Genomic DNA, 57,671 nt, shown 5'->3' on the forward strand with positions numbered 1-57,671 from the left:
GCCCTTGCTTCCCCGTTCGTCAAATGCCTCCTGCGGCTCATTCGTACTCAGGATTCCTTCGGCTTATGGGAAGGCCATTCGGATGCCGAGCTGCTGGCCGAGTTCATCATCACCAAGCAACAGCAACGTGCGGTACCCTTTGGCGGCGATCCCGATCCTGACGCGCTGTGGAGGCTCGACATGTTTTACACCGCCGTAGCGCTTGCGATCGAGGAGCGCTCCGGCGTGTCGACGTCGCCGACAATAGAAATGAAACCCGTGGGGGCTTCCGGCGGTTGGGCGTTCTGTCGAGACGTCCACCGGTTCGGCTTCGAGACTTTCCGCAAACTTGCTGAGGCCGGTACGAAACTGGTCGACGATGCGACTGCAGCCATTGAAGCCTAGCCCGAGATGGAGCGCATCAAGAAACCATTGTTCCAGAAAGGATCTATGTCAGACCTAGATAGGATGAGGAAAAAAGTCTGAAAGCTCCAGTTGCGTGCAGCTATTGCCAAGATGGCATTGCAGGACCTCGTCGAGGGTCTGCCGGGCAAGTGGGCCGACATACAGGAAGTCGCCGAGAAAACCCAAGCCGTTTATGCCGAGTTGGATGTTGCCAAGAGAGAACTCGCTTCAATGAAGAATTTAGGATGATGCGCACATTCACCACCCGTGACGGCTCCATTTGGATGCCGCCGTACCTGACCTCCATCGATAGCAAACCTGCATCGGCTGCTGCCGTTGTTTCAAGGTCTGCTCGCGCGATGTCATGCATCTTCACGGCGTTGATGATGCGGGTGAAATCCTCGGCCCCTGCGATGACGAGGACGACGATTTCGACGGCAAGCTCAATCGCATGATCATGGTTGTCGATGATGCCGGCCGCTGCATCGGCTGCGGAGCCTGCGGCCGCGTCTGCCCCAAGAACTGCCAGACGCATGTTGCGGCCGACGAGCTCGCAACATGATCTGGCGAAAACCAGGGGAGCGGCGTGCACTTCATCTTTTTGTCGGCTCGTGGGGCTGGTCCTGTGCAGCAATGCGTCGATGGTTTACTTCGCTTTGGATTCGCTCCGTGTGGCAGTCGTCACGACGCTGGCCTGTTCGCTGCTGCTTCAGGCCGGCTCCTTCGGCCGCGTGCTCTTTCTGATCTGGCAGTCCTCTAGCCGCGCTCGTGGAACTCGCCACAGGGGCCAGCATGCCGATGGTTACAGGAAAGCTCGGGTACCAGTCGTCTGACTCTGATCAACTGCGGAATGCAATTTTCAGCTGTGTCCCGGCTTGGTCGAATGCCCAGCATGTGCTGCTGCTTTGATGCGCGGATGACAGGATCAGTGCTCAGACCCACACCAATTTTGGTCACCCTCTGATGACTGAGCTGATCGTATAGGGAATCTGTGTTCGGCTAACACGCGACCATACCCCTGGGCTGACCGGTGCGTAGCCGGTTCAGGTACTTTTTTGCTGGAGATAGCATGCTGGAAAAATTCGAACGTTATCCGCTCACCTTTGGACCCACGCCGATCGAGAGGCTCGACCGCCTCGGCAAGCATCTGGGCGACAAGGTGGAAATCTACGTCAAACGCGAGGACTGCAACTCCGGTCTCGCGTTCGGCGGAAACAAGCTGCGCAAGCTCGAATACATTGTGCCCGACGCGATCGCGTCAGATGCCGATACGCTCGTCACAATCGGTGGCGTGCAGTCCAACCATACGCGCATGGTCGCTGCGGTCGCCGCCAAGATCGGCATGAAATGCCTCCTGGTCCAGGAGAGCTGGGTCCCACATGATGATGCTGTCTACGACCGGGTCGGCAATATCCTCTTGAGCCGCATCATGGGGGCAGAGGTGCGCCTGGTTGACGAGGGCTTTGACATCGGCATCCGCCGCAGCTGGGAAAAGGCACTTTATGAAGTCAAGGCAAGGGGCGGCAGGCCATATGCGATACCTGCCGGCGCCTCTGTCCACAAATACGGCGGCCTGGGCTATGTGGGGTTCGCTGAGGAGGTGCGTGCCCAGGAAGAGCAGCTTGGGTTTGCCTTCGACTATATCGTCGTCTGTACGGTGACTGGTTCAACCCACGGCGGCATGCTCGTCGGGTTCGCCAAGGATGGTCGACAGCGCAACGTGATCGGTATCGATGCCTCCGCCATGCCCGCCAAGACCAAGGCGCAGGTGCTCGGCATCGCCCAAAATACAGCGAAGCTCGTCCACCTCGGAGCGGAAATTGTCGAGGCAGACGTGGTGTTGTTCATGGACTACGCGTACCCGGGTTATGGCGTTCCATCGGAGGAAACCAAAGAGGCAATCCGTTTGTGCGCGCGGCTCGAGGGCATGATTACGGACCCCGTTTACGAGGGCAAATCGATGCAAGGGATGATCGACCTCGTCCAGAGGGGCTTCTTTCCACAGGGATCGAGGGTCCTCTACGCACATCTAGGCGGCGCGCCGGCGATCAACGGGTACGGCTACACCTTTCGCAACGGCTGACGTTCGGCAGTCTGCGATTCCGCGGTCGCGCTCGAACGTGGGTAGGTAGCGTCGTTCGAGCGCTTGGCTGGAGAAGTGGAGGCAGCGACGGGCATCCACTAATTGGTACCATTACGTGCTGTCGGGGCTCAACGCCACGCGCATTGAGCGCATGCCGCCGTTGGCAACCGCGAGGCGAATTTTGACTCCGGGGCAAGAATCCACACGCGGCGGTGGCGGCACGAGGACCAAGCCGGCGAGTTCGCGCTTTCGAACTGGCGCCAAACTGCCACTGCTCGAGGACCGAGGCCAGTCTAATCACAGGCGAGCCGTCCAAGCTCTCAAGAGATAGGGCGAAACCCGACAGCGGCAGAAGACATGTCGGGTTCACGACAATCGGCCGCATTTAGCCTCGTGGAGAATTTCAAAGCATTTCCCGCCGCTTACCGGAGCTGAGGGAATTGGCACCTCCGTTGCAGCTTGATGTGCGGCAACACGGTGAGAGCTTCGCTGAAGCAAGCCAGAGGGAGCGATGCCCTCGAGACCGTGTCCGATTTTGACGGGAAAATATTCCGCGACAAAAGAGACGAAAGGTGTGGAATGACTTTGGACACCAAGATGGAACTGCGTATGGGGTCCCCGGCTCCTGCGATCAAAGTGGAGAACTGGCTGCGTGGCGAGCCCCTCACGAACTTTCGGCCCGGCAAGGTCTACCTCGTTGAGTTTTGGGCGACTTGGTGCGGACCATGTGTCGACGCCATGCCCCATTTGATCGAACTGCAGGAGAAATATGAAGGCAGCGGATTTGAGGCGGTCGGAGTTGCCGCCTGCGAACAGGGTCCTACCGCAGACGAGGCGCGGACCAACGTGGATGCCTGGCTGACCGAGAAGTTCCCGAATCTGAATTATCGTATCGGGTTCGATTACATTGGCGAAATGAACAAGCTCTGGATGGATCCCAGCTCTTCGATTGGGATTCCCACCTCGTTCGTGGTCGACCGCGACGGCCACATCGCTTTTATCGGCCACCCGGCGGAACTCGATGACGTTTTGCCGAAAGTCCTTAACGGCAGCTGGCGCAGCAGCTATGAAGCGAAAGCCGCCGATGCAAAGCGCATCGCGCATAACCAACTTGCAGCGCGCGAAATGTCGCTTACCGGGCCGATATACGCCAAACTTGAGCCGGCGATGCAGGCCGAGAATTGGACGGCGGCGCTCTTGGCCATCGAAGAAGGCCTCGCCTTGATGCCAGACTCTTTTGATTTTCGGCAGATTCATGCGGATCTTCTGCTTCACAAGCTGCGCGACATCAAGACCGGCATGCCGGTCATGCGAGAATTGGTCGAGGACGCGATCGACAAAACGTCCGACGCGGTGTCGTGGATGGCCTTGGCCCTCAACCAACTCTTCGATCCCACGATGGACAATTCCCATCTTCCGCGCGCGGAGCGCTTTGCGATGGGCAACGAGCTCTCGGAACAGATACTGGCACTCAATCCCCCGAACGGCGATGGCCCGTTTAAATACCGCCGGTACCTCCCGGTAGCTCAGTATTATTACGAGAGCGGCAACAAAGATCGCGCAATCGAGTTGATCGAGGTGGCACTGAAATCGGTGGACCGGCTGGGGCCAATTCCGGACCACACCAAACAGTACTATCTTACCCCATTGCTCGAAGCACTGGCCAACTACACGGGTGAGCCTGCCTGTCACGCGGATCTTTGTGTGGCTCCGCAAAAGAAGGCACCCGAAACTCAAAACGCAGTCACTTCCTGAGCAAGAATCGCGAAGGGACTGACAATTGGAATTGAACACTGGCCAATCCGCCCATCGAAGCTCTCTTCGCAGCAAGTATGTCGATGCAGCAGGGCGGCGGCTTGCGGCAGGTTGGATTTCAATTGCGTTGACCACCGGTCGGATCGCGGCGCAGACGATGTGCGCCGCGAATTCGCGCCGCAGGTCTCGCACTCGTGGACATGTCGAGGTCGGCCACGGGGCACTCTTGGGGTTGGCCCGCCCAAGCCATTCGTCGGCCACGCAAGCGGACCCGGAGTGGGCATCGCAGGAAAAGGAAATCGTACCTCGAAGACGAAGACTGAAATGACGAACAACGAAATTCCTCCGGTTGGCCCTGCTGTCAACAATGACGAAGAAGCCCTTGCTTCCCCGTTCGTCAAATGCCTCCTGCGGCTCATTCGTACTCAGGATTCCTTCGGCTTATGGGAAGGCCATTCGGATGCCGAGCTGCTGGCCGAGTTCATCATCACCAAGCAACAGCAACGTGCGGTACCCTTTGGCGGCGATCCTCGATCCTGACGCGCTGTGGAGGCTCGACATGTTTTACACCGCCGTAGCGCTTGCGATCGAGGAGCGCTCCGGCGTGTCGACGTCGCCAATAATTGGAATGAAGCCCCTGCGGGCTTCCAGCGGTTGGGCGTTCTGTCGAGACGTCCACCGGTTCGGCTTCGAGACTTTCCGCAAACTTGCTGAGGCCGGTACGAAACTGGTCGACGATGCGACTGCAGCCATTGAAGCCTAGCCCGAGATGGAGCGCATCAACAAAACCATTGTTCCAGGAAGGATCTATGTCAGACCTAGATAAGATGAGGAAGAAAGTCCGAAAGCTCCAGTTGCGTGCAGCTATTGCCAAGATGGCATTGCAGGACCTTGTCGAGGGTCTGCCGGGCAAGTGGGCCGACATACAGGAAGTCGCCGAGAAAACCCAAGCCGTTTATGCCGAGTTGGATGTTGCCAAGAGAGAACTCGCTTCAATGAAGAATTTAGGATGATGCGCACATTCACCACCCGTGACGGCTCCATTTGGATGCCGTCGTACCTGACCTCCATCGATAGCAAGACCTGCATCGGCTGCTGCCGTTGTTTCAAGGTCTGCTCGCGCGATGTGATGCATCTTCACGGCGTTGATGATGCGGGTGAAATCCTCGGCCCCTGCGATGACGAGGACGACGATTTCGACGGCAAGCTCAATCGCATGATCATGGTTGTCGAAGATGCCGGCCGCTGCATAGGCTGCGGAGCCTGCGGCCGCGTCTGCCCCAAGAACTGCCAGACGCATGTTGCGGCCGACCAGCTCGCAACATGATCTGGCGAAAACCAGGAGAACGGCGTTGCACTTCATCTTTTTGTCGGCTCGTGGGGCTGGTCCTGTGCAGCAATGCGTCGATGGTTTACTTCGCTTTGGATTCTCCGTGTGGCAGTCGTCACGACGCTGGCCTGTTCGCTGCTGCTTCAGGCCGGCTACTTCGGCCGCGTGCTCTTTCTGAGCTGGTCATGCGGCTTGGCGCAAAGCAAGCTTCTTGTGCTCGCGCAGGTCATCCATGTTGATGTAGCGGTTGGCCTCCATCCAGTTTTCGTTGGTTTCGACGGCCAGCGCCCTGACCAGGCGCAGGCAGCTTTCGGCGTTCGGGAAGATGCGCACGACATAGGTGCGCCGGCGGATTTCCTCGTTGAGGCGTTCCAGCATGTTGGTGGACTTCAGGTGCTTGTGGTGCTGGCGCGGCAGGCAAAAGAAGGTCAGCGTGCATTCGATGGTCTCCTCTCCCCAGCTCGTCAGTCGCGGATAGCGGCCCGACCATTTGGCAAGCCATGCGGCGAGATCGGCCTTGGCCTCGGCGAGATCGCGCGGTCGTAGAGCCAGCGCAACTCCTGCAGGCAATCATCGCCACGATTTCTCGGCAGGTGATCGAGCGCGTTCCTGAGGCACGTAGCAGCGCTGCCAGGCGGGCTTCGGGGATCACCCCGCCGATCGCCGCCACCAGGCTGGCATGATCGTCGGACACGACCAGTTCGACGCCCCTGAGCCCGCGCGCCTTCAGCGCGACGAGGAAATCCCTCCAGGCCGAGCGGCTTTCGCGATTAGCCATCTCGACGGCCAAGATCTGGCGCCGGCCGTCCCAATCGATGCCGACAGCGATCAGCACCGCCTGGCTCATGACGACGCCGCCCGACGCGATCGCGCCAGATGCCCGATACGCTCGTCACAACCGGTGGCGTGCAGTCCAACCATACGCGCATGGTCGCTGCGGTCGCCGCCAAGACCGGCATGAGATGCCTCCTGGTCCAGGAGAGCTGGGTCCCACATGGACATCCGCGCCTGGTTCAGCCCTAGCGGTGAAGGCATGGCAGCAAGCTCAGCGCCGCTAAACAACACATCGCCAAGGCATGCGAACATTGCATGCTCTCTCGCTCGAACACGCCGCGGCGGGGGCGCTCGTCTCCACGTAGAAGGACCAGATTTGCCATCGAGCCTTCTCCTGTTCACGGCAAATTTCACCCTAAATGCACCGCCGCCTCGGAGATTGGCCCCAGCAGATGTCCGTAGGCAATCATTCTCTGACGTTGCCGAGCGGCGGAACTGGGCGCCATATTCCTTTACCATCAGACGGACCCGGTTCTCGACGTCGCGGCTGATAGCGACAAGGCAGGTGCCAGCGGGAGGATGGCGTTCCAGCGGCCCGCCCCAGTTCGAAATACGACTAACCGTCACGGAAGACTTAACTTGGCAGTTCGGCCACCGTCTACGACAAAAATCTGGCCGGTGACGAATGCAGCTTCGTCGGAGGCAATCCATGCGACCATGGCGGCAACTTCCTCAACGCGGCCTGTTCGGCCCAACGGATGAATGGTACCAAGCCGTTCCAGTGCCTTCTCGGGCAAAGCGGCGACGAAATCGACATTGAGATCCGTATCGATCCAACCAGGCGCTACGCCATTGCAGCGCACCCCGTCTTGCCCGCCGTCCACCGCTACGGCGCGTGTAAGGCCATGCAGCCCAGCCTTCGAGGCACAATATGCCGCGTGCCCTGGGTTAGAGGCCAATCCCTCTATCGAGCCAACATTGACGATTGAGCCACGGCTTCTGCGAAGATGAGGCATGGCGCGACGGATCAGCAGGAAAGGAGCATCAAGATTCAGCGCCATTGTGCGTCGCCACTCGTCAAGCCCGGTATCATCTACCCTTGCTTCAACCATGCACCCAGCGTTGTTGACCAGGATATCGAGGCGGCCAGCCTGTCGAACGACATGGTCAATTACCATGTTCGGAACGCCGGGGTCGCAAAGGTCCGCGACTATCCCTTCTCTATGACCGGTCGCCTCGAGCTGAACCGCAAATACTCTGGCCCCGTCGCTGGCAAGTCTGTCGGCGATTGCCGCCCCAATGCCGCGGCTAGCCCCGGTCACTAAGGCGACCTTCCCCATAAAACGCTTCATTCGGCTGCCCTTTCGCCATTCACCGTTACAAGCATGCCGACGCGAGACGCACGCGCAGGCCGGTTTAATCCGGACACCTTCTCCCGCGTGGTCAAGGCCTACTCCACCCCGTCGGCGATGCGACCATTAAGCGGCCGCAAGATGAATAGGCGTCTCTGACTCCGAAGGCCCAACCTGATGGCCGTGCGCGACGCACGAGCCCGGTCCGGCGCCGCGATTCGTTGCTCTTAGTCGATTTGAACTGAAATGCGAGCATCTGCGCTGACGCTTCTTTCTTCGTTAGGTGCCCGGGCTTTGTCCCATACCACCATGATTTCATGGGTTTCAAAGGCATCCTCAGAACATGTTTAGTAACACCCTGTATATTGATGCCAATTCAGCTGCGATGGACCCATATGCCTGAACGAATTGGCCCGTAAGCCCTTCTTGCTATCAAACCCTTTTATGCTTTCTCCTCGGCCCGCCCTGCGATCGTGCCTTCAGGACATTGCTTTGCGGAGCCGCACAGAGGGCGCCGTAATAAACCTCCTCACCCTTGTAGTTGGCTAAGGCCTGCAGCAAGTTCGGTAGAAGGTGTTGTTTCAGCTCGTCCAGCATAGGGTCCGCACTGTCCAGCGATTTCAGTGCGAACTCGATTAGCTCAATCGCACGATCTTGGTTGCCGCTCTCGTGATAGTATCGAGCCACCGCCGGATAAGTCCGGAACTTGTGGCCGTCGCCTTGGAGTGGATTGCGTGCCAGGATATGCTCGGCCAACTCTTTGCCGAGCGCGAAGCGCTCATGAGACGGAAAGTGCGAGTGGTCGTGCGCCGGACCGAAAAGTTGGTCTAATGTTGCCAGCAGCCAATGCTCGGAGTTCCTTTCGATCGCGTCGCGAGCCAATTGGCGTATGACAGGCAACCCGGCCGGCATGTCTTGCATTCTGTGAAGCAATACATGCGCCTGAGCCAAGCGGAAGTTGATGTCGTCGGGCATCAAGGCGCTGCCCTCTTCGACTGCTGAGAGTGCCGTCTCCCAGTCCTCTTTTCTCACTGCGGCCCAAAATCTCCTATTAATTGACTTGGTCAACGCTTGTTCGCGCTCGGCGATCCGCTTCGAGTCGACTTTCGATGCGTCGCTGGTGCGCCAGCGGCCGTTGAGCACTCTCGCCAAGACCTCGTTAAGTCGAGTAGCGTGACCGATATAGGCGATACGACCGTCTGCATCGATTACAAACAAGATCGGAAATTCGCCAGAAAAGCTTGCTTCCATCCAACGCTTTTTCATTTGGCCCGTATGGTCGAACGCGATCGGAAAATTCAGGTTCGAGCACTTTTCGGTCAACCACGCGTCCAGCTTGACCCGCGCCTCAACCGTCGATAGCGCGCCTTCATGAGCCGCGACCACGATGACCTCGAGCCCACTGTGCTTGAACCTTTCCTGCATCTGCATCAGATGGTGCATCGCCGCCGCACATGGTTCACTCCCAGTTGCCCAAAATTCGACGACGTATACTTTGCCGGGCTGGAAATGTGCGATGGGCTCGCCGCGCACCCAAGTCTCCACATTGATCGAAGGAGCCGGCGACCCCATCTGCAAAACCATATTGCTCTCCAACGCCATCCCAAAGCTGCGCGGCTTTATGGCAAGCTGTTCCCTGAGAGACGGTGCACCGAGTCGACTGAAAGGAGGCCTCTATCGTCAGGCGGGCTTCGATGCAGTCAGCCGTCAATCAGTTTTGCCGCATTTCAACCAGCAAAGGCCGTGCCAGCGCGCTGAACGCCCGCTGACGGCATTAATTTACCTTTGAAAACATCCATGTGTAATGATGCGGACATTTTTGTCAGGTGTTTGTTTCGAATCCGCCATTTTGTCAGTTGCTGTCGGTCTGGGCGTTTAGAGTCCTCGCGCCAGACTGCGATGGGGCAGCAGCACCTGAATACAGACCTGCCACTGAGAATTTCCTCCATCTGAGACTAGAGTCAGGGTCCTTGATTACGGACTGATGAAGACAAAGCGATTTACGGAAGAGCAGATCATCGCGGTTATGCGCGAGCATGAAGAGGGTGCGAAGGCTGGCGATCTTGCCCGCAAGCACGGGATCTCCGAGGCGACGCTGTATAGCTGGAAGGCCAAGTATGGCGGGATGGACGTCTCCGACGCCAAGCGCCTGAGGCCTTGGAAGACGAGAACGCCAAGCTAAAGAAGCTGCTCGCCGACGCTCGAAGCCTCGGCAGTGCGCGAGCTTCTGTCGAAAAAAGTTAGGACCCGCCGCCAAGCGCGAATCCGTAGCGCATCTGCAGGCCGTCATGGGCCTATCGGAGCGTCGGGCCTGTCCTTCGTCGGCGCCGATCGCAAGATGATTGATACCAGTCTGGCCGACCGCCAGAGACACAGCTGCGTGGTCGGCTGCGCGACCTCACGCACGAGCGTCGACGCTTCGGTTACCTGCCCGTCGTCCACGGTGGCGGCAATCTGTTCTTCCAACTCGCAAACGCCCGCTACGAGAAGGGCGCAATGATTGTTACCTCAAATCGCGGCTTCGCCGAATGGGGCGAGGTCTTCGGCGACCCTCGTCGCAACCGCACTTCTCGATCGCCTGCTTCACCATGCGGTCGTCGTCCAGATCGAAGGATCGAGTTATCGGCTCCGCCAGCACGCCGAGCTCATGCCAGAACACTTGCGATCAAAAGCCTCCATCACATTGCCGACATTAAATTCACCATCGCGACCGCGCGGCCGGCCACCGAAAAATGGACACCCCCACCGGGACAGCCTGAGCGGCGAAACTGGGGAATTTTACTTCGGCACTTTTGGGGACGAGTGGCATTGACAGGTGACGCGCAGGGGATTGCACAGATTGTGCGCACACGTTGGTTCAAGGCAGTTCATCTGAAGTCCGCTACTGGCCAGAGGCCGCGCACGCTCACCGCGGCGCGCAACACTGTCAGGGCGGCACTGCCAACGAGCAGGTCATCCGACGCATGTTGCGTTCCCTGGGGCTAAGCAACCCTATCTCTCTCTTGGAAGGTGCCTTGGGTTTTCTTGAGGTACGGTGCGTAAAAACCCGATACGAGCAGAGGATGATCGCGAGGCAATGTGGAGAAGCCTCCGGCTGAGCCTCGGCAATTTCTAGACGAACAAAGACATACCGATACCCCAATGCACTCGAATTCCGATGTAGCGTAGTTCCACGTCACTTCGGCGCCAGAAGAGATATGCTGAATGGCGACGAAGTCGTAGGCCCCGAAGCGATTGGGCACAATCGCTAAGTTTGGATCACAACAATGATTCACAATGACAGCCGGCTTATGAAAGAGAGCATGGACATTCCAGTCCAGTTGAAAGGAGTTTGTCGTTCGAACCGTTTCCATACGGTCAATTAGCCCGATGACGACAATTTCCCCCGGCAGGAAGTCGCGAGCAGCGAATACCCCGCGCCCCCTTTCTCCTCCCGTGCTGAGGATTTTTACGTTGCGGGCATTGAGCTGCTTTGCGCACGCGACGTCATCCGTCAAAATAGACAGATCTTGGTTTATGTGAGTATCAGACATACTGTTTCTTTCGCCTGCTCGATTGAGGGATGAGTACTTTTCGCCAGAGGTCGCTTGGAATTTCGCTGTTTTCGGAACGTCCTCCTAAAATCCCGATGGTTCCAAGTAATTTACGAAGTTGGGGGCTTGTCCATGTTTTGCGCCTTAGGTCCCAGTCAGCGGCGCCTACTGTCTCTCCCAGGAAACACTCAAAAATCGTGCCGATTCACCCGCCCGGCAGCCGAGGATTTTGATTTCTCTCGGCTATTTGACTGAGGCTAACGAAGAGATTGCCTATCACGCGTGTGTAGCGAATCCGACAGACCAGCAGGCGAAGTGGTGACAACGCGTCTGCAAGCGAGCAGTTTATCCTGCTGCGGATGGTGCGCGTGACACGCCAGCCGGGGGTCCAGGTCTCGAAAGCGTTAGCATACCGCAGGAAGTGGCTGCAAAACCCCTGTTGCCGCCAGATGCCGCGCACATTGAGTTTCAAAGGCGCGGTCAAGGGACTAATGCGTGACAATACTGTCCCACCTATGGCGTTTTCTGAGTTCGACTGGGCCGCTTCGACCCCGCAGTGTATTGTCACGCGAGTAGGCGGCGGCCCGCTCTCTCATGCTTTGGCCAAATGAGCATAACTTGCTGCGAAACGCCCGAGTTTGTGTTCGCCGCAAGTCACCGGCCGGTAGCGCAGAGGGTTGCTGTCAGTGACACATGAGGCCAATGGCTCAATGATCGCATCGAAATCAGCATCGATAAAGAAGGGGATTGAGTATCGCTCACGCCCTGAGCTATTCACTACGCGATGTAGGTTGGCCAGATAGACACCGTTGGTGAGCCGCTGAAGCAGGTCCCCGACGTTGATTATGAAAGTACCGTGGATCGGCGTGCCTTGTACCCAATCGCCGTCTCGGTTCATGACCTGAAGACCGCCGACGTCGTCCTGTGCAAGGATGGTCAAATTGCCGTAGTCGGTGTGGGCGCCGATTCCGATCATGTCTTCGCTGATATAACCACTCTGCGGCGGGTAGTGAAGCAGCCGCTGAATGCTGATCGGGTTCCGCATGAGGTCCTCGAAATAGCTTTCCGCCAGGTCCAGACTGAGCGCAATTCCCTGCAAAAGTTTTTTCGATAGGCCCACCATCTCTTGATGGTATCTGTATGTCAGCTCCCGAAACTCGGGCCAACCTGAGGGCCACTGGTTAGGACCAAAAAAGGGACCTTCTAAGGTCGAACGTTCAGGTCCGAAGTCGAAGCACTCCTTGAGGTCTTTGGTCTTGCCCGGATCGGTGTTCTCGCCGAACAGCTCAATGTAACCGCGAAAGGCCGAATCGGAATTGCCAATATGCAGTGACGACTTCTGCGACAATGGCAAATTAAAAAACCTGCGGCTCACATCAAACACCGATTGTATGAAATCCTGCGGGACTCCGTGGTTCTTCACATACATGAATCCAGTATTGGAAAGCGCCCACCGTATCTCCCTGGCCACCACCTGTTTGTTCGTACCGTTGAGGAGCGGTCCGATGTCGACCACCGGTATTTTGTCAAAGCTTTCGCGTTTTGCGCGCAGCTTATCGTCTAGTCTGGCTACTAAACCTTTGGACATTAGTACACCTTTGTTTTGCCGATTGAAGCCGACGCATAGCTGCCGGCCATTTGGATTTATCGTGACGCGAAGTAGTACTGAAACGCGCCACCGTGCTGGAAATACCCCTACTCGTCTTTAGGTCATCCACAACAGGGTTTCGCTCCCGAGGCAGAGCATGATCACAACCCCTGTCGCTCTGCCGCGCTGACCTTCTCGGGCACTTGAAAGACCCAATAGTCCGCACGCTCCTCGGCCACGTATCTGCCGTTGCTTAGACACTGCGCCAGTAAAAGAACGCCCTCATCCTGCAGACGCCGCGCTTCGTCCTCGAAGAATGCGGCCTCGGCGTAGCTCTTGCGGATGCTTGTGATGATGAATCCTTTCGGGCGCGTGACGCGAGCCAGCTCGCGCAGCCCGTCTGGTCTAACGTGCCCAAGTGTAAAGACACCGCAGCAAACCGTGATATCATAGCCCGCGTCGGCGTACTCAGAGAGTACTCCGTTAAGGTCGACACAGTCTTGGACATGACGGTAGACTCGGGTTTGCCGCGCCTTTTCGGCCATCTCTTTGGAAAGATCGAACCCATCGATCAGCCCGAAGCCGAGGCGTTCCAGTTGCACGCCGACAAGGCCTGTTCCGCAGCCAGCATCCAGGATTGTGATGGCAGTTCGCTCGCTGCTCAAATAGGCTGCCTGCACGGTGCCCGCTAGTTCCGCCACGATCATCGGGCCGTAGTACCCCTCGGAGCCAACATCCACATCGTAGGCCCCAGCCCATCCCCGATAGAATTGGGTTAGGCGATCGGCGTCGCCCTCGAGTACGAGGGCGTCCCTGATGCGCTGTCGTGCGACTTGTTCCAGTGTCGTCTGCTGATCGACGGTATTCATGGCAACTCCTCTGATAGGCATAATCGGAAGCGGCTATTCGGCTCCTGATGCCAACTCTCAAATGTGAGAATCAAAGCTCGTGCCAATTGGCCAAAAGCCCGAAGAAAAGCAATTTTGATGAATTCTGCTATCAGGCTGAGGCACAACAACACAACATTGCTCCAACGAAGCCTGTCCGCAAACAACAAAGCCGACAAAGTGTCGGGTTGTGAACTTGCGACCCAGCGTACAGCACTGCCCGCGAACTCATGAAAATCCCGCGCGCCTCCTACGTTGTCAGCTCTATCAATTCCAGTGGCCTGCTATGTGGTGGGTCCGGAATGAGCTGGTACGGGTTGATCAGCCCGGTGCTCGATTGCCATTGGCAATGCAGATGCGGTCGAAGATTTGCGGCCGAAGGAGGCGTCCGCTGGGACTATCGCCGTTTTGGGGCAGGTCAGGATTGCCCTGGCGCTGGAGTCAGTGATGAGGCGCTAAGCTGGGCTTTGGATGGTGTCCTCTCGGACAGCCCAGGACGTCATCCAGCGGCAGACGACGATGGCTTCTTCGGTCGACGTCAGGCACGGTGCTCTTCGACGCCTCGGCTCCCATCGGAGCATCGGCCCGATCGCGTTGAGCGCGAAAGCCAGGCTGCCGAGGTGCTTGCCAATTGATGGCACGTGGGTTTTGCGGGGCTCGTAAGGGGGCGTCACCGAGTATGGGTCAGCCGCGACAGGTACTGGGGTTGGCGCCGAAGGCTTCGCGGAAGCACTTCGAAAAATGTGAGGCCGACACGAAACCACAGGCGACCGCGATCTCAATAATCGGCAACTCTGTTTGTGCAATGAGACGCTTCGCGCGGCTAAGTCTCAAATGCAGGTAAAAGCGCATGGGAGACAACGAAACCGATCGCTGGAAGAGCCGTTCAATCTGACGCTGTGAGCGGCCGACACATCTTGCGATGTCGCGTAAGGGCAGCGGGTCCTCAATATGCTCCTCCATAATGCGAATCACTTCGGCGACCGGCTTGCAGATGCCGGCTTCGCCGCCATTCATGGTCCATTGTCTATCAGAGGCAGGGCGCCAATACCCGGCAGTCGTATGTCGGCAGACGGTCAACGCAATGTCTCTGCCGAGGCGTTCGCTGATCAGCTCCATAACGAGGTCGAACGACGCAAATTCTCCTGCGCAAGTGAGGAGGTGACTATCACGAACGAATAGCCGGTCAGTGACCTGAAGCCGGCCAAATTTTTCAGAGAAAGCGGCTCTCTTGTCCCAATGGATTGTGCACGCGGTGCCGTCCAGCAACCCGCTGTCCGCCAACAGCCATGTCGCCGTACCCAACGCTGTGATTGGAACACCATGCCGCTTGCAAAGCCGAAGAATCTTGCTGAGAGCAGCAGACGTCTGCCTTTCGACCCGTTCGCCTGCACAGACAATGACCATGTTCGTACCTTTGCCAGCCGGAACGCATTCGCCGGTGCTAGCGAAGTCGCTGCCGACCGACAGGACGAACCCGCTGGCGCATTCAACCGGCTGGCCATCCAGGCTTGCAATCGTCCACTCGAAGAATGATCGACCGGACACAGAATTCGCGATGCGAAGGGGATCTACAAATGACGAAAGGCTGAGTAGCGAAAATCCGGGAAGTGCCAGGATAACCAGTCGGTATACGTCCTGCGTGTCGATCACCTGCCGGCTGGGGTTCCATCCCACGATCCGCGAATGATCTCCTGTTGAAAATGGCGCATTCATAAGGTCATACATCCTGGTTGATGGTGATCAACATCGAGCGGCCGCAAACGACACCGGCGCCTTCAGGGTTGGCACCGCAGCCATTCAACTACGGGTGTTATGCTTGCGCTTCATGAAGTCCTTGGCGGTCTCGACAGCCACCGCCGCGTCGCGGCAATAGGCATCGGCGCCGACGGCCTTGCCGAATTCCTCGTTCAGCGGCGCACCGCCGACCAGCACGACATAGTCGTCGCGAATGCCCTTTTCCTTCATCGTGTCGATGACGACCTTCATGTAGGGCATGGTGGTGGTCAGCAGCGCCGACATGCCGACAATATCAGGTTTATGCTCTTCAATCGCCGCCATATACTTCTCGACCGCATTGTTGATGCCGAGGTCGATGACGTCGAAGCCGGCGCCTTCCATCATCATGCCGACGAGGTTCTTGCCAATGTCGTGGATGTCGCCCTTGACGGTGCCGATCACCATCTTGCCCTGCTTTGGCGCGCCGGTGGCGATAAGCAGCGGGCGCAGGATGAACATGCCGGCCTTCATCGCATTGGCCGACAGCAGCACTTCCGGAACAAACAGGATACCGTCGCGAAAATCCTCGCCGACGATGCGCATGCCTTCGACCAGCGCCTCGGTGAGCACCTTGTAGGGCGCCCATCCGCGCTCCAGCAGGATGGCCGTGCCTTCCTCAATTTCTTCCTTCAGCCCGTCATAAAGGTCGTCGTGCATCTGCTGCACGAGTTCCTCGTCGGACAGCTCGGAAAGGATGATCTCTTCGTCAGCCATGTTGGTTCACCTGATGCTCAATTCAAAGGAGGTCGGCGCCCCATCTCGATGGGGCACCGATCAGGCTTCCGGTTCGAAGCCTTGGGAGTTGATTTTCAGGCTGCCAGCCACTATTCCCGCAGGTGAATCTGGGAACCGGAAGACTGGCCTGTGCGGCGCCGGATTGCGGGAATATCAGTGTCCATCATCGCGTCACCCTCAGCGGAATGACCCGCATCCCGCGTCAAACATCAGTGGCCCGGCCGTCCAATAGGGGCGGACCCTAGCTTAATCTCGCGCTGATGATAGGCGCCGGCAATTGTCCTGAGAATGCGCAAAAGCTTTCGCTTGTCTTAAATCCAGTTTATATCCAGAGGCGGATAGGGTGAGGGGCAATTCAGGTCACGGGCGGAGTTCTTCAGACTGGACGAGAAACCAGTCAACCAAAATCTTGCATCTCTTGTTCTTGCTGGCATCCTCGCTGGCCAACAGAAAGAAGGCCCTGTCGGTCTGGATTTGGGTTGGCAATGGCTTGACCAGGAGGCGGTTGTCGAGCAACTGCTGGGCGGTAAGGGACCACCCCAATGCTATTCCTTCACCAGCCAGAGCCGCTTGAAGCGTTAGCTGGTAGTCATTGAACACGATATTGGGCTTGATGTCGCTGGCATCGCCGCCTGCCAACTCGACCCATTCGGGCCAATCCAGGCGCTTGCGAAAAGCATCGGACGAATGAATCAGTTGATGGTGGATCAGATCTTCGACGGCTTGGGGAGCGGGGTGCGACAGAAGATATGCCGGTGAGCAGACGGGAAAGATGATCTCGTCGCAAACGAACCAGCTGTTGGCCCTTTCAAAATTCCGGGGCCGCACCCAAACCGTCACGTCGATCTCATGATCTGGCTCGACATCGCGGTCGGTGGCGACCACCTTGATCCTGACGTCCGGATGCTCTTCCTGGAAATGATAGAGTTGAGGCGCGAGCCAATGTGCCGCCAGAGATGTCGAAGCTGCGAAAGTTATGTACTTCGTTCCGCGATCAGTGATGGTCTCAAGCCGCTGTTCCAGACGGCGGAAGCTGTTGCGCACCTCATCGTAGAGCTGCCTGCCGGGCTCGGTCAGCTGCACTCCCCGATTGTCTCGGACAAAGAGTGCCGTCCCGCAATGCTTTTCGAACATTTTGATCGAATGCGAGATACTTGGCTGCGTCACGTTGAGTTCGCTGGCCGCGTTCTTGAAACTCAGCGTTCGGGCCGCCGCTTCGAAGACGAAAAGCGAATGCGTCGATGGGACAAGATTGCGAAGCTTGGACATGAAGCAGGTCTATATCAGACCGCATATTTTCCGTCTACGAGACGAACGACACATCGTTTATTCGAAACAGGAACAAGCCAGAGCGAGCGGTGCACTACCCACCGGCCGCCTTCACCGAGCGAGTTGGCAGTGAACTCTTTGAATCAAACAAAGACAAGAGAGCGTATTGTCGTCCAAGCACCGCATCCGGAGCCAACAGTCTCAGGGTGGTACCGCACGTCGGGACCGGAGCTACCCTTAGTGCCGCAGCAAGGCGATGTCACATGCGATTGCCTGGTCATTGGCGGCGGCTGGATGGGGCTTCACGCGGCCCGCCGATTTGCCGAACTCAACCCCCAGTCTTCGGTAATCCTCGTCGACGCCGGACGTATCGGGGACAATGCATCGGGGCGGTGCATGGGCTTCGTCATCGATCTCGCGCACAATCCCCGAAAACGCGACTTCGTTGAAGACATTAGGGGAAACAAGGAAGAGCTGTACGTCAACCTTGAGGGCATCGCCTACATTCGAACCGCCGTCGAGGAGCATGGGGTAGACTGTGATTGGGACCCGCAGGGGAAATACCACAGCGCGGCCACGTCTCACGGCGTTGCCGATCTACACCGCTTTTCGGAGGCGCTCGATAAGCTTGGACAGAAGTACAGCTGGGTTGAAGCCCCTGAAATTCAGTCGATCACCGGCAGTAAGCACTACGTCAAAGCTTTGCATCACCCTGGCACGATTCTGGTCCAGCCTGCGAAGTATCTCAAGAACGCCGTAAACAGCCTCCCCGAGAACGTTACCATCCATGAAAACACCGCCATTGTGGCGGTCCAGTTCGGTGCGCCGAAGCACATCTGCGAGACGCCTGCTGGAACAATCAGGGCTTCGAAGGTCATCATCTGCGCATCGGGTTATCTGACGAGATTTGGCTTCTTCGAAAACCGAGCCATACCACTCTACACGTTCGCGAGCATGACCAGACAGCTCACTGAGAGCGAGCTTTCCAACGTGGGCAACAAGCGAACATATGGGCTTATTCCGGCCGATAGCTTTGGGACGACGGTGCGACGTACTATAGACAACCGTCTTTTCCTTAGAAACGTTTACTCGTATGCGACTAATTTCAAAACAACCAAACAAGATGTCCTTAGGGCGCGGACCCAGCAGCAGGTAGCATTTGACCGCCGATGGCCCGGGCTTTCGTCAATCGGCTTTGAGGCCAGCTGGGGTGGTCTGCTTACGCTCGCGCAAAATGGCGGCATGGTCTTCGGCGAGTTGGCGCACGACGTCTATGGTGCCGCCTTCTGTAATGGAACCGGCGTCGCTCGAGGGGCTGCCTTTGGCAAGGCTGTCGCCGAACTGGCCACGGGGCAATCTTCGGCTGTGATCGATATCCTGAAGACGCGGGCCGCTCCGAGCAGGACTTATCCGAGACTTGTCACATCAATGGGCGTCCGGTTCGTGACCGCTCTTCGTTTCAGGCAGGCAGGCGCGGAAGTCTAGCAATAAGAGGAACGGCAATGGCGGACCTGAAGGGCATCAATCTTGCAATGCAGACACCGTTCGAACCTACCGGTGCGATCGATTACGGCCTCTTCGAAGAGTTGATCGAAAAATACGTATCGGCGGGAGTTCACGGCTTGGTTCTTGGGGCAGGTACAGGCCAGCACCCTTACCTGACCGAGTCCGAATGCAATCGGCTCTACGAGCTCGGGGCGAAGCGCATCGCAGGACGCTGCAACGTTGTCTGCCAGACCTCGGCCCTGAATATGGACGAAGTCATACGGCGGTCACAGCAAGCTGAATCGGTCGGCGCGGACGCGCTGATGATTTTGCCGCCGTATCTCGAAGGTCCGTCAGACGAGGATGGAATTTTCAATTTCTACAGGGAAATCGACGCGGCGGTTGGCGTGGATATTGTGGGCTACAACATCCCGCAGGCTACCGGGATCGCGGTTTCGCCACGCCTTTTTGATCGACTGAGCGGTCTCAAGCATTTCAATTACATCAAAGATAGTGCCGGCGACTTCACCGTGCATCAGGAGTATCTGCAGACGGGAGGCAAGGTGCTAAATGGTTGCGATACAACAACCCTCTATGCGCTGATGGCAGGCGCGCGCGGTGTTATCTGGGGCGCAGCAAACTACATGCCTCTTGAGGCTGTCGAATTGTACAACCTTGTGGCAGCGAAGGATTTGGAGAGGGCTCTGGCACTTTGGCAGCGGATGCTGCCCTCGTTGCTTTTTATCTGGCGGGCACCATATACGCCTTCTGTTCTGAGAGCCGCGCAACTGCGCGGCCTCGGAACCGGGAATGTCCGCAAGCCATTGGCAAAACTCTCGGCGGACCAGGACATGGCGCTTCGCGCCGCACTTGCCCCGCTGTTTGAGGTCGCCTCCTAGCCGTCAGGATATCCAGGGGAGTCCCTATGCGAATTGTCCTGGTTGGTTCGACTGGGATTGTCGGGTCGGCCGTAGCGGCCGAACTTGGCAAGCGGCACAACATTATAGGAGTCGGGCGAACTAGCGGCTTATTCAACGTCGACATCGCCGAGCCGAACTCTATCGACCAATTATTCGACAAGATCGGTGCATTTGACGCGTTGATCTGCACAGCAGGGGCCGTGCACTACGCCCCGCTGAACCAATTCACGAATGAACAGTTCGAAATCGGGCTGCGCAGTAAGTTGATGGGGCAGGTCAATCTCGTAGCGAAGGGTCTCAAGCGTATCCGCGACCACGGATCATTTACCTTGACCTCGGGTCTAACCAACGAAGATCCCATCCGGCAGGGAAGCTCGTCCGCCCTGGTCAATGGCGCGTTAGACGGTTTTGTACGCAGCGCGGCAATCGAGCTTGGGCGGGGGCTGCGGATCAATCTGGTCAGTCCGACTCTCGTACAGGAGTCGGTTCAGCTCTACGGCGACTTCTTTCCTGGCACCGCGGCGGTGCCGGCGAGCGAGGTGGCGCTCGGCTACGTCAAGAGCGCAGAGGGCAGTCAAACGGGTCGAGTTTATCGCATGGGTTGGGTCAGAGACGCCTAATCTGACCAACAATGAACGTCGCGCTAACGGAGGACAAGCATGCCCAGGCAACTCTGCATCGGAGGTAGGTGGGAACTCGGTGGTAGAGCGGCCCAATTTCGATGTGACAAACCCTGCGCATCGTTCTGCGGAGGGGGCATCAACTTGTGGATGTCGCTCCATGAATAGGCAGCGGGTGGTCGGCTTAGAAAATGCCCATCAAGGCGCACTATCGTCGTTGCAGGCGACAGGTGAATGTGACGCAGGGCGCCACTTCACCCCCGTGCCAGAAGGCCATATCCGCATCAGCCTCTGCCAGCCCGAACCTATGCTGCAAGAAGCAGCGCTCCGGCTGCGCCGTTTCGCTTCCAGCTACCGCCGCGAGGCCGCATGACCGCCAAAGCCATTCCCGCCAAAGCAAGAGCGGTCATCATCGGTGGCGGCGTTTCCGGCTGCTCCGTCGCCTATCACCTGGCCAAACTCGGCTGGACCGACATCGTGCTTCTGGAGCGCAAGCAGCTGACGTCAGGCACGACATGGCATGCCGCCGGCCTGATCGGCCAGTTGCGCGGCTCGCAGAACATGACCCGGCTGGCGAAATATTCCGCCGACCTCTACGTCAAGCTGGAAGCCGAGACCGAGGTCGGCACCGGCATGCGCCAGGTCGGTTCGATCACCGTGGCGCTGACCGAGGAGCGCAAGCACGAGATCTACAGGCAAGCATCGCTGGCGCGTGCCTTCGATGTCGATGTCCGCGAGATTTCTCCCAATGAAGTCAAGCAGATGTATCCGCATCTGAATGTCTCGGACGTCGTCGGCGCCGTGCATCTGCCGCTCGACGGCCAGTGCGACCCCGCAAACATCGCCATGGCGCTGGCCAAGGGCGCGCGCCAGCGCGGCGCCACCATCGTCGAGAACGTAAAGGTCACCAAGGTCCATACCAGGGCCGGCCGCGTCACCGGCGTGTCCTGGGCGCAAGGCGAAGAGCAAGGCACGATCGAGGCCGACATCGTCGTCAATTGCGCCGGCATGTGGGCGCGCGAACTGGGAGCGCAGAACGGCGTCACCATCCCGCTACACGCCTGCGAGCATTTTTATCTCGTCACCGAGCCGATCCCCGGCCTCACCCGTCTGCCGGTGCTGCGGGTGCCGGACGAGTGCGCCTACTACAAGGAAGACGCCGGCAAGATGATGCTGGGCGCCTTCGAGCCGGTGGCCAAGCCGTGGGGCATGGACGGCATAAGCGAGGATTTCTGCTTCGACCAACTGCCTGAGGACATGGAGCATTTCGAGCCGATCCTCGAAATGGGCGTCAACCGCATGCCGATGCTGGCGACCGCCGGCATCCACACCTTCTTCAACGGTCCGGAGAGTTTTACGCCCGATGACCGCTACTATCTCGGTGAGGCGCCGGAGCTGTCCGGCTACTGGATGGCGACCGGCTACAATTCGATCGGCATCGTCTCCTCCGGCGGCGCCGGCATGGCGCTGGCGCAGTGGATCAATGACGGCGAAGCGCCCTTCGACCTGTGGGAGGTCGACATCCGCCGCGCCCAGCCATTCCAGAAGAACCGACGCTATCTCAAGGAGCGCGTCTCCGAGACGCTCGGCCTGCTCTATGCCGACCATTTCCCCTATCGGCAGATGGCGACCTCGAGGAATGTCCGCCGCTCGCCCCTGCATGAGCATCTGAAGGCGCGCGGCGCGGTGTTCGGCGAAGTCGCCGGCTGGGAGCGCGCCAACTGGTTCGCACGCGAGGGCCAGGAGCGCGAATACCGCTATTCCTGGAAGCGGCAGAACTGGTTCGACAACCAGCGCGAGGAACACCTCGCGGTCCGAAACAAGGTCGGCCTGTTCGACATGACCTCGTTCGGCAAGATCCGTGTCGAAGGCCGCGACGCCTGTGCCTTCCTCCAGAAGCTCTGCGCCAACGACATGGACGTCGCGCCGGGCAAGATCGTCTACACCCAGATGCTCAACCAACGCGGCGGCATCGAGAGCGACCTGACGGTCTCGCGCCTGTCGGAGACGGCGTTCTTCCTCGTCGTCCCAGGCGCCACGCTGCAGCGTGACCTCGCCTGGCTGCGCCGCCATGTCGGCGGGCAGTTCGTTGTCGTCACCGACGTAACGGCGGCCGAAAGCGTGCTCTGTCTCATGGGTCCGGATGCGCGAAAGCTGATCCAGAAGGTCAGCCCGAACGATTTCTCCAATGAGAAAAATCCGTTCGGCACATTCCAGGAGATCGAGATCGGCATGGGCCTGGCCCGCGCCCACCGCGTCACCTATGTCGGCGAGCTCGGCTGGGAACTCTATGTCTCGACCGACCAGGCAGCACACGTTTTCGAAGCGATCGACGAGGCCGGTGCCGATGTCGGCCTGAAACTCTGCGGCCTGCACACGCTGGATTCCTGCCGCATCGAAAAGGCTTTCCGGCATTTCGGCCACGACATCACCGACGAGGACAATGTGCTGGAGGCCGGCCTCGGCTTCGCGGTGAAGACCGCCAAGGGCGACTTCATCGGCCGCGATGCCGTGCTGCGCAAAAAGGAAGCCGGCCTGTCACGCCGGCTCGTCCAGTTCCGGCTTAAGGATCCAGAGCCCCTGCTCTTCCATAACGAGGCGATCCTGCGCGACGGCAAGATCGTCGGTCCGATCACATCAGGCAATTACGGCCATCACCTCGGCGGCGCGGTAGGGCTGGGTTATGTGCCATGCCGGGGCGAGAGCGAGGCCGATGTGCTGGCTTCATCCTACGAGATCGAAATCGCCGGCGAACGCTTCGCGGCGGAAGCATCGTTGAAGCCGATGTACGATCCGAAGGCTGAAAAAGTGCGGGCCTGAGTTACAAACACCTATAGGAATGAGTGGATAGCTGCGCAACGCGTCTTCGCAAGGGATGCAGCTTCGATACGTAACGCGAGCAATTATACGTCAAGCGTCTAGGTGTCCGTATCCCCAATGCCGTCTCTTGTTGGGAGACCTTGAAAGTAGTGATGCTGGCCAAGGCCCGAGAGATATCAGCCCTAACCGCGGTGGAGCGGCTCAAGGCCTTGTAGGCAGACGTCCTCAGTACCGGTCCCTACGATCGACCACAGCCGTGGGTGGGTGGCAAGTCTTCAATAGGACCAATTTAAATGTGTCAGATCGGCGGTGGTAAAATGGGCGTGCGGATTTAAAGCCCGTTGCGTCCACCGCGCGTGGATCGCCCGGGCGGAACGTAAGTCATCGCCGCGAAAGGGCGACGGCGGGGTCCTTCACGAAAGTAGTTTCAGACTGTTCAGCATGCAGGGCGCCGGGGCACTGCGCGAGCACTTCTACTAAGCACGGGACAAGGTCGGTTCGCTCATTTCTTGCCTTCGTCGCTGTGAGCAGAGAGCGCAGCTGTGTCCATATCGATTGATCTTCCAGAGCTTGTTGGGCGGATTGAGGGGGCAGAGCTGCCCCCGTACTGGCAAATTTTTCCCGATTTCAAACCACTCACGGCCTTGGGGCTCGATATCACGCCTTGAATTCCTGAAAACAGGGCGCGCCGGGTGACGACGCCCGCCGGCTCGCTGCCGTCATAGACTGCGATCAGATCGCCGCCATCCGCAGCGGTGCTGATCACAGCGGAGAGCTTGTCAGTGGTTTGCACGCGGGGGAGCGCTTGGAATTTCTTTTCAGAAAGCGTCGCTATGCTGTCCCGCGGCTGCATGATCTTCCTGGCAGTGACGAGATTGAGCAGCGAAATGCCTGAGACGAAATCAGCGACATAGCGGTCCTTGGGCGCGGTTACGATGTCTTCCGGCGTTCCCACTTGAACGAACTTACCATCCTTCATGATCGCAATACGATCGCCCAGGCGAATGGCTTCGTCGAGGTCGTGTGTGATAAACACCGTTGTTTTCTGGACGACCTTCGCGAGGTCTAGGAACTGCTGTTGGAGTTGGCGGCGGATCAACGGGTCGAGCGCTGAGAACGGCTCGTCCAGTAACAGGATCTGCGGGTCTGCCGCCATGGCACGGGCAAGCCCCACCCGCTGCTTCATCCCGCCCGAGAGCTCGTCCGGGTAACGCTCGCCCCAACCGCTCAAGTCAACGAGCTTGAGGTTTTCTTCCGCCACGCGGCGGCACTCCTTGCGTGATTTGCCTCGGAGTTCGAGACTGAGGGAAACATTGTCGTAGACGGTGCGGTGCGGCAGCAGCGCCATGTGCTGGAAGACCATGCCGACCGTCTCTGAGCGAAGGGTCCGGAGTTCAGACGGCGAAAGTTTGTTGATGGCATTTCCGCCGATCCGAACCTCGCCTGCGGTTGGTTCGATCAGCCGATTGAGATGGCGGACAAGCGTCGATTTCCCTGAGCCGGACAGCCCCATGATGCAAAAGATCTCGCCGGGCTCGACCGAGAAGGACACATCGGCCACACCCAGAACGCAATCGAATTCTTCAAGGACTTGCCTCTTGCTGAACCCGCGATCGCGGGCCGCCGCGAGGGCTTTCCCTTTGCGCGTCCCGAAAATTTTCCACAAGCCGGAACAGACGATGGCGGGTATAGTCATGTGCGGAACTCTCGATAGTGTGTTGTGCCTATCTTCAGACCGTAATCGGCCGGCGGATGCCGCCGGCCGATTTAAACCTCAGAGCCTCACTTGGCGGCCTTGGCTTCAGCGATCCACTTTTCCCAATCAGCGTGGTGAGCGGCGATCCAGTCGGTTGCGTGTTTCATGATCTGCTCGTTGCTCTTTTCACCATTGGCAACCTTTTGATTTTCCGCGTTGACGTCCGCAATCGGGATCTGCACGAGCTCAAAGAATTTCTTGGCTTTCGGGTTGGCTTTCAGCCAAGTCGTATTGGCGATGATCTTCTGGTCGTTCACGGCGAAGCCAAGATTCCCGAGGCCTTCAACAACTGTGTTGCCGGTCTCCGCGTCAGGAAGAGAGGTGTTCTTGACGTTGAGCCAGACAACCTCCTTGCCTGGGCGGAGAATGGCAGATACCCACAGCGGCGTCCAAGTGTAGTACAGTGTCGGCTTGCCAGCCTTGATGCGTTCGATCGCGTCAGGAATGATGGCGAAATAGCCGCCTTGCTTTTCCTCGACGGTATCACGCAGGCCATAGGCGTCGAGCTGATGCTCGATCACGCGTTCGCAGCCCCACCCCGGTTCGCAACCGTAGAGGTCTGCCTTTCCATTCCCGTCGATGTCGAAAAGCTTGGCCTTCTCGGGATCCTTGAGGTCCTCAAGATACTTGATGCCAGTGGCGTCGGCCGTTTTCTTATCGATCAGATAGCCCTGCAGGCTGTTCTTGATTAGGGTGCCGACGCTCATCAGCTTTTCATCGCCGCCTGATGCTTTCCAGAAAGTGTCGTGAAGCGGAACCCAGTGCACCGCATAAAAGGTGAGATCGCCGTTAGCTACAGCGGTATGCGCCAGCTGAACTTGAACCTGGGTCAGGTCAGCTATGTTATAGCCGAGCTCCTTGAGACCCTCATCCACGACAAATGTCTGGAACAGCTCTTCTGTCGCTCCGCTCCAGGCCGGCATGACCTGATCTGCCATTGCCGGCACCGCATAGCCAGCCATCACGGCCATGGCCAGCGCCACACATTTTATCTTCATCGTTTCCTCCCTGTGTGAGCAAATTGCTCAGCTTCTGTGACTAGTTGTTAAGGTGACGGCCCTGAAAAGTCCCACCGGACCTTGATGCCAGAGCTCGCCCGGCCTTCGCTTCTGTGTCGACAGCGAATGCGTGAAGCGATCCAGCACGATGGCCAGCGCGACGATGCCCAGGCCCCCGACTGTCGCCAAACCCACATCAAGACGGCCTATGCCGCGCAGCACCGTCTGGCCCAGTCCACCAACAGCGATCATCGAACCGATGACCACCATCGATAGCGACATCATCAGCGTCTGGTTGATGCCGGCCATGACGGTGGGTAGCGCAAGCGGCAGCTGAGCCTTCCACAGAAGCTGACGCTCCGTAGCGCCGAAGGCGCGCATGGCTTCGATCACCTCTTCCGGTACCTGCCGTATGCCGAGGTTCGTAAGGCGGATCAGCGGCGCAACCGCAAAAATTACCGTAACGATCACGCCCGGCACGTTGCCGATACCGAAGAGCATCACAATGGGAACCAGGTAGACGAACGCTGGAATGGTCTGCATCCCGTCAAGGATCGGACGCATCACCACAAATACTCGCTCGCTCCGCGCCGCCCAGATACCGAGCGGAATGCCAAGCATCACCGCTACGACGAGCGAAGTCAGCACAATTGAAAGCGTCGTCATGGCGTCCTGCCAGACGCCGATGAGACCCATAAAGATGAGAGCGCCGACGATAACCCCGGCGACCTTCCGTCCGCCGAACTGCCAAGCCGCCAGGCCCGCAACGATGATCATCACGACCGGAGGAACCGAATGGAGCGCTATGCCGAACCACTGCAGTAGAAGGTCGAAGGGCGCCTTGACCGATTGAAAGAACGGCCTGTAGTGATCAACAACCCAGCGCAGCCCGATAGTCATCCAATCAGCGAGAGGGATTACCCCGCACTCAAAAGGATCTAGTATTCCGCACTTACCCATGTTGCTGTTCTCCAGAAGCTTTCTCGCTCGAAAACTTGCTACGCCACCAGGGTCCAGGGGAATATCGCGGCGTCGCGCTAAAGTTAGTTGTGTGCAATAGGTGCTCCGGATTCCGCAAGGCCCTACGGCAGGTAGAGCTACTCTTCTATTCCTGAGCAGGTCGCACCGTTACCGACAGATGCGCAGTTCTCCCTGCTTCATGGTGCCATCGTCCAGACTTCACCGTCCTGTTCACCCGACGACGTCCATCTGGACACCACGCTCCGGACCAGGCCTGCCCTCCAGTCGGCGTGCTCGACTGGAGCCTTCAGGCGGCGAGCCAGACGTTCTGCAGATCCATTTGAAACGTCGGGTGAATTACGTAGTTCTGGACCTTTTTGTTCATGTGACCGAAGAGGCTTTGCCAGAACGGCTGGATGATCACTCCGGAGTCCTGCAACACGTCCTCGATGTTCTTCATAAACTCTTTGCGCTCGGCAGCGTCACTCACGGAGAAGGCCTTCTTGAGCTTGGCGTCAAACTCGGGGTTTGAATAAGCGGTCTCATTCCAGGCTTCGCCAGTGCGATAGGCCAATGCAAGAACCTGAACGCCGAGGGGGCGCATGTACCAGACGGTCAGCGAATATGGGTACTTTGACCAGTCATTCCAGAATGTCGAACCCGGAAGCACAGTACGTTTGACCTTGAAACCGGCCTCGCGCAGCTGGGCCGCGATGGCGTCCCCGGTGTTTTTCTGCCAATCCTCGTCGATCGAGATCAACTCATGCTCGAAGTCTGTATGTCCGGATTGAGCAATGAGTTTCCTCGCGCCCTCTACGTTCCGGCTCTTTTTGGGCAGAGCATAATATTCCGGATGAATTGGGCTGACGTGATGGTTTTCGCCGACCGTTCCCCGCCCTGCATAGCCGAGTTGAAGGACAGCGTTGTTATCGACCGCCATCTGCAGCGCGTTTCGGACCTTCTTGTCGTCATATGGTTTGTGGGCGGTGTTGGTGCGGCACACGAGCGTCGTTGCCGTTGCGACTTCCGATTTTACCAGGTCCATCTTGTCCAGAATGTCGATGAAGTCAGCCGGAGTCTCCAGATTGAGATCGACCTCCCCGGACTCGAAAGCAGCCACCGTCGCCTGGAAGTCGGTCCCATAATCGACGAACTGCACGCCATCGAGCAACGCCTCGCCGCCCCACCACTTGCCATCCTGCCGGCGTTTGACTTCAGCCTTGCTGCCGACCAAGTAGGATACCAGTTCAAATGGACCCGTCCCAATCGGCTTCGTGACTGGGTCGGCGCCGCCGGCATCGAAACTGGGGTGGACGATCAGCCCGGGATAGTCGGTGAAATTCGCGATTATGGCGATGTCGGGGTCGCTTAGCTCGAGTTTGACGGTATAATCATCGACCTTGACGATCGCTCCATCTCTCGCCTTGCCGTTCTTGGCATCGATAAGCCCCCCGACACGAGCGGCCATCGAGTTGCCCGAGACGCCCTTCTCGCACCACCGGGTTATGTTGAAGATTACGTCATCGGCGTCGAATGTATCGCCGTTGTTCCAGGTGACGCTCTTCCGGACGTGGAAGACATACTCCGTCGCGTCCTCATTGATCTCCCAGCTTTCCAGCAGAACAGGTTCGAACGTGAACTCATGTGTGTAACGGACGAGCGGCTCCAGCCAGCAACGAGAGATGTTGGCAAGTTCCACCCAGTCATAGGTACGCGGGTCTTTCTGCGCCTTGACGGGCATTGAGACGCGCAGAATTCCGCCCTTCTTCTGTTCAGCGGCGCGCACCGATTGGGGAAATGCCACGCCGATCAGGCTATAGGCCATCGCACCCGAGGCGCCGAATGTACTTGCAAGCGCAAGGAACTCACGCCGGTCCATCGTGCCTGCTTTGACCTCGCTCGCCATCTTATCGATGGAAGCTGGAACGCGATCCCCATTGCTTCTGAAAAACGCCATGTTTCTTCTCCCTAATTTTATTGTTCCCGGTCCATTTATTCATGGGCGCCTGGCTGGACTTAGGCGAGGCTCGGGGAAATATCCTCCTGGCGTTTCGCCACAAACGCATCGAGTTCCTCGCGGACGGCAGGGTCCATCGGCGGCTGCTCGTAGCTCGCGATGATTGCTGTCGCCTTCTCCCTGCAGCGCTGTGCCATGTCCTTGGAACCTTTGACCTTCCACTGCTCGTAGCTTAGGTAGTCGAGGATCTCCGGCGCGATGAACGCGTCCTTGAAGCGCTTGAGCGTGAAGGAATCTCCGAGATAGTGGCCGCCGGGTCCGATGCGGCGGACGGCTTCGAGCGCATCCTCGAAATATTCGAATGATATGCCCCGCGCGTATTTCTCGATGAGCAGGTTCTGTTCAGCATCGGCGATGAACTTCGCCATGCAGCACACCAGACCGGCTTCATCCCAGCCGCCGGCATGCATCATAAGGTTGGAGCAGGCGCTGGCGCCGGACATGTAGGCGATGGCTGATTCATAACCGGACTGGGCATCGAAGGTTTTGGCGGAGGATTGAGACGCAGTGGTTCGCCACGGCACGTTATAGCGCCTTGCCAGTTGTCCGATGACGGCGTTGATCAGAGTAACTTCCGGCATGCCGGACATGGGGGCGCCGCTGCGCATCGACACCGAGACGGAATATTGACCGTAGATCATCTTGGCGCCTGGCGCGGCAAGCTGAGTATAGGCCAGCGCGGCGAGCGCCTCCGCATTCAACTGGGCGATCGTGGCGGGGATGTCGGCGGGAGTGTTGGCGGCGCCGAGCACGAATGGAGACAGCAGCACGACCTGGTTCGCGTCGGCGAAGGCGCGAAGCCCTTCCAGCATGGTCGAATCCCAGACAAGCGGCGAGTTGCCCGACACGTGACCGATCATCACCGCGTTCTGATCCATGAATGCCTTGCCATGCACGATCTGGCCCATCGCGATCGAGTCGTCGGCACGTTGCTTTCCGGTCGTCAGACCGAAGAAAGGCATGTTGGTTTCCACCAGGCTCGAATGATTGATGTGCAGATGGCGCCATGGCACGGCGATGTCGGTCGGCTCGCAGGTGAACCCGCCCGCGATATGGAAACCGGGCAGCATCTGGGTCAGCCGGTTCATGTTCCGGAGATCCTCGATCGTGGATGCGCGCCGCACGCCCTGAAGATCGCGGATGTTTGGCGCACCCTGCATGACGCCGAAAGTCATTGTATCTGGCGCGATCTCGAAACGCTGTGACGGATCGCGAGACGTCATTTCAAAACGGGAAGGGGCCTTGGAGATGAGATCCATGACCATGTCGGCCTCGAGGCGAACGCGGTGTTCACGGACATCCGCCCCCGCCTCTTTCCACTGCCTGATCGCTGTCTCATCTCTGAATTCGATCCCGATCTCGCGTAGGATCGCCAGCGAAGCCTGATGAATGCGCTCAAGCTGTTCGGCGTTGACGGCCTCCACAGGTCGAATTCCGTACTTGATAGTCGAGACACGCGGCCTTCTTTCAGCCTCCCGTGCCGCAACCACCGAAGACCGGCCTCCGCGGCGTCGGTTTGCGGGAACGTCAGTGTCCATTCAGAGCCTCGCCCGCGATAGCGGAACGACCGGCGTCCCGCATTAAAACACTCGTGGCCCCGCCGTCTAAGAAGGCGTGCCGGATTTGTATCTTGCTGATGATAGGCGCGGGCAATAGCCTTGAGAATGCGCAAAAGGTTTCGCTAGTCTTAAACCCACTTTATGTCCAAGTCCCTCGGGCGAAAGCTTTTTGCGATCCCATCACACCACTAGAGCAGTTCGCGTTTTATCTGATTCGGGATTCCCAAGGATGAGCAAATCAGATTTGATGTTCTGACCGTTGGAGGTCGGGACTGACGAAGGCTTATTCGATGGATCTTCGGGAGCGAGCACTGGCCCGACTTGAAGAGGGCGAGACGAGCCGTGAGGTAGCTGCGGCTCTGAGGGTGGCGGTGTCGAGCGTGATCAAGTGGGCGGCGCGCAAGCGTCGCCTTGGCAGTGCGGCACCTGGCAAGATGGGCGGTCACCGGCCCTATCTGATCGATGGGAGCATCGTGCTTTCGTCCTGGGCTAGGTCGAGCGAGATGCCAACGTGACGCTTCATCAGTTGACGGCGGCACTGGCTGAACGTGGTCTCATCATCCACCCTGCGAGCGTCGGTCACTTCCTGCATCGCGAGGGCAAGAGTTTTAAAAAACCCATTCTGCCGGCCGAGCAGTTCAAGCCCAAGCTGATGCGCCGGCGAGCGCAATGGATGCGCTACCAGACCCGCATTGACCCTACGCGCTTGGTCTTCCTGGATGAACCATGGGTCAAGACAAACATGGCGCCATTGCGCGGCTGGGGTGTGCGCGGCAAGCGGCTGATGGCCCACGCACCATATGGCCATTGGAAGACCATGACCTTCATCGCCGCGCTACGCCATGATCGGGTTGGAGGCGCCTTGGGTCATTGACGGCCCTATCAATGCGCAGGCCCCCGTGCCTATGTCGCAACCGAGCTCATCAAAGCCCTGAAGCCGGGGGACATCGTCATTCTCGACAATCTCGGTTCCCACAAAGGCCAAGCCGTCCGCGATATCGTCAGAGCTGCTGGGGCGCGGCTCTTCTTCCTGCCGCCCTACAGTCCAGATCTCAATCCAATCGAGAAGCTGTTTGCTAAGCTCAAGCACTGCATCCGACCGTGCCGCCAAACGATCACAACGCCATCGCCCACACCCCAGGTCAGCCCAAACGAATGCAACAACTACATGGAAAGCGCAGGCTATAAGTCAACCTAAATGCGAACTGCTCTAGGACTGCAGAACCTGTGGACGTCGTTCCGCTATTCCTCTCGTGCCGTTCGGACTAATGCTGCCCGGGCCGGCCGCGTACGGTCGTTAGGCTCCCCCTTTCCAGGCGCGTATGGGATGGACTTTCGCGATCCCTCGCTGCGGGCATCGTGTCAGCGCAAAAATTGAATGCTCCTACGAGCGGCTTTAAGCTTGTCATGAAGATGGTCTATGTCGGGCAGCAATCTTTCGCCTGTCAAAGCACTAGCGTCTGGAATAAAGAGCGGCTGATTGCAGTAGAGTTCTTCGAACAGGCCTGAGAATTGAACCATCTGACCAGGAAGTGGCATTCAAATCGCGATTGCGGCGTGGTTGCTTGCGCATTCCGTGCCCTCATTGGCAAATAGCCGTTTGGACGGACAATTGAAGGTGCGCCCATGCATCGGCACGATCGACCTCGGAGCGTTTCTATCACGACTCGCGGCTGTTTGAAGATGTCCTTGGGTAAATTATGAACAAGGGGAAAGGTTCTCGACATGACGTTGCCCGATCAGTTCAAGCGCACTGTAGTCATTGCGGTGGATTTACATGACTGCATCGAAGCGGATGGGGCATGGTCGATCTACAATCGAGAAGAGCTGCTGCGGAGTGCCAAGACAGCTCTCCGATGCATGCCGTGCAGCGGGGCTGCCTATTGTCTATACACAGAATTGGTATGATCCAAGAGGAGTAGACGCGCTACGTCACGAGGCTTTGAACGGCGGACGCCCATCACATAGCGTCGGGCAGGCTGCCGAGATTCATCGTGGACCTGAAACCGGAAGCTAGCCTTGTACGAAAGCAGCGTCCCAGCGCGTTCTACAACACGAATTTGGAGATTTTGCTGCGCCGATTGAATGCGGACCATCTTATAATGTTCGGAGCTTAAGCGAGGTTTGTTTGGAAACGACAGTGTGAGACGCGATTTCGCGCGACTACCGCATCAGGATTTTCAAGGATGCCTGCGGCACCGCGACTGAACTGATGCATATGACGCCATGCTTGACTTGGCCAACTGGCTTTACGCAGGCTCGGTGATCACCGCGGACAACCTAAAGAGGGCTCTGGAGGGTATGCCAACAAGGATTGGCGCTTCGATAGGCCCACTGCATTTGCTTACACACTGGAAAACGTTAAATCCTCTCTACAGCTCCCTTTGAGAGAGACGGCCTCTCAATTGGAAGCCTTTTAAGCAGGCCTATCGCGAAGCCAACCGCCGGCGCGTCAGCCGATCCGGGCAGTAAAAGTTGGGTGGACAGAACTGGGCGGTCAGTTCACGCCGCTGCTGCATAGGGAGGAACCCGGTTCGCGGCACTGCTACAGTTGCCTTTCAGGTTCTGTCATGTGCGGATCTTAACGCGTCACGTTGAGTTCGCTGGCCGCGTTCTCGTACTTCATGCGCGGCCACCGGTCCACGGCGAGAAGCGATTACCTCGGGTGAAGATTGTGAGGCTTGATATCAATCAGGTCTATACCCGACGCCATCCTTTCAGTCTACGAGACGCCCGGAATATGGTTTATTCGAAAAGAGTTATTCTGGGCTTGCGTGCCGCGACAATCTTGGTCGGCGATAGGTATCGAGTAGCCACATCGACAACGGGTTTGACCGGAGTAGATCAACTTGGAACACAAAATAGAGGCGTCGACGTCTAACATTATGCCTGCTCAATTCGCGAGAAGCTTGTATTACGACATGGCGCGTATCAGGCAGTTTGAGAACCGGGTCGTCACCCTAGTCGATGACAACGAGATCGCCGGCGTATGTCACGAGTACAGCGGGCAAGAGGCGGTTGCGGTTGGTATTTGCGGCGCACTCACGACTTCAGACATCGTCACAAGTACCCATCGAGGGCATGGCCACACACTGGCGAAGGGCGGCGACGTTGGCAGAATGTTTGCTGAGCTGCTCGCGCGAACGGGCGGATACAATAAGGGTCGCGGCGGATCCATGCACATTGCTGACGTCGGGATTGGAATATTTGGGGCGAATGGTATCGTCGGCGCTGGAGCCCCTATAGCCTGTGGTGCGGCTCACAAATTCAAAGCTGCTCGCGAAAACCGCGTTGCTGTTTCATTCTTCGGCGACGGAGCAATCAACCAAGGGGTCCTCCACGAGGCGATGAACCTCGCGGCGATTTGGGATCTTCCTGTCATTTTCGTCTGCGAGAACAATCAGTACGCGATCTCGACGCCTCTCAAAGAAGTCACGATCCTAGACCCTTACGTTCGCGCCCAATCCTACGGAATGCCTGGTGTGTGCGTCGATGGCATGGACGTCGAGGCCGTTTATCACGCTGCTCTCACTGCTACGGAACGCGCTCGGACCGGCAAAGGCCCAACGTTCATTGAGTGTCAAACCTATCGCTACTTTGGGCATTATACAGGCGAGCGTCACATGAAGATGAACTATCGATCTCAAGAGGAAGTCGATCGCTGGAAGTTGCGGGACCCTATCAAGATCTGGGCGGCGCGTATGATGGAAAGTGGCTTGTGCGCTCAAGAAGACATTGAAGCTATCGATGCCGAGGTCAACATTGAGATCGATCGGGGCGTCGAGTTCGCTAGGAGCAGCCCCCCGCCGAACCCGGCCGAGGCTCTCGATTGCATGTATGCCGTGCCGTATCCGAACACTCCGGCATGGGGAGTAGAGCCGTGAGACAGCTGAGATTTCTTCAGGCCATGAACGAAGCCTACCATCAGGCCATGGGGGCAGATGAGAGTGTCATGATTATCGGGGAGGACATTCGAGGTGGAATTCGCGGTGAGACGAAAGGCCTCCATGGCGCTTTCGGCGATCTCCGCGTACTCGACACACCCATTTCCGAGGCAGCGTTCACCGGCTTCGCTACGGGGGCGGCTTTGGCCGGTTTGCGCCCAATCGTTCAGTTTCAAGTTCCCTCACTGATTTACGTCGCATTCGACCAGCTAGTCAATCAAGCGGCGAAGATGCGATTGATGTTAGGAGGTCAAGCAAATCTTCCAATCACTTACACGCTTATGGTGTCTGGATCGCGGGGTGGAAACGCGGGCCAGCACTCAGACAATCCCTATCCGTACCTCCTACACGCTGGCTTCAAGGTTGTTTGCCCTTCGAATGCCTACGACGCCAAGGGCCTCATGATCCAGGCGATCCGCGAAGACGACCCCGTCGTTTTCATAGCATCAGCCATGTCGCTTCCGCAAAAGGGTCCGGTGCCGGAGGAAATCTATGCCGTCCCTTTCGGTTGCGGTGACGTTAAGCGTGAAGGATCCGATGTCACAGTCATTGCTATCGGGCATTTAGTGCCCGAGGCTCTAGCTGTCGCTGAGCGCCTCGCCCAGGAGAAAAACATCAGCGTCGAAGTGTGGGATCCTCGGTCTCTCTTGCCGCTTGACAGGGAAGGGCTGTTGAAGTCCGTCAAGAAAACTGGCCGCGTCGTAATCTACGACGACACGAACCGTACTTGTGGGTTCGCCGCCGAATTGAGCGCAATAATAGGGGAGCTGGCGTTTTCATCTCTCAAGGCCCCGATCAAGCGTGTCACGCGAGCTGACGTTCCTATGCCGTTCAATCTTGCGCTCGAAGCTGCTGTTCTGCCGAAGCCGCAGCAACTGGAAGACGCGATCTTAGCCGTAAGGAGCTATGCTCATGTTTGAAGTTCGTATCCCGAAGATGGGTGCATCGACGGTCGAGGTTGATCTTACGAAGTGGTATGTTTCGGTCGGCACCTCGGTCGTTCCGGGTCAGATTCTAGCCGAAGTGGAGTCGGAAAAAACTAACATTGAGATAGAGGCGGAGACCGCAGGCGTGGTTGCCGAAATCCTTGTTGATGAAGGGTCAGCGACGGAAGTCGGAATCGTCATCTGTCGCATCAACACCGGGCAGTAGAAAAGAATCACGGTTCGTTACTTATCTGACTAAACTTCAGAACCTCCGGCGATTTAAGTGCCACTCCTGGCTGCTTACGTCTGCATACCCATTGGTTAGTATTCGGAGTCAACTGCTCGTTGCTGTAGGACTACCATGACGCGGGACAAACGCTTCGAAGGCAAGACGGTTTTGATTACTGGTGGAGCTCGAGGTCAAGGTGCGGCGGAAGCCGTCCAAATCGCAACGGAGGGAGGGCGGGTTGTCATCGGCGACCTCCTAGACGAGCAGGGCGAACAACTTGCAGCGACTATTGGTGAAAAAGCGTCATACGTGCATCTCGACGTCACTAGCGAGCAAGACTGGCGAAGCCTGATCCGCTGTCTGGAGGGGGAGGGGACGGGACTTCATGGTCTGGTCAACAACGCGGCGATTTATGAACCCGTGCCAATGAGGGATTCGAGCGTCGCGCTCTTCGAAAAGCACTTCCGTGTGAATCAGTTGGGTTGCTTCCTCGGTATGCGGGAAGTCTCACCTCTGATCGAGGCATCCGGCGGTGGCGCAATAGTAAACATCTCGTCTGTCGCCGGGATGCGCGGAAGTCGAACTTGTATGGCCTACTCCGCGACGAAATGGGCCCTTCGAGGCATGACAAAATGCGCGGCCCTAGAGCTTGCGCCAGCAGGAATCCGCGTCAATTCTATCCACCCCGGGTGGGTGGAAACCGACATGCTGCTCGCCGAGGATCCGTCCGACAGAGAGCGCCAGTACGCGCTCATTCCGCTCAAGCGGGCCGGGACGGTCGACGAGGTGGCCGACCTCGTTCTCTTCCTGCTCTCGAACGAGAGCCGCTACATTACCGGGGCGGAGATCGCGATCGACGGAGGACTGTTGCTGTGAGCATTTGAGCCTTCTTAGCCCCAACATCCGTTCAGCTCGAAGATTTTTCCGCTTCGTACCCCAAGCAGAGCAGCCCGAACCCGCAAACCGCTAGCCCGCTAGATACCTCAAAAGCCACAGTAGAGCCGATGCCTATCAACGTCAGAATGCCGGCCTTCGTTTCCGATATGGGAGCAGCCACCATTGTAAAATGGATGTTCAACGAGGGGGACGACATAAAGGCCGGAGATGTTTTGGCTCAAGTATCAAGCGGTAGCGATACAGGAGAGATCAAGGCCGCTGCCGGCGGTACTCTGGAAAGGATTGTCGTTCCGGAAGGCGCTAACGGTCTAAAAGTCAGGGACCTGGTCGCCGTTCTTGCCATAAAGACTGAAGCTGGTTCGGTTGCCGCAGCCCCTGGACAACGGTCCGACGCGCCTGGAGGCCCTGCTCCTGCAGCGTCGTCTGGAAGCAAAGGTGCCAAGGACGACGCTGTTCTTAAGCTGTTTGAGGGCGGATCATATGAACGCATACCTAACGACGGGATGCGAAGGACGATTGCACGTCGTCTGCTGACCTCGAAGCAAACCATTCCGCATTTCTATGTCGCAGTGGATTGCGAGATCGATCAGCTTCTAGGACTGCGCTCCCGACTCAACGGTGCGGCGCCTAGGGCCGCGGACGGACTGCCGGTCTACAAGTTGTCCGTCAATGACATGGTGATAAGGGCCTTGGCGCTTGCGCTGCGTGACGTTCCGGACGCGAATGTCTCCTGGACCGAGGGCGCTATTCTTAAACACCAGCACGTCGACATAGGGGTAGCTGTCTCGATCGCAGGCGGTCTGATCACGCCGATCATACGCAAGGCTGAACAGAAAACACTTCAAGTCATTTCCGCCGAGATGAAGGACCTCGGCAAACGCGCGAGAGATCGCAAGCTAAAGCCTGAAGAATATGAAGGCGGCACGACATCGATCTCGAACATGGGCATGATGGGGGTCAAAGAGTTCGCTGCCGTGATCAATCCCCCCCACGCTACGATTCTGGCAGTCGGTGCGGGCAGACAGCATGTAGTCGTCAAGAGCGGTTCAATGGCCATCGCAACGGTGATGAGTGTTACCCTTTCCATCGACCATCGCTGTGTGGACGGCGTGCTCGGAGCAAAGTTGCTGCAGATATTTAAGAGCTATATTGAAAATCCTATGAGCATGGTCGCCTGAGCATGAGGTCCAAGTTTGGCAACTAGACGCTTGCGTTATGGCCGGCGAAGGTAGCGTATTCGCGATCTTGCGCATGAGCGGCTGGACATAAGCTGGGTTTACGGCCAGCGAATCCTTTTGCGCATTCTCAGGACAATTGCTGGCGCCTATCATTGCAAGCCAATTGGCCAGGCTGCCTATACGGGTTGTTTCTGCGGCAGAATGTTGATCCCTGTCGGACGGTGCTGGACAATGTCATTCCGTATCCGTGTCGCGGGGCCGTTTTAGTGATGATAGCCGGCAGAGTGGCACAGACCCGCAAAAGCAACAACGGGCGCCACCCGTATCGGGATCATGATCCCGGTCAATTTATTGGGGCGAGGCCAACATACAAACTTGGATCAAAGGCAGCATGGATTATCTGAAGAAATTCGACCTGTCCGGCAAGCGTGCAATTGTAACCGGAGGGGGGCGCGGTATCGGGCTTGAAATCGCTCACGCTCTCGGCCAAGCGGGCGCGTCAATTGTCATCGCGGACTTGGACGCGAATAGCGCTGCTGCCGCTGCGGCCAAACTCGCATCATGCGGTATCGCGGCAAGTCATCGCGGCATCGATGTGGCAAAGCCGGATGCGGTTACGGCGCTCGCCGACGAACTGAATGCCGAACAGCCGATCGACGTCCTTATTAACAATGCCGGTATAGCCCGGATAACCGAGGCCCTCGACACTTCCGACGCGGACTGGCTGGCAACGATGCGGGTCAATTCGGATGCTGCATTTTGGTGTGCGAGGGCCTTTGGCCGGCACATGATCGCCCGTCGCTGGGGCAACATCGTGAACATCGGATCCATGTGCGGCATGATAGTGACGCAGCCACAGAACAACACCGCCTATATTACCAGTAAGGGCGCCATTCACATGATGACGAAGTCGCTGGCCTGTGCCTGGGCAAAGCATAATGTGCGAGTAAATGCGGTAGCTCCAGGATATGTTACAACAGAGATGACAATTTCCCCGAGGAATGAAAGCTCATTTCAGTATGATCGATGGTTAGAGCAGACTCCGCTGGGAAGAATGGGCGAGTCCCATGAAGTTGCATCCGCGGTGCTGTTTCTTGCCAGCCCTGCATCAAGCTATTGCACGGGAGCCATCCTGTCCGTTGATGGCGGCTATACATGTATGTGAGCGACGGATAATTCATTGGAAGTGACTAACTGCCGCGTCAGTAAGATGTCACTTCAGAATCAATATAAGCGTATCGATTTGGGGGAGTGGAATGTTGGTGCAGGTGCGTCGGGTGCGGAGCCACCTAAGAGCTTAAAATCGTGGCGTGAAGGATAACTTGGACGTTCGGGTTTTAGAGAGAGATCTCGTTGGGGAAAACGGGCCATGGCCTGCTATTTGGCGCATTAACCGCCGCTGATCCGCCTGCATCCGCCGGCCGGTCGCGGTTGCGGGAAGAACATCCGCTGGCTGGCCGGAGTCAAATAAAGTCGTATAGCCGGACGATGCGTGACGATCCTGCGCAACCGCGGAATACGGATCTCCATTGCGAGATTTGTCGGGCTATCACTAAAGGCTGAGAGGTGCCCCAGATAGGCTGATGGGAAGTTGATGGCAAACTAGGCTCGGTGAGGCGACCGGTCTCACGCCACCATGACATCCCGCCGCTCGGGTGTTGGGCCGAGCCTTGACGCGCTCCATGCGAGAGCCAAGTTGACCTAAGTCTGCGCGAAACCTGTCACTCGGGACTAAGGCTAGCGAGCGCAACGTTTGATATGAATCGGCTTTATGCCAGTCGCGAGCTTTTCAGTCTGCGACTCTTCAGCCTCGTCGTCTATTCGAGGTGAGGACGAGGACGGCGCTCGCAACTTGGTCGCCGGTCCCCCTTCGACGAACACGGGTATCCCTGCCACCGCTTTTGTTCCAGCAGGTTACCCGCCGCCTTCTTGCTGAACCTCAAGGGCAGTTCGGCAAGCGCGAACGCATATGAGGATTGGACCATGGATGACATCCGCGTTGTTACCGACTTCCCCCGCAAAGTGCGCGAGATCGAGAATGTCTGGATCCCGATGCCGGACGGGGTAAAGCTCGCTGCCCGCCTCTGGTTGCCGGAGGACGCCGAGGCGGACCCGGTCCCCGCCATCCTCGAATACCTGCCCTATCGAAAGAGGGATGGGACTGTGGAGCGCGACCAACTCACCCATCCATACTTCGCCGGGCATGGCTATGCAGGTGTGCGCGTGGACATGCGCGGTTCGGGTGATAGCGAAGGGGTCTGCAGGGGCGAATATCTCAAACAAGAGCAGGACGACTGTCTTGCCGTGATCGAATGGTTGGCGAAGCAATTATGGTGCTCAGGCAGTGTCGGTATGATTGGCATCTCCTGGGGCGGGTTCAACAGCCTTCAGGTTGCTGCCCGCCGTCCGCCAGCCCTCAAGGCGATAATCTCGCTGTGTTCGACCGACGATCGATACCGGGATGAATGTCACTATTTCGGCGGCGCGCTTATGTGCGAAAATTTGATGTGGGGGGCAGCGGCTTGGGCGATTGCCATGACCCCGCCCGATCCAGCTCTTGTGGGAGAACGCTGGCGTGAGATTTGGGAAGAGCGGCTCAACGGCAACGGGATCTGGCTGCAAGACTGGTTCGCGCACCAGCGTCGGGACGATTTCTACAAGCATGGTTCTATCTGCGAGGACTATTCCAACATCGAGATTCCTGTCTACGCGGTGGGTGGCTGGGCGGACGCCTATCCCAACGCCATCTTGCGCATGCTCGAGAACCTGCCGGGACCTCGCAAAGGCCTGATCGGCCCTTGGGCTCATAAGTATCCTCACATCGCCATGCCCGGGCCTCGCATCGGCTTTCTCCAGGAATGCTTGCGCTGGTGGGACCAGCATCTTAAAGCCATCCACACCGGCGTTGAGGACGAGCCGATGTTGCGCGCGTGGATTCAGGATCCTTTGCCCCCCGCCGCCATCTACGACGAGCGGCCAGGCCGTTGGATCGCTGAGCCTTCCTGGCCGACGGCGAGCATTGTCGAAAGACGGCTGTCGCTCTCACCGGGACTTCTTGCCGAAGGAGATGGCAGTGATGCTGTTCTTACGATCTGTTCACCGTCCACTTCGGGGCTATCATCCGGTGTTTGGTGCGCGTATGGCGCAGTGCCGGACCAGCCCATCGACCAGCGCATGGAAGCCGGAAACGCCTTGGTATTCGAAACCGAGCCTCTTCTGGAGGAGGTAGACCTTCTCGGCTTCCCCGAGCTTGAGGTAACCCTCTCTTCCGACAAAGCAGTGGCAATCCTATCGGCCACGCTTTCGCTCGTGTTTAAGGACGGCTCGGCCACCCGTGTGAGCTATGGCATTCTGAATTTGACCCATCGCCACGACGACCTCGATTTGAAGCCAATGACGCCCGGTAAGGCTGAAGCAATACGCCTGAAGCTGCGGTCTTGCGGGCAACGCTTTGAAAAAGGGCAACGCATAAGGCTCGCCATCGCCACCAGCCATTGGCCTATTGTCTTTCCTAGTCCAGAGAGGGCAAGTCTATCAATACATTGTGCGGCCAGCAGGCTTATCTTGCCGGTGCGCAAAGCGAATGCCGTAGACTCCAAACTTGTACCGTTTCTGAAGCCAGAGAGTGCTCGGCCGATGGCAACAGAGACTATTAAGCCTGGTAAACCTTTCTGTCGCGAGGTAATCACCAACCAAGCCACGGGCGAGACAACTTTCCGGATGGCGAGCGACGCGGGGACCGTGGTGCATCCGCACACCGGAATGGTCATTTCGGCTAAGCACAGTGACACACTTACCATGCATCCCGACGATCCGAGCTCGGCGCGCGGAACCTCCAACTGGGAAAAGTCGTACGCCCGCGGTAACTGGAACGTGCATATTGCGCTCTCGGCCACTGTCCGCGCGCTGCGCGACGTATGGCGCATCGAGACACATATCGTGGCGAAGGAAGGCGACAAGCTTTTACTTGAACGAGACGACGTCAAGGAGTTCGCTCGGGACTTAAACTGACCGGTACTGGTCCCGCTCGGCCGGGGTTCAAATGTCGCTTTTTACAACGAGATAGTAGGTATTGACGCGTTCCAACCAGCAGTGAGGTTCACGCCATCTCCGCAACTTCTGAAGGAAAGAGTGCTGCGTCGGCAACTAGGCCGAGAGCTCATGACATAAACAGAATTTATGCCTGACGGTATCTTTTCCGCCTGCGGCTTGGCTGCCCCATAGTATATTCCAAAGAGAAACACACCCGAGCAAGGAACGCGGGCGCCGCGGCCACGGCAAGACGCCTCGGCAAGTCGCTCGGCAAGGGGAACAGCCATGGAGGACATGATGCAAAGTGTAAGCCGCCGCACCTTTCTTAGGGCAGGAGCCGCGCTAAGCGGTGGCATAATCTCTGCTGGCATGCCCTTGTCTCAAGTCATCTGGGCGGCCGAAGGCAAGGTGCTCGAGGTGCGTTCCAGTGGAGACCTGGTCACGCTGGATCCCGCTTTCCTCGGGCAGGCGGCGGAAGTAGACCTAACAAACTGTATCTATTCAAAGCTCACGCGATATAAGCCCGGCACCGAATGGGGCTGGGAGTTAGAGGCTGCAGACAAGATCGAGCAGGTTGATCCCACGCATATCCGATTTCGCCTCAAGAAAGGCATAAAATTTAGTGGCGATTACGGCGAGCTGACGGCCAAGGATGTTAAGTTCTCTTTCGAGCGCGTCATCAAGCTCAATTCACCCATCAAGCCCCAATGGGGCTCGTTAAATCACGTCGAGGTGGAGGACGACTACAGTGGTGTTATCGTGTTCAACGCGCCATTTGCGGCTGTTTGGCTTGTTCCGCTGCCTTATGCCGTCGGCCAAATCGTTTCTGAGGCTGCGGTAAGGAAAGCCACCAAGGACGGCGGTAATTTCGGTGTGAAGCCGCCAGCATTCTCAGGTCCCTACGTGCTGGCTGACTGGAAGCCCAACCAGTACGCACTTCTCACGAGAAATCCGGACTGGTCAGGCCCCAAGCCGGGCTTCGACGAAATCCGTATCCTGCCTATTCCGGACGCTAAGGCAGCGGAACGTGCTTATCAGGCGGGCGACGTCGATTTCACCGTAGTCGGTTTGGACTCTCTCGCGGCGTTCAAGAGCAATCCGCCCGCCAACACGGAGATCGCGGAAAGGGCATCGACCCGTTATACATGGATCGGCATGAACATGGATCATCCCAAACTGAAGGACATAAATGTCCGCAGGGCGATCCAATGGGCGATCAATGTACCACAGGTTTTAGATACCGCGTATGACGGTCAGTCAATTGCGGCCACGGGTATTATTCCTCCAGGTATCGTTGGGCATCGCGCAAAGACTCTGGTTCCGCCGGAAGGTGATCTCTCAAAAGCCAAAGAGCTTCTCGAGAAGGCTGGGGTAAATGGTTTGACATTGAGCCTCGACTGTACAAACGACAGCCAGACTTCAGCCATAGCTCAGACGGTGCAGGCACAATTGTCCCAAGTCGGAATTTCTCTGGTGGTTAATGCCCGAGATCCCGGGACATTCTGGTCACTCGGCGTGGAGTCTGAGGGAGACAGCTGGAAGGACGTGCAGCTCTTTATTATGACCTTCTCCGGACTGCCGGATCCGTACGACTACGTGACTTGGTTCGTGCAAGATCAAGTGGGTATATGGAACTGGCAACGCTTCCGCAGCCAACGCTTTGACGAGCTAAACGCTAAGGGACTGTCCATTAACGATCCCAACGAGCGGGCAAAGGTTTACGAGGACATGCAGGACTTGATGGAAGATTCTGGCGCATTTCGGTTCCTGACCAATGAGACCAATCCAATCCTATATCGGAAGACGCGAATGAAAGCGGCGATGCGCCCAGATGGAACCCCATTATATATCGATTTCCAGCCGGCTTAAGCTTGAGCGTGAACTGTGTGGATCTATCTACTGAAACGCGTTTTCCTCGCGGTCGCCATTACGGTGATCGCGGTGACCCTTGTGTTCATGATGATCCATGCGGTGCCTGGCGACCCAGCCGTTGCTCTGCTAGGTCCCCGCGCCACGCCTGAAATGATAGCGCACCTTCATCGGGAGATGGGGCTGGATAAGCCGCTTGCCGTGCAGATCGTCATTTTCTTCGAAGGGCTGCTGCAAGGCAATCTTGGTTTTGATGTGTTGAGCCAACGTCCGGTTGCGGACATAATATTCGAGCAACTTCCTTATACTATCGAACTAATCTTCGTCTCGATTTTGTGGGCGGTGGCGATTGCGGTGCCGCTCGGTTGTTATTCGGCCATGAGGCGTAATTCTGTCATCGACCAGATCGTCGCGATCATGGCAGTCGCCACGATCGCGATTCCTTCGTTCGTCATGGCTGTCTACGCACTCCTGATCTTCGCTGTCACGCTCCATTGGTTACCAGCAGTCGGAGCCGGACAGGGTTTTTTGGACGGCCTTGTTCATCTCATTCTGCCAGCCTTCGCCGTCGGGATCGGCTGGGTTGGATACATCTCCCGGCTGGTACGGGCATCCATGATGGAGATCCTGGGTGAAAACCATGTGCGAATGGCCCGTTCCTTCGGCATTTCCGAATGGCGCATTGTTTTGCATTACGCGCTGCCGCTTGCGATCCTGCCGACAGTGACGATCCTCGGCGTGGGCATAGCGTGGTTGCTTTCGTCAGCTGTCTTTATCGAGGTCGTTTTCGCAAGACCAGGTATCGGTGCCTTGATTGTACAGGCGGTCAACACGCGCAACTATGCAGTCGTAATAGGGGCCGTGCTAGTCACCACTGTTGTTACTGTCTTGGCGACGACGGCGTCCGATCTGATCGCTGCCTCTCTTGATCCTCGAACCCGCGAGAAACTTTAGCATGGCGAGCCTTGAAGCGCTCCGCGGCGAAACTGGCCCAGAGCTAGCACCCGGCAGCTTCCGTAAGACGGTGCGGCAACTGCGCAAGAACCGTCTTGGCGTCCTTGGAGCCGCGCTGGTCGCGATCGTTTTCGCAAGCGCGATCTTCGCCCCGATCATCATTACACATGATCCGACCCGCATCATGGTGGGGCCGCGCTTGGCGGACCCGTCACTACTTTTTCTTCTGGGCACCGATCAACTGGGCCGCGACACATTCTCGCGCGTCATGATGGGCGGCCGCGTCCCGCTGCTTGTCGCCTTCGCCTCGCTAGGCAGTTCGCTGGCAGCCGGCCTCGTGCTTGGTCTGATCGCAGGCTTCGGACCGAGGTGGCTGGACAATTTGCTCCTTCTTTTATTCGATACGATCCGCTCCTTTCCGGGCATCATCTTCGCGTTGGCGATTATCGGCTTACTTGGACCCAGCCTGGCCAGCATGATTTTTGTTATCGCAATCACCTCTATGCCCATTTATGCACGGGTCGTGAGGACCCAGACAGAGGCGCTACGCAACAGTGAATACATCGCCGCAGAACGCACTCTGGGCGCTGGCACGATGCGCATCCTGGCAGTGCACGTACTGCCTAATGTTATCGGCCCGCTTCTCATCCTCGTGAGCATGGACGTGCCCGCGGTAATCGCGGTGGAGGCCGGTCTCAGCTTCCTTGGTTTGGGCGTACGTCCACCCACGCCCGATTGGGGAGCAATCCTCAACGACGGCTATAATTACATCCAGCAGACGCCGTGGCTTGTGGTTGGCGGTGGTATTCCAATCGTCCTCGCAACGCTGGGCTTCACATTCCTGGGTGAGGCGCTACGCGACATGTTCGATCCAAAGCTGCGGAAAGATCTATGATACCACACGATCGGTCATCGCAATCGACCACACCCCTCCTGGAGATACGTCACCTCCATCTTGATTTCGGGACACCAGAGGGGCGCATTCATGCACTGCGAAACGTGTCGCTTAATGTCGCAGCCGCAGAGGTGGTCGGCGTTGTCGGCGAAAGCGGATCTGGAAAGTCGACGCTTGCGTATACGGTGATGGGTCTGCTTTCGGAAAATGCCGATGTCACAGGTGGCGAGATCCTGTTTGAAGGGCGAGACCTGCTGAAGATGCCGGCTCAGTCGCAGCGTAGCCTGCTTGGCGATCGACTTTCCATGGTTTTTCAAGATCCAATGACTGCGCTTAATCCTGTGCGCACCGTTGAGAACCAGATGATCGACATCCAGCACCACCAGCAAAAAAGCCGGAGTGAAAAGCGTGCTCGTGCCATCGACATGCTACACCGGGTCGGAATTCCGGATCCGCAAAACCGGATCGGGGCCTATCCGCACCACTTTTCCGGCGGCATGCGTCAGCGGATATGTATAGCCATGGCGCTGCTTGTAAAACCCGTGCTCCTCATCGCCGACGAGCCGACGACTGCGCTCGATGCGACACTTGAAGTCCAGATCATCCATCTGCTCAAAAATCTCCAAAGGGAGATCGATTGCTCCGTCCTCTTCGTATCCCATCATCTTGGAGCTGTGGCTGAGTTGTGCGACCGGGTCGTCGTCATGTATGCCGGCGAAGTGGTCGAACAAGGCGATGTGCGCAGCATATTCCGCAATCCCGCTCATCCCTACACCCGCGCCCTGCTTGAGTGCGACCCGGGGCGGCTTAAACGAACCACACGCACATTGCCGACCATTTCCGGCGAGGTGCCCAGCCTCCTGGGCTTGAAGAAGGGGTGCATCTTCAGCGCGCGATGCCCGCAGGCATATGATCGCTGTCTCGAGGAACAGCCAGTCGATCGCCCGATCAGCCCAGGGCAGACGGCACGATGCCATCTGCTCGAAGAAAATCGACTAGTTTCGGCATGAGTGCCCTTGTCAGTGTTCGGGACCTCTGCGTCCGCTTCCGCACGATGGGGCCGCTTAAAGCGCTCGCGACCGGGACAAATGCGCCTTTCATCGACGCGGTATGCAGTGTTTCTTTTGAAATTCACAAGGGTGAGACGCTGGCCCTTGTCGGCGAGAGCGGCTCCGGAAAATCCACCGTCGCTCGCACGATGATTGGCCTGCAGCGGGCGGTGAGCGGCAGCATCAGCTTCGATGGGCAGGAACTCACGGACCTCAGTGCGGTAGAACGCAAGCCCTACTTGCGACGCATGGCGATGACGTTTCAGGATCCGATCGGTTCACTTTCGCCCAGGCTGACGGTGCGATCGATCTTGACCGAGCCTTTCCGCATCCATGGGCTGAAGGATCGCGATTTAGGAGCTGAAGCGACGCGCCTCCTGCGGATGGTGGGCTTGCCGGCCGATTTTGTTGGCCGCTATCCTCATCAACTCTCCGGTGGTCAAGCCAGGCGCGTCAGCGTGGCGCGCGCCCTAGCGCTCAATCCGGACTTGATCATCGCCGATGAGCCGACCGCGGGCTTGGATGTCTCGGTGCAAGGCGAGGTGCTAAATCTTCTCACTCGCCTGCAGGACGAACTAGGCATCGCGATCCTGATAATCACGCACAACCTCAATGTAGTGCGCCACATAACTGACCGCATGGCAATCATGTATCTCGGCCGCTTCATTGAAGTCGGCACGACGCAGAGTATTTTCCATCAGCCAAGCCATCCCTATACCGAAGCGCTGCTTGCGGCCAATCCCGAACCGGACCCAGACGCAGTGCTCAACAGGATTGAGCTCAAGGGCGAAGTGCCAAGCGTGATGTACCGGCCATCCGGCTGCGAGTTCCACACCCGGTGTCGTTACGCTCAAGATCGCATCTGTGGCCGCGTCGCTCCCCCATCCTCAGTGAGCCTGCAGGACCCGGAGCACAGCTTTAGATGCCATTTCCCGTTAAGCTCCAAATCGTTGACCTGCTGAACGTTCATCCCTCGCGGAAACTGGGGGCCGATTTGTTTAAAATCTTGGCTGGGCTTAGGCAATTTGTCAGGCGCGAAGCCTTTCATCAGCGCAACAGACCGCGGGTCTGGCGTAATGCATTGGCATTCCATGGCGAGCAATTGGGGTGTTCCGGCCGAACAGCCGAACCCGGCGATTGCGACGGCGTAACATAAAAACGGGGTGGCCTCGAGGGCTTCGCAACTGGGGAACTGCGGTTGGTGGGCACCCTCGGCAGGCGTCCATGGTTCAGCTGTGCCGCACAAGCAGTGCCCGGTTCGCGCGCCCTATGAGGGTACGGCTTATGGGGGTAAGGCGGAGGCGCCCACTGTTCCCGCCGGCGCGCTAATAACGAATGGGGCATCAACATCATGCTGCGCATCAAATTCAATGATTGAATCTGGCATCCAGGGACCGATAACCTCGGGCAACCGGTGTCCGTGTCCGCTATGTAGTAAGCGCCTATGAAGTGGCGGCGCTCCTCTACACGTATTTCGCGAGCGCCGAATCGTTCTGGCTTAGAATAGCGGTCCTGGAACGCTTCTTGTTGGGACGAAAGCCACAGATGTCGCTCAGCCCGAAACTGGCTTGCAATCGAGATATAGTGGGGTTCCATCTGGGCGCATTGCCGCCTGCACCTTCGTTGTGCGATACACGACGGGAGTGGCCCCGTGGGTCAGGAATCGGAAATTCCCCGGATTCTTCCATGAGGTCCAGCATCTCCTCGTAGAGCTTTCCACGCTCATTAGGTCAGCGATGGAGAGTCCCTTGACGTTCAGTTCGTCATAACGTTTCGCTCCGGAAGCGTTGCCAATTCCAAACGCCAACTTGAGCCTGCGTGGTACGCATCCGGTGAAGACCGCAGACGTGCGTATCTGGTGGCCAGAGAACCTGAGCACCGGAGTGCTGGGGTCAAGCTTTCGATGGGGAGACGCGATGATGTTCTTCGAGGAGGAGTTTGACCTCCTCGAAGCCTTCATCGGTGAAGATCCCGTCGTCATCATTGGCGCCGTAGACCCAGATGACGCCGTCCTAATCCGGGACACAAAGGGGGTGAACTCCCGTCTCGACGGCGCGGGCGTCGCCGCCGTTGCAAAGGCGGTCGTCGCCATCCGCTCGTACCATGCCGCAGCGAGTCAAAGCGGCCCGCATCTGACCCTGCCTCTGTCAACCAAGGACAGCCGTGCGGTGCTCGTGACGCTTAAGGTGGAAGCGGAAGGTGAGGCGCTGATGGCGGCCGAGCAGGCACGCGCCTTGGGGTGCTTGTGAGCGGCGTAGTTGTCAAGAACGACGTGGATGGCCCTGCTGGCCGCCACCTCGGCATCGACAGCGTTGAGTGAGGCGGATGAATTCCTGGTGACGATGGCGCTGCATGTTCCTGCCGATAACGGTGCCATCGAGCACGGTAAGGGCGGCAAACAGGGTGGTCGTGCCGTTGCACTTGTAGTCGTGGTCGTGGTGCCGAGCCTACCCTTCATGGGCAGGCCGGGCTGGGTGCGGTCGAGCGCCTGGATCTGGGCTCTTCTCGTCGACCGACAACAGGATAGCGTGAGCCGGTGGATCAACTAGTGGCATGGCCGACGACGTTGCGCAGTTTGTCGACGAACTGCGGATCGTTGCAGAGCTTGCACTGGCGCGCCACACGCAAGTCTTGAACTTACCAGATTGCCGCATGATCTCGAGGGTGCCCACGCCGTCGCTGCTCAACAGAATGATCTCTGCGCGCCAAACGTGCTTCTGCAGCGCACTGCGATGGGCGCGCTGATCAGAGAGAGGCTGACGATCAATCGAAGAAACGGTGAGGTATATTCCTGTGCGCATGTACCAGACTCGCATGCGCACTCACAAAAGGGAATCCTCAGCCGAACTCTTATGTCAGGCGTAAACCACTAGCACGACAGGGCTCCCGGCAAAGCTCTGGGATCGACAGATTGCCCATTGCGGCGCGCTGGAAGGCTACCTGGTTCCAGTTGTGGTCGCAGGCACCCCAGAGCACGAATGCAGATGAATTGACTTTATATCGAGCAATATTTTTTCCGCCTTTAGCATCCAAGAAATCCGGTCTTAGATCCACGTAAGAGTGAGCCACTAGGGCGGCCTTAACATGTCCTCGTTTTCGATTGTGAACCACAAAATTGATCCCACGCGAGTGGCAAAAGCACTTAAGCCGGATGGGAGCATGGATGACAACGATCGGGTTGAAATTGGGCCGACGGACGTCGCCTTTGCGGAGTGGGCAGCCTTGGGCCTGACCACGCCCAACCTAGATCGTATGCGCAAGACCCGTCTTGATCGGATTGTTCTGCAACTCCGCCAAAGAGACTATGCGGGCGTGCTCTGCTTCGACCCGCTGAACATACGATACGCTTCAGATTCCTCGAACATGCACATATGGATCATGCACAATCCGTCACGAGCTGTGTTCGTATCGGCCGACGGCTATGTCGTTCTCTGGGATTTCCATCGTTGCAGCCACCTGTCAACCTATCTGCCGCTCATCAACGAAACCCGGGATGGCGGGGCCGGCTTTTACTATTTCGTTGCCGGCGACCAAGAAGAAGCAGTCGCCAAGGACTTTGCCGGACAAATTGACGAACTGTTGCGCCGCTCTGGTGGCAAAAACCGTCGTCTTGCCGTCGACAAGATCGAAATCCCCGGCCTTCGTGCGCTAGATGCAGTTGGCATCGAGGTTTGCAACGGCATGCAGCTCATGGAGCACGCCAGGGCCATTAAGGGAATCGACGAGATCAACGCCATGCGCTGCTCTCTCGCGACCTGCGAGATTGCCGTTGCCAAAATGCGAGAACGTTTGCAGCCCGGCATAGCCGAAACGGAACTTTGGTCGGTTCTTCATGCCGAAAACATCGCACGTGGTGGCGAGTGGATCGAAACGCGCATTTTAACTTCCGGCCCGCGCACGAACCCCTGGATGCAGGAGGCCGGCCCCCGTCGCATTGTCTCAGGAGACCTCGTCGCCTTCGACACCGATATGGTGGGCCCGTACGGCATGTGTGCCGACTTCTCCCGCACTTGGCACTGCGGTGACGGCCGACCCACCGAAGCACAGCGAAGGCTGCACGACATAGCCTACGAGCACGTAGCTGCAAACATGGCTATGCTAAAGCCGGGCGTCTCTTTCACCGAACTCACTCAGCGCAGCCACAAGCTTCCCGCGGATTTCGTCAAGCAGCGATATGGCGTCATGATGCATGGCATTGGTCTTTGCGACGAATATCCCGCGATTCTCTATCCTGAAGACTTCATCCCGGGAGCATTCGACTATGTTCTCGAGCCCGGAATGACCCTGTGCGTCGAGGCTTATATCGGTGCCGTCGGTGGGCGGGAAGGCGTAAAACTGGAAGAGCAGGTGCTCGTGACCGAGAGCGGAGTTGAAAATCTCACGAGATGCCCGTTTGATGAGGCTTTGGTGGCCTAGGGATTTCGGCCGAGTCTCTTCAAATTGTCCAATTCTTGAGAGATCCGCGGAAAAGCTGTTTGTTGCGCATCTGGCTCAGCACTTTTGCGGAAGTTGGCTTTTCGTTGGTCCAACTCGCCCGCCTACATTCGTAGAAAGGGGGGTGGAGGCATCCAAGTCCATGGTCGACGCCCTGACCCGCGAGTGCTGTCGATACTCTGACCAGCAGTCGGGCAGTGGCAGCTGTGGCGTCAGATTTGCAGCAAGTCCGCTGTTAGCCTCCGAACACACGGTCTCTGTTGGGGGTGGCGCATGTGGCCATTCCGCCAAGGATATTGGTCGAATTGCAGGCAATAGCCGGTCAGTGTCAGGTCACACTGGGTTGGCGCTTCGTGACGACGATTTTCGTGTAGCAGACATTTCGCTGAGTGGTTTGCATGCTCTCGATCTTGGCTGGGGACACAACAATGTGGAGCTTCGGTGTATGGAGCGCGGATCGGTCGTCATCGTTCGGCGTGTTCGGTGCTCCATGGGGCGGTCAATTCATCTGCTTACGTCACAGCCGGGACCTGCTTGACAAGAAACCTGAGGCAGCGCGATACTATGAGAAGTCCCTCCTGTCGTGACGGAACGCTATCTCGGAGGATAAATATGCACTATTCCCTAGATATACATGCCGAGGCTGGGCGTTTGTTGGAAGAGAAATGCTGTGCGATTTCCGCCCTACTGATCACGACTCCCCTGGTCGGCTTGCTTTTCGCATTTGCGTCACAGGGGACAAATCTTTTTGACTCTACTAACCCGGAGAGGGCCTTCCTCCAGAGTTCTTCGATCGTGCTGCCGCCGCGCTGAGCAAGTCCAATAAGTCTGCCACGGATGTAGCTAAGCTGAGCGTCCGACGGAAACGCCCCAGTGTTGATTTTTCGAGCTTTCTCTGACTTGCCTGTCGGAGTCCACCAGAGGCGATCCGTCGCGACGCAGCCTAGTGCTACTTTGGCAGATTTTTGGCGATGTGGGCATTTTGAGGATTGAACGAAGCCGCTAACGCGGCATTTGGCGGATCGGTTTGCAGGAACGCTTCTGTTTTGAAGGATCGCGGCTGTTGAAGCGCAATCTGAGAACAGGAGCTACAGAAATGGCCAAGTTGACCCCAGTTCCCCGGCGCATGATCGAGGATATGACGATCCGTAATCTGCCGCCGGCCACGCAGCGATCCCCACGTGCATGCCGCGGCGAAGTTTTCGCGCTACTTGGCCGTTCGCCGGACCGGCTCGGTCTGGAGGACGTGCGCGCCTTCCAAGTTCATTTGATGTCGACCGGAATCTCGTGGCTGCGCTGAACCAGACGGTGTGCGCGCTGCGGTTCCTCTACGGCGTGACGCTGGGCCATGCCGAGAGTCCGGAGCGGATCGTCTATGCTCGCTCGCTACGCACGCTGCCGGTGGTATTGAGCGCCGACGAAGTCGTGGCCTTCCTAGAGGCGGTGCCGAGCCTGAAGTGCCGTACGGCCCTGACGACGGCCTAAGAGCAGGTCTCAGTGCTTGGAGACTGTCGGGCTGAAGGTCGGCGACATCGACAGCGGTCGCGGGGTGATCCGTGTTGAGCACGGCAAGGGCGACAAGGACCGCACCGTGATGCTGTCGGCGCAGCTTCTGCGCATCTGCGAGTCTACTGGCGGCTTGGCGAAGCCGCGGGACTGGCTGTTTCCCGCGCGCGGGTGTTATTTGGGCTTGTCGTTCGGCGCGTGCGGCCGCCTAAGCGGGTGACGGTCCACACGCTCAGGCACAGCTTCGCCACGCATCTTCAGAACGCACCGACATCCGCACCATCCAGGTTCTACTCGGCCACAACAATCTGTCCGGCGGCGCGCTACGCTAAGGTCTCGAACAGCCTCATCCGACGCACGACAAGCCCGGCTGAACATCGAGGTGCCGCCAGGGTGAGTGGTACCGCCATGTCGGCGAGACTGAAGGTGGCGGATATCTTCCGCCGCCATGGCGAAGTATATAGACAGGTTCATGACGGCTATCTAGGCTCGCATCGAGCGGCGTGTGATGAGCGCGATCGAGCTCTGCCGGACCGCCGAACTGGGCGGCCAGTCTACGGCTGCCGCTCCTGCGGTCGATCCGCGTGGCCTACAATTCCTGTCGCAGCCGGCACAGTCCCAAATGCCAGGGTCAGGCCTGCCGGGACTGGCTTGCCGCACGCCAGAATGAACTGCTGCCGGTGCTCTATCACGCAGTGTTCATGCTGCCGGCTGAGGTTGCTGCGATCCCTTTCACAAGGCGGCACCTTATACGCGGCCGAAACGCCTGCGCGCGAAGCCAATCTCAGGCATTTGGGAGCTGAGATCGGCCTCATCGCGGCGCTGCATAGCTCTCATCTACCATCCCGCCTGATTGTATCGTACCGGGTGGTGGTGTCTCGCCCGACGGCACACGCTGGATCTCGTGCAGGCCGGGCTCTTTTTACTCGTGCGCGTGCTGTCGCGCCTGTTTCGCTGGCGCATGACACGGAAGACGCGCTTGTGATTGACGGCCGGTTCGCCGTCTTTCGCGTTCCCTGTTCGTCAGGGCTGTGATGCGACGATCGCCATAGGTCGGGCGTTCGTCGATCAGGCGGCGACCAGCTCCAAGAGCCCATCGTCATCGGGGTTGCGATAAGGCCCGCGCGGCTTCACCAGGCGATGCAACTCATGGAGATGGGAACGCGCCGCCCCGAGGGTCTCGGCAACGGCCTTCATCGGGAACCGTCCCTCGGCTGCGACAAGAGCCGCAAGTTCGGTTTTTTGACTCCGACCTGGCCAGCGCGTCTTTGAGGATCTCCACTTCCATGGTCTTGCGGCCGAGAAGCCGCTCGAGGTCGCGAAGGCGCTCTTCAAGCCGCCGCACTTCCGAACTCCCGACCACAGATTCGTCCGATCCCACCGCAGCCGTTCCGCCTTCCTTCAATAAACGGCGCCAACGATACAAGAGATTTGGCGCCACGCCTCATCGTGCGGCGACAGAGGACACGGTCTCACCCGGAAGGAAACTCTCCTCGATAATCTGCAGCTTCTGTTCGGTCGTCGTCCAGTGTCGGCGCCGTACCTCCCCGGTGATCAGTTCAATCCGTCGACAGTCGTCAGCCATAAGCCTGTGCTTGAGGATATCCCCAAGCCTCCCGCGTTAGGCCGACTGTCCGGCCGAAATGGGGGCCAGTTCAGGATCCGACATTGTTGGCGAACTTCGAACAAAGGAGGTCTGTGCAGTTCTTTCACGACGCCTTTCTTCGATGAAGAACAGTGTAATGCGAGCCTTCAGGTCAAATGGCATGACGCATGCACAGGGTTGTGCGAGCCGGAAGGAACAAGGCCATGCTGACAGAGAACCAGATGAAAGTGCCTGCCGAGATCGTGCCTCGCCAGGAGAATGCCGAAGAGACCCGCCACGTACCTTCGGAGCTCGAGCACGAGGATTTAGCCGATGCGCGCTGTTGGAATGCAGGCGATCGCCCCTTGCTGACGGGCAGGGTTGGGTCATGCAGTTGAAGGGCGATCGTAGGCTAGAGGCTTTTCGACGGATGCTTCGCATCCGCCGATTCGAAGAAGAAGGTAGGCGCCTGTTCAACGGTGGTCAGATCCCTGGTTGGTTTCACACGACCGTGGGTCAGGAAGGCGCTATCGTCGGAGCAAGCCTCGCCCTCCGGGACGATGACGCCATGACCGGAACACACCGTTCGCATGGCCATCCGATTGCGAAGGGCGCGCATTTGCAGGCGCTTATGGCAGAACTGATGGGTAAGGAGGGCGGCGTTTGTAAGGGGCGTGGCGGTTCGATGCATTTTGCGGACAGTTCAGTGGGGATTATCAGTGAATCGGGAATCGTCGGAGGGGGCATTCCTCTTGCCACAGGATGCGCATTTAGCGCCAAGGTGCGCGGCGTCGATCAGGTTACCCTTTGCTTTTTCGGCGACGGAGCAGTGAACCAGGGCACTTTTCACGAGAGCCTCAACATGGCCTCGTTGTGGAGGCTTCCCGTCATTTATCTTTGCGAGAACAATGGCTATGCAATGACCACCTCCGTAGCAACAAGCCACGGACAGCCGGACATTGCCCTACGAGCGGCAGGTTACGGAATTCCAGGAGAAATAGTAGACGGACAGGACGTCAGTGCCGTCTATCAATCTGCGGCATATGCGGTCACGCGAGCACGCGCGGGGCAGGGACCCACTCTCATAGTGGCCAACACTTATCGGTTCGATGAACACAATATAGGCTTGGCCGTTTCTGGGGAGCCTTATCGACAGGTCGCAGAAGTCGAGGCACACAAACGCGACCGGGACCCAATTTTGCTATATCGCACTGTGCTGCTCGAAGAGGGTGTAAATGAAGAGACTCTAGCAACCATCGAGCATGAAGTGGCCCAAGCCGTCACACAGGCCGTACAGTTTGCTTTGGCTAGCCCCATGCCCCGGCCCGAAACGTTGCCCGACTATATGTTCGTGTCGACCATTGCCCGCTAAGGGTGGGCTGGAGGGATTAATGGATGTGAAAGACGATACCCACAGAGACGCAGCCACGCCCGGTCCCCATATTCAGATGACCTATTTTGAGGCAATCGTGCAGGCCCAGCTAGAGGAAATGCATCGGGATGAGCGCGTTGTATTGTTGGGAGAGGACGTCTCAGTTCATGGCGGCGGCAAGCTTATCGAATGCTTCGGCAAGAACCGGGTTTGGAACATGCCAATTTCAGAAGGCAGTTTTACGGGACTTGGCATCGGGGCTGCCATCAATGGTTTGCGACCGATTGTAGACATTTCAACTGCCAGTTTCATCTATCTCGCTTGTGACCAGATTGTAAACCAGGCCTCAAAATTGCGGTATATGACTGGGGGCCAGATAGACATCCCAATCGTCTTTCGCTGCTGTATGTTCTCGACGGGCTCCGAAGCGGCACAGCATGCCGACCGGCCTTACCCGCTTTTTATGAACGTGCCGGGCCTTAAGATTATCAGCCCGACCAGCGCTGCCGATATCAAAGGCCTCATGAAATCCGCCATTCGCGACGGCGATCCTGTGCTCGTCTTCGAGGACACCCGCCTCTGGCCTCTCAAAGGCGACGTCCCCACGGATCCGGACCATTTAATCCCAATTGGCAAAGCGGACGTGAAGCGCGAGGGGGAGCACGTTACCGTCGTTGCCATCGCCGGTGCTATCAGGCCGACCATGGAAGCTGCCAACTACCTCATCGAGGAAGGCATTTCGGTCGAAGTGATCGATCCACGTACATTGAAGCCGCTCGATTATGAGGCAATCAAGATGTCAATCGAGAAGACCGGACGGCTGATTATTGTCGAGAACGGACACCGTATCTGCAACGTCGGAAGTGAAATCGCAGCGGTGATGGCGGAAGAGTCCTTCGATCTTTTGAAGCGACCTATCTTGCGGCTGAGTGCTCCAGATATTCATGTCCCATTCAGTCCGGCTCTTGAGAAGGACTTTTTTCCAACACGGGACAGCATTGTTGGCGCCATACGACAGTTACTCTGAGTTCCCAAAAAACGCATGAATGGAAGTAACACAGCAACTGCCGTTATCGTCGCAGTAGGAGGTGATAAGACGCGCTTAGAAAAAGAAGGCAGGCCATCAGACGATAGGCGGGAAACATTCCAGAAGGGATAGGGCTTATACATGAGTAAATCATTCATCGATGGCAGATTCGGTCTGAGTGGGAAGACCGCTTTGGTGACCGGCGGAGCACGCGGCATCGGATTGCAAGTCGCGCTTACATTACAAGAAGCTGGCGCCGATATAATTCTCACTGGAAGGGATCGGGTTCGCGTGGCCGCGGCGGCAGATCAGTTTCCAGTCAAGCCTAAAGTCTATCAGCTCGATGTTAGGGACTCGCAGGCGGTACGCGATCTCGCCGATGGCATCGCCGTTTGCCCTGACATCCTTATTAACAATGCCGGGGTGTCCCGCGCGGCGCCGACGAAATATACCACCGACGAGGATTGGCGAGCTGTCCTTTCAGTCAACTTGGACGGCCTGTTCTACTGCAGTCGCACCTTCGGCTCTCTCATGGCGGAGCGCGGTTCCGGCGTGATTGTAAATATCAGTTCGATATGTGGAGATGTTGTCACCCGACAGGAATCCGTAGTCACGGCTTACAATGCGAGCAAGGCGGGGGTAACTATGGTAACCAAAACCCTTGCTTGCGAATGGGCAAGATCTGGGGTTCGGGTGAACGCAGTGGCGCCTGGATTCGTACAGTCAGAGATGACCGACCAGTATCCTGTAGAAGTGGTCAGGGCATGGTCTGATCGGACGCCAATGGGCCGCTTCGGCCAACCTCATGAGATTGCATCTGCCGTCCAATTTCTTGCTAGCGACGCGTCAACCTATATCACGGGAACGGTATTGTTGGTGGATGGTGGCTACACTTGCTGGTGAGATTTTCTATTGGTTAATTCTGGTGGGCCATCCTGCTGCCTGGGGTGACAAAGCAAGATGATCTACCCATCGAAGTTTCTGTGCGTCGCACTACTTGATCCATAGTTTCGTAGTCAAAAGCACGGTGAACGTCAACCGAATCGATGAAGCTATCCAGCAGTTTGGCGGTGCGTTCTTGAGGCCGCTGTAGGTTAGGTGTAAGGCCGTTCACCAAGCTCGTTTGAATGACAGTTCGCGCGACGAGCAGAAGCTCGTGCATCGTACCTT

The 57,671-nt window shown here is 57.7% G+C and carries 44 protein-coding genes and 10 pseudogenes; 38 read left to right on the top strand and 16 right to left on the bottom strand.

All coding sequences use genetic code 11. The annotated features are described in order from the left end of the window. The 10 genes and pseudogenes from EN808_RS30130 to EN808_RS37260 all read left to right on the top strand — a co-directional run. On the top strand, positions 1-384 hold a 384-nt coding region (locus tag EN808_RS30130; RefSeq protein WP_127298252.1), incomplete at its 5' end, for a DUF269 domain-containing protein. Between the two features lie 90 nt (positions 385-474). Beyond that, positions 475-633 (top strand): CCE_0567 family metalloprotein, encoded by a 159-nt coding sequence (locus EN808_RS30135; protein WP_224571204.1) that lies wholly within the window; start codon positions 475-477, stop codon positions 631-633. Continuing rightward, a pseudogene (fdxB, locus tag EN808_RS30140) lies at positions 630-946 on the top strand (ferredoxin III, nif-specific). The gene EN808_RS30135 and the pseudogene fdxB (EN808_RS30140) overlap by 4 nt, the downstream one beginning before the upstream one ends. Before the next feature lie 79 nt (positions 947-1,025). After that, on the top strand, positions 1,026-1,217 hold the full coding sequence (locus tag EN808_RS37255) for an exopolysaccharide production repressor protein (protein WP_127394248.1): 192 nt from the start codon (positions 1,026-1,028) through the stop codon (positions 1,215-1,217). Positions 1,218-1,453: 236 nt separating this feature from the next. Continuing rightward, positions 1,454-2,467 carry a 1-aminocyclopropane-1-carboxylate deaminase gene (locus tag EN808_RS30150; protein WP_024505903.1) on the top strand — a complete coding sequence of 338 codons (1,014 nt, stop codon included), beginning with the start codon at positions 1,454-1,456 and terminating at the stop codon, positions 2,465-2,467. Positions 2,468-3,064: 597 nt separating this feature from the next. Further along, positions 3,065-4,222 (top strand): TlpA disulfide reductase family protein, encoded by a 1,158-nt coding sequence (locus EN808_RS30155; RefSeq protein WP_126080608.1) that lies wholly within the window; start codon positions 3,065-3,067, stop codon positions 4,220-4,222. Positions 4,223-4,546: 324 nt separating this feature from the next. Next, positions 4,547-4,985: pseudogene (locus tag EN808_RS30160) on the top strand (DUF269 domain-containing protein). A gap of 46 nt (positions 4,986-5,031) precedes the next feature. Further along, the gene (locus EN808_RS30165; RefSeq protein ID WP_063169367.1) at positions 5,032-5,235 is read left to right on the top strand and encodes a CCE_0567 family metalloprotein; all 204 of its coding nucleotides are present in this window, start codon (positions 5,032-5,034) and stop codon (positions 5,233-5,235) included. Further along, positions 5,232-5,549 (top strand): ferredoxin III, nif-specific, encoded by a 318-nt coding sequence (fdxB, locus tag EN808_RS30170; RefSeq protein ID WP_189343318.1) that lies wholly within the window; start codon positions 5,232-5,234, stop codon positions 5,547-5,549. Before EN808_RS30165 ends, fdxB (EN808_RS30170) begins: the two co-directional genes overlap by 4 nt. 72 nt (positions 5,550-5,621) lie before the next feature. Then, a pseudogene (locus EN808_RS37260) lies at positions 5,622-5,699 on the top strand (hypothetical protein); the annotation flags it as partial. A gap of 36 nt (positions 5,700-5,735) precedes the next feature. On the opposite strand, the pseudogene EN808_RS30180 reads toward EN808_RS37260, so the two are convergent. Then, positions 5,736-6,408 (bottom strand): annotated as a pseudogene (locus EN808_RS30180) (transposase); the annotation flags it as partial. Positions 6,409-6,434: 26 nt separating this feature from the next. Between EN808_RS30180 and EN808_RS30185 the strand changes: the two are divergent. Next, a pseudogene (locus EN808_RS30185) lies at positions 6,435-6,548 on the top strand (aminocyclopropane-1-carboxylate deaminase/D-cysteine desulfhydrase family protein); the annotation flags it as partial. Positions 6,549-6,949: 401 nt separating this feature from the next. Here EN808_RS30185 and EN808_RS30190 read toward each other — a convergent pair. Both EN808_RS30190 and EN808_RS30195 read right to left on the bottom strand, forming a co-directional pair. After that, positions 6,950-7,678: an SDR family oxidoreductase gene (locus tag EN808_RS30190; RefSeq protein ID WP_126080609.1), complete on the bottom strand. Its 729-nt coding sequence runs from the start codon at positions 7,676-7,678 to the stop codon at positions 6,950-6,952. A 432-nt stretch (positions 7,679-8,110) separates the two neighbouring features. Beyond that, on the bottom strand, positions 8,111-9,262 hold the full coding sequence (locus EN808_RS30195) for a TlpA disulfide reductase family protein (RefSeq protein ID WP_126080610.1): 1,152 nt from the start codon (positions 9,260-9,262) through the stop codon (positions 8,111-8,113). A 400-nt stretch (positions 9,263-9,662) separates the two neighbouring features. On the opposite strand from EN808_RS30195, the pseudogene EN808_RS30200 reads away from it, so the two are divergent. Next, a pseudogene (locus EN808_RS30200) lies at positions 9,663-10,105 on the top strand (transposase); the annotation flags it as partial. Continuing rightward, positions 10,100-10,490: pseudogene (locus EN808_RS36520) on the top strand (ATP-binding protein); the annotation flags it as partial. The pseudogenes EN808_RS30200 and EN808_RS36520, both read left to right, overlap by 6 nt. A 169-nt stretch (positions 10,491-10,659) precedes the next feature. Here the strand turns inward: EN808_RS36520 and EN808_RS30205 are convergent. From EN808_RS30205 to EN808_RS30230, 6 genes are all read right to left on the bottom strand, one after another. Continuing rightward, positions 10,660-11,211, bottom strand: a complete 552-nt coding sequence (locus EN808_RS30205; RefSeq protein ID WP_126080611.1) for an SET domain-containing protein-lysine N-methyltransferase — start codon at positions 11,209-11,211, stop codon at positions 10,660-10,662. Between the two features lie 592 nt (positions 11,212-11,803). After that, a complete protein-coding gene (locus EN808_RS30210) occupies positions 11,804-12,799 on the bottom strand; it encodes a 2-oxoglutarate and iron-dependent oxygenase domain-containing protein (RefSeq protein ID WP_126080612.1) in 996 nt (331 codons plus the stop codon). A gap of 161 nt (positions 12,800-12,960) precedes the next feature. Next, positions 12,961-13,668: a class I SAM-dependent methyltransferase gene (locus EN808_RS30215; RefSeq protein ID WP_126080613.1), complete on the bottom strand. Its 708-nt coding sequence runs from the start codon at positions 13,666-13,668 to the stop codon at positions 12,961-12,963. A gap of 702 nt (positions 13,669-14,370) precedes the next feature. Then, a complete protein-coding gene (locus EN808_RS30220) occupies positions 14,371-15,402 on the bottom strand; it encodes a GlxA family transcriptional regulator (protein ID WP_164762826.1) in 1,032 nt (343 codons plus the stop codon). An 84-nt stretch (positions 15,403-15,486) separates the two neighbouring features. After that, entirely contained in the window at positions 15,487-16,179 is a 693-nt protein-coding gene (locus tag EN808_RS30225; protein WP_126080615.1) for a B12-binding domain-containing protein, read from the bottom strand. 381 nt (positions 16,180-16,560) lie between these two features. Next, the gene (locus EN808_RS30230; protein ID WP_126080616.1) at positions 16,561-17,469 is read right to left on the bottom strand and encodes a LysR substrate-binding domain-containing protein; all 909 of its coding nucleotides are present in this window, start codon (positions 17,467-17,469) and stop codon (positions 16,561-16,563) included. A 240-nt stretch (positions 17,470-17,709) separates the two neighbouring features. On the opposite strand from EN808_RS30230, the gene EN808_RS30235 reads away from it, so the two are divergent. The 4 genes from EN808_RS30235 to EN808_RS30255 all read left to right on the top strand — a co-directional run bounded on the left by EN808_RS30235 (position 17,710) and on the right by EN808_RS30255 (position 23,314). Then, complete coding sequence (locus EN808_RS30235; RefSeq protein ID WP_245459658.1) at positions 17,710-18,954, top strand: FAD-binding oxidoreductase; 1,245 nt, start codon at positions 17,710-17,712, stop codon at positions 18,952-18,954. Positions 18,955-18,971: 17 nt separating this feature from the next. Continuing rightward, positions 18,972-19,853 (top strand): dihydrodipicolinate synthase family protein, encoded by an 882-nt coding sequence (locus tag EN808_RS30240; protein WP_126080618.1) that lies wholly within the window; start codon positions 18,972-18,974, stop codon positions 19,851-19,853. Between the two features lie 26 nt (positions 19,854-19,879). Beyond that, positions 19,880-20,494 carry a short chain dehydrogenase gene (locus tag EN808_RS30245; RefSeq protein WP_126080619.1) on the top strand — a complete coding sequence of 205 codons (615 nt, stop codon included), beginning with the start codon at positions 19,880-19,882 and terminating at the stop codon, positions 20,492-20,494. Positions 20,495-20,863: 369 nt separating this feature from the next. Next, positions 20,864-23,314 carry an FAD-dependent oxidoreductase gene (locus EN808_RS30255; protein ID WP_126080621.1) on the top strand — a complete coding sequence of 817 codons (2,451 nt, stop codon included), beginning with the start codon at positions 20,864-20,866 and terminating at the stop codon, positions 23,312-23,314. 502 nt (positions 23,315-23,816) lie between these two features. On the opposite strand, the gene EN808_RS30260 is transcribed toward EN808_RS30255, so the two are convergent. The 5 genes from EN808_RS30260 to EN808_RS30280 form a co-directional block, all read right to left on the bottom strand. Then, positions 23,817-25,010, bottom strand: coding sequence for a betaine/proline/choline family ABC transporter ATP-binding protein (locus EN808_RS30260; RefSeq protein WP_126080622.1), 1,194 nt, complete (start codon positions 25,008-25,010; stop codon positions 23,817-23,819). A gap of 86 nt (positions 25,011-25,096) precedes the next feature. Then, complete coding sequence (proX, locus tag EN808_RS30265) at positions 25,097-26,068, bottom strand: glycine betaine/L-proline ABC transporter substrate-binding protein ProX (RefSeq protein ID WP_126080623.1); 972 nt, start codon at positions 26,066-26,068, stop codon at positions 25,097-25,099. A gap of 27 nt (positions 26,069-26,095) precedes the next feature. Further along, on the bottom strand, positions 26,096-26,968 hold the full coding sequence (locus EN808_RS30270) for an ABC transporter permease subunit (protein WP_245466464.1): 873 nt from the start codon (positions 26,966-26,968) through the stop codon (positions 26,096-26,098). Positions 26,969-27,335: 367 nt separating this feature from the next. Then, positions 27,336-28,985 carry an ABC transporter substrate-binding protein gene (locus EN808_RS30275; protein ID WP_126080625.1) on the bottom strand — a complete coding sequence of 550 codons (1,650 nt, stop codon included), beginning with the start codon at positions 28,983-28,985 and terminating at the stop codon, positions 27,336-27,338. Positions 28,986-29,044: 59 nt separating this feature from the next. Next, positions 29,045-30,583 (bottom strand): trimethylamine methyltransferase family protein, encoded by a 1,539-nt coding sequence (locus tag EN808_RS30280; RefSeq protein ID WP_126080626.1) that lies wholly within the window; start codon positions 30,581-30,583, stop codon positions 29,045-29,047. Positions 30,584-30,876: 293 nt separating this feature from the next. Between EN808_RS30280 and EN808_RS30285 the strand changes: the two are divergent. The 13 genes and pseudogenes from EN808_RS30285 (at position 30,877) to EN808_RS30350 (ending at position 47,539) form a co-directional block, all read left to right on the top strand. Next, positions 30,877-31,802: pseudogene (locus tag EN808_RS30285) on the top strand (IS630 family transposase). 1,651 nt (positions 31,803-33,453) lie between these two features. Beyond that, positions 33,454-34,488: a thiamine pyrophosphate-dependent dehydrogenase E1 component subunit alpha gene (locus EN808_RS30295; RefSeq protein WP_206516851.1), complete on the top strand. Its 1,035-nt coding sequence runs from the start codon at positions 33,454-33,456 to the stop codon at positions 34,486-34,488. 23 nt (positions 34,489-34,511) lie between these two features. Beyond that, the gene (locus EN808_RS30300; RefSeq protein WP_206516850.1) at positions 34,512-35,468 is read left to right on the top strand and encodes a transketolase C-terminal domain-containing protein; all 957 of its coding nucleotides are present in this window, start codon (positions 34,512-34,514) and stop codon (positions 35,466-35,468) included. After that, positions 35,461-35,700 carry a biotin/lipoyl-containing protein gene (locus tag EN808_RS30305; RefSeq protein ID WP_164762741.1) on the top strand — a complete coding sequence of 80 codons (240 nt, stop codon included), beginning with the start codon at positions 35,461-35,463 and terminating at the stop codon, positions 35,698-35,700. Before EN808_RS30300 ends, EN808_RS30305 begins: the two co-directional genes overlap by 8 nt. A gap of 135 nt (positions 35,701-35,835) precedes the next feature. After that, positions 35,836-36,579, top strand: coding sequence for an SDR family oxidoreductase (locus tag EN808_RS30310; RefSeq protein WP_126080629.1), 744 nt, complete (start codon positions 35,836-35,838; stop codon positions 36,577-36,579). A 128-nt stretch (positions 36,580-36,707) separates the two neighbouring features. Beyond that, positions 36,708-37,778, top strand: a complete 1,071-nt coding sequence (locus EN808_RS30315) for a 2-oxo acid dehydrogenase subunit E2 (RefSeq protein WP_126080630.1) — start codon at positions 36,708-36,710, stop codon at positions 37,776-37,778. A 391-nt stretch (positions 37,779-38,169) separates the two neighbouring features. Beyond that, positions 38,170-38,943, top strand: a complete 774-nt coding sequence (locus tag EN808_RS30320; protein WP_126080631.1) for an SDR family oxidoreductase — start codon at positions 38,170-38,172, stop codon at positions 38,941-38,943. An 818-nt stretch (positions 38,944-39,761) separates the two neighbouring features. Continuing rightward, positions 39,762-41,789: a CocE/NonD family hydrolase gene (locus EN808_RS30325; protein WP_126080632.1), complete on the top strand. Its 2,028-nt coding sequence runs from the start codon at positions 39,762-39,764 to the stop codon at positions 41,787-41,789. A 306-nt stretch (positions 41,790-42,095) separates the two neighbouring features. Continuing rightward, the gene (locus tag EN808_RS30330) at positions 42,096-43,679 is read left to right on the top strand and encodes an ABC transporter substrate-binding protein (RefSeq protein ID WP_126080633.1); all 1,584 of its coding nucleotides are present in this window, start codon (positions 42,096-42,098) and stop codon (positions 43,677-43,679) included. Positions 43,680-43,694: 15 nt separating this feature from the next. Beyond that, a complete protein-coding gene (locus EN808_RS30335; RefSeq protein WP_126080634.1) occupies positions 43,695-44,633 on the top strand; it encodes an ABC transporter permease in 939 nt (312 codons plus the stop codon). Between the two features lies 1 nt (position 44,634). Next, the gene (locus EN808_RS30340) at positions 44,635-45,528 is read left to right on the top strand and encodes an ABC transporter permease (RefSeq protein WP_126080635.1); all 894 of its coding nucleotides are present in this window, start codon (positions 44,635-44,637) and stop codon (positions 45,526-45,528) included. Next, positions 45,525-46,538, top strand: a complete 1,014-nt coding sequence (locus EN808_RS30345) for an ABC transporter ATP-binding protein (protein ID WP_135917748.1) — start codon at positions 45,525-45,527, stop codon at positions 46,536-46,538. The genes EN808_RS30340 and EN808_RS30345 overlap by 4 nt, the downstream gene beginning before the upstream one ends. After that, positions 46,535-47,539 carry an ABC transporter ATP-binding protein gene (locus EN808_RS30350; protein WP_126080637.1) on the top strand — a complete coding sequence of 335 codons (1,005 nt, stop codon included), beginning with the start codon at positions 46,535-46,537 and terminating at the stop codon, positions 47,537-47,539. The genes EN808_RS30345 and EN808_RS30350 overlap by 4 nt, the downstream gene beginning before the upstream one ends. A gap of 1,227 nt (positions 47,540-48,766) precedes the next feature. Here EN808_RS30350 and EN808_RS30355 read toward each other — a convergent pair. Then, positions 48,767-49,378, bottom strand: a pseudogene (locus EN808_RS30355) (hypothetical protein); the annotation flags it as partial. A 283-nt stretch (positions 49,379-49,661) separates the two neighbouring features. Between EN808_RS30355 and dddP the strand changes: the two are divergent. The 5 genes from dddP to EN808_RS30370 all read left to right on the top strand — a co-directional run bounded on the left by dddP (position 49,662) and on the right by EN808_RS30370 (position 53,320). Then, on the top strand, positions 49,662-50,993 hold the full coding sequence (dddP, locus tag EN808_RS30360) for a dimethylsulfonioproprionate lyase DddP (RefSeq protein WP_126080638.1): 1,332 nt from the start codon (positions 49,662-49,664) through the stop codon (positions 50,991-50,993). Between the two features lie 1,114 nt (positions 50,994-52,107). After that, positions 52,108-52,311, top strand: coding sequence for a hypothetical protein (locus EN808_RS37265; protein WP_245466463.1), 204 nt, complete (start codon positions 52,108-52,110; stop codon positions 52,309-52,311). Then, entirely contained in the window at positions 52,299-52,496 is a 198-nt protein-coding gene (locus EN808_RS37270) for a hypothetical protein (RefSeq protein WP_245466462.1), read from the top strand. The genes EN808_RS37265 and EN808_RS37270 overlap by 13 nt, the downstream gene beginning before the upstream one ends. Positions 52,497-52,512: 16 nt before the next feature. Beyond that, complete coding sequence (locus EN808_RS37275) at positions 52,513-52,737, top strand: tyrosine-type recombinase/integrase (RefSeq protein WP_245466461.1); 225 nt, start codon at positions 52,513-52,515, stop codon at positions 52,735-52,737. A 364-nt stretch (positions 52,738-53,101) separates the two neighbouring features. Then, entirely contained in the window at positions 53,102-53,320 is a 219-nt protein-coding gene (locus EN808_RS30370; RefSeq protein WP_245466460.1) for a transposase zinc-binding domain-containing protein, read from the top strand. Positions 53,321-53,474: 154 nt separating this feature from the next. Here the strand turns inward: EN808_RS30370 and EN808_RS37280 are convergent. Then, positions 53,475-54,102, bottom strand: a pseudogene (locus tag EN808_RS37280) (transposase); the annotation flags it as partial. Positions 54,103-54,490: 388 nt separating this feature from the next. Between EN808_RS37280 and EN808_RS30380 the strand changes: the two are divergent. From EN808_RS30380 to EN808_RS30390, 3 genes are all read left to right on the top strand, one after another. Further along, entirely contained in the window at positions 54,491-55,474 is a 984-nt protein-coding gene (locus tag EN808_RS30380; protein ID WP_126080640.1) for a thiamine pyrophosphate-dependent dehydrogenase E1 component subunit alpha, read from the top strand. A gap of 19 nt (positions 55,475-55,493) precedes the next feature. After that, entirely contained in the window at positions 55,494-56,501 is a 1,008-nt protein-coding gene (locus EN808_RS30385) for a pyruvate dehydrogenase complex E1 component subunit beta (protein ID WP_126080641.1), read from the top strand. A gap of 141 nt (positions 56,502-56,642) precedes the next feature. After that, a complete protein-coding gene (locus EN808_RS30390) occupies positions 56,643-57,404 on the top strand; it encodes an SDR family oxidoreductase (protein ID WP_245466459.1) in 762 nt (253 codons plus the stop codon). The last annotated feature ends 267 nt before the right edge of the window (positions 57,405-57,671 follow it).

Origin of the sequence: Mesorhizobium sp. M8A.F.Ca.ET.165.01.1.1 (assembly GCF_004792065.1) — a bacterium.
Lineage (GTDB): Bacteria > Pseudomonadota > Alphaproteobacteria > Rhizobiales > Rhizobiaceae > Mesorhizobium.

Coding starts and splice junctions, on each gene's coding strand:
- EN808_RS37255 (WP_127394248.1), top strand. CDS start 1,026: ATGGTTTACTTCGCTTTGGATTCGCTCCGTGTGGCAGTCGTCACGACG.
- EN808_RS30150 (WP_024505903.1), top strand. CDS start 1,454: ATGCTGGAAAAATTCGAACGTTATCCGCTCACCTTTGGACCCACGCCG.
- EN808_RS30155 (WP_126080608.1), top strand. CDS start 3,065: ATGGAACTGCGTATGGGGTCCCCGGCTCCTGCGATCAAAGTGGAGAAC.
- EN808_RS30165 (WP_063169367.1), top strand. CDS start 5,032: ATGTCAGACCTAGATAAGATGAGGAAGAAAGTCCGAAAGCTCCAGTTG.
- fdxB (WP_189343318.1), top strand. CDS start 5,232: ATGATGCGCACATTCACCACCCGTGACGGCTCCATTTGGATGCCGTCG.
- EN808_RS30190 (WP_126080609.1), bottom strand. CDS start 7,678: ATGAAGCGTTTTATGGGGAAGGTCGCCTTAGTGACCGGGGCTAGCCGC.
- EN808_RS30195 (WP_126080610.1), bottom strand. CDS start 9,262: ATGGTTTTGCAGATGGGGTCGCCGGCTCCTTCGATCAATGTGGAGACT.
- EN808_RS30205 (WP_126080611.1), bottom strand. CDS start 11,211: ATGTCTGATACTCACATAAACCAAGATCTGTCTATTTTGACGGATGAC.
- EN808_RS30210 (WP_126080612.1), bottom strand. CDS start 12,799: ATGTCCAAAGGTTTAGTAGCCAGACTAGACGATAAGCTGCGCGCAAAA.
- EN808_RS30215 (WP_126080613.1), bottom strand. CDS start 13,668: ATGAATACCGTCGATCAGCAGACGACACTGGAACAAGTCGCACGACAG.
- EN808_RS30220 (WP_164762826.1), bottom strand. CDS start 15,402: ATGAATGCGCCATTTTCAACAGGAGATCATTCGCGGATCGTGGGATGG.
- EN808_RS30225 (WP_126080615.1), bottom strand. CDS start 16,179: ATGGCTGACGAAGAGATCATCCTTTCCGAGCTGTCCGACGAGGAACTC.
- EN808_RS30230 (WP_126080616.1), bottom strand. CDS start 17,469: ATGTCCAAGCTTCGCAATCTTGTCCCATCGACGCATTCGCTTTTCGTC.
- EN808_RS30240 (WP_126080618.1), top strand. CDS start 18,972: ATGGCGGACCTGAAGGGCATCAATCTTGCAATGCAGACACCGTTCGAA.
- EN808_RS30245 (WP_126080619.1), top strand. CDS start 19,880: ATGCGAATTGTCCTGGTTGGTTCGACTGGGATTGTCGGGTCGGCCGTA.
- EN808_RS30255 (WP_126080621.1), top strand. CDS start 20,864: ATGACCGCCAAAGCCATTCCCGCCAAAGCAAGAGCGGTCATCATCGGT.
- EN808_RS30260 (WP_126080622.1), bottom strand. CDS start 25,010: ATGACTATACCCGCCATCGTCTGTTCCGGCTTGTGGAAAATTTTCGGG.
- proX (WP_126080623.1), bottom strand. CDS start 26,068: ATGAAGATAAAATGTGTGGCGCTGGCCATGGCCGTGATGGCTGGCTAT.
- EN808_RS30270 (WP_245466464.1), bottom strand. CDS start 26,968: ATGACTATCGGGCTGCGCTGGGTTGTTGATCACTACAGGCCGTTCTTT.
- EN808_RS30275 (WP_126080625.1), bottom strand. CDS start 28,985: ATGGCGTTTTTCAGAAGCAATGGGGATCGCGTTCCAGCTTCCATCGAT.
- EN808_RS30280 (WP_126080626.1), bottom strand. CDS start 30,583: ATGGACACTGACGTTCCCGCAAACCGACGCCGCGGAGGCCGGTCTTCG.
- EN808_RS30300 (WP_206516850.1), top strand. CDS start 34,512: ATGAACGAAGCCTACCATCAGGCCATGGGGGCAGATGAGAGTGTCATG.
- EN808_RS30305 (WP_164762741.1), top strand. CDS start 35,461: ATGTTTGAAGTTCGTATCCCGAAGATGGGTGCATCGACGGTCGAGGTT.
- EN808_RS30310 (WP_126080629.1), top strand. CDS start 35,836: ATGACGCGGGACAAACGCTTCGAAGGCAAGACGGTTTTGATTACTGGT.
- EN808_RS30315 (WP_126080630.1), top strand. CDS start 36,708: ATGCCTATCAACGTCAGAATGCCGGCCTTCGTTTCCGATATGGGAGCA.
- EN808_RS30320 (WP_126080631.1), top strand. CDS start 38,170: ATGGATTATCTGAAGAAATTCGACCTGTCCGGCAAGCGTGCAATTGTA.
- EN808_RS30325 (WP_126080632.1), top strand. CDS start 39,762: ATGGATGACATCCGCGTTGTTACCGACTTCCCCCGCAAAGTGCGCGAG.
- EN808_RS30330 (WP_126080633.1), top strand. CDS start 42,096: ATGGAGGACATGATGCAAAGTGTAAGCCGCCGCACCTTTCTTAGGGCA.
- EN808_RS30340 (WP_126080635.1), top strand. CDS start 44,635: ATGGCGAGCCTTGAAGCGCTCCGCGGCGAAACTGGCCCAGAGCTAGCA.
- EN808_RS30345 (WP_135917748.1), top strand. CDS start 45,525: ATGATACCACACGATCGGTCATCGCAATCGACCACACCCCTCCTGGAG.
- EN808_RS30350 (WP_126080637.1), top strand. CDS start 46,535: ATGAGTGCCCTTGTCAGTGTTCGGGACCTCTGCGTCCGCTTCCGCACG.
- dddP (WP_126080638.1), top strand. CDS start 49,662: ATGTCCTCGTTTTCGATTGTGAACCACAAAATTGATCCCACGCGAGTG.
- EN808_RS37265 (WP_245466463.1), top strand. CDS start 52,108: ATGGCCAAGTTGACCCCAGTTCCCCGGCGCATGATCGAGGATATGACG.
- EN808_RS30380 (WP_126080640.1), top strand. CDS start 54,491: ATGCAGTTGAAGGGCGATCGTAGGCTAGAGGCTTTTCGACGGATGCTT.
- EN808_RS30385 (WP_126080641.1), top strand. CDS start 55,494: ATGGATGTGAAAGACGATACCCACAGAGACGCAGCCACGCCCGGTCCC.
- EN808_RS30390 (WP_245466459.1), top strand. CDS start 56,643: ATGAGTAAATCATTCATCGATGGCAGATTCGGTCTGAGTGGGAAGACC.